Below are 55150 nucleotides of genomic sequence, written 5' to 3'. Positions count from 1 at the left end.
GTGTCGTTCGAGGACGAGTGGAGCGGGCTGAAGCGGGCCGCGGCGGACCGTGACGCGCGGACGCGGCTCAATCAGCTGCCGTCCGAGGGCGGCGGCGGTGGCCCCGCGGACCTGAGCGTCAGCCAGGACGCGCTGGGGGCGATCGGCGGCGCCGCGTACGCGCTGCACGGCCGGCTCGTGAAGGACGGCAACCACGCCCGGACGACCACCGAGGCCGCCGCGACCGGCATGTCGAGCGCGGGCTTCCGCACGGGCGCCGCGCTGACGACGGTCCAGGAGACCTGGCGCTCCCAGCTGGGCACGCTCCTGGACGCCTGCGCCCACATCTCCAACCACCTGGACTACAGCGCGGCCCAGCACGCCAAGGACGACGAGGACATCAGAGCTTCGCTGTCGGTGTCCGCGATCAGCACGTACCTGAAGTAGGGCGGCGCCGACGTGCTGACGTTCGACCATGTCCACCGGGCCCCGCTCGCGAAGATGAAGGCCGCCGCCGACGACTGGTCGGAGATGAAGGCCAAACTGGACAAGCTGGCCGAGGACGCCCGTACGACCATGGCCGCGAAGGCCAAGGACGACTACTGGCGCGGCCTGAACGCCGAGGTCACCAAGCCGTTCGTGGCGAAGACGGCCAAGGAGTTCGAGGACGCGGCGAAGGCGGCGGGCGGCATCCACAAGATCCTGGAGGACGCGTACGAGGCCTTCAAGAAGGCGCAGGACGAACTCAAGCGGATCGTGGAGACCGAGGCGCCCGCGCAGGGCCTCTTCGTGACGGCGGACGGGACGGTCGAGTCCCGGCAGTCGGTCCTGGGCACGAGGGAACGGGTCGACACACAGAACCCCGACTTCCACGTCCTGGTGGACCAGGAGCGCGCCGCGATCGACGCGATGCGGCGCCGGATCGCCGCCGTGGTCGAGACGTGCGACGACGCGGACGTGGCCTGCTCCAACGCCCTGAAGGCCAACATCACCACGGACAAGCACAACTTCAGCGCCCCTGCATACGGCAGCCTGGACGCCGAAGAGGCACACCGCGCGCTCGATCTCGCCAAAAAGGGCCGCGCTCTCACCCACGCGGAACTGGAGCGCCTGAACGAACTCCTCAAGGACAACGGCACGTCCAAGGACTTTTCCCGGACGTTCTACAACGGGCTGGGCCCGAAGGGGGCCTTGGAGTTCTTCGGGCAGCTGTCCTCCTCCACCTCTCAGTTCGGGAAGCTGGACGAGCAGCGGCTGAAGGATGTGCAGGCACTCCAGCAGAACCTCGGCATCAATCTCGCGGCTGCCACCCAGGGCGGTGACAAGTGGACCGAGAGCTGGTCCGCGGAGATGCGCAAACTGGGCACCGAGCGCATTCCGATGGCGAAGAACGACTACAACGCGCCATTCGGTTACCAGTTGCTCGGCGGCATCATGCGCTCCGGCAACTACGACCCGAAGTTCCTCAACCCGATCGCCGAGCACGTGGCTCAACTCCATCAGGCGGACCCGAGAAGGTTCGCCGACAATAAGACCTTCAGCGGGGTGCAGAGCCCGTTCAACCCCTCCGGCGTCAACGGATCCGGCTACGACCCAATGATCCCGATGCTGGAGGCCCTGGGGCACAGCCCCGAGGCCGCGAAGCTGTTCTTCTCGCAGGAGCCGACGGCGTACAAGGAGGACGGCACTTCTGGTGGCGACCTCGACCTCGGCAAGAATGCGGAGGGTGAGACGATCGGCAACTATCTCGACTTCTTCGCGAACGAGAAGTACGAGAGCTTCCCGGACGTCGACGGGCGTCACCCCGATGGGGTGAAGGCGGCGGCGGACTTCATGCCCGACGCCCTGGGACACGCGCTTGAGGCGGCGACGCTCGGCCATGCCTGGGACGATCCGAACCCGAAGCTGGGCCGGGACGCGACCACTGCGGGCATCATGAACGAGGTCGTTGCCACCTATCGCGACGCGGGGCTCCTGGAGAAGCAGTCCTCGATGGCGGACAGCCTCGGCAACATGGGAGCGGGCTACATCGACGACCTCAACTGGGCTCTGACCAAGCACGATCCCGAGAGTGTCTTCGCGCCGAAGGGCACCGAAGCGGATGTCACCGCGACCCACCCCGCTCTCGGCCGAGAGGCAACCGTCGAATTCCTGAGCGCCCTGGGGCAGTACCCGGACTCCTACGCGACGGTGTCCACCGCCGAACGGGTCTATGCCACGAGCGTCTTGGAAGCGCAGGTCGGTCCGGATGGCCGGATCGACGAGGGATCCGCCCGGGCGGCCGTCTACACCACCGGAACGCTCCAAGGCTTGCTGGATCAGTCGCGTGCGGACCAGGTCGAGGCGCATGGGATGAAGGTCCACGAGGACTACGAGAAGGCCCAGGCGGCCAAGTCGGCCTGGATCGGGTTCGGTACGACTGCCGCGGTCGCGGCGGGCGTGGCCTTTCTGCCGGCGACCGCGGCGGCTGCGGGAGCCGCGGCCGTGCTCGTGCCGCTCGCGATCGACACGGGGACGGGCGCCGTCGAGACGCTGGCCGGTCAGGTGATCGGCGACTGGTCCGACAAGTCCGTTGAGGAGCACAAGGACGAGACGGAAGGGAAGATCCGGGAGGAGAAGACCTCGATCTACACAGCGGGTAGGTACAGCGCCGAAGCGCCCATGGAGCGCTTCACCGAGTATCACCGCAGCGAGGTGAGCACGGAGTTCAAGCAGGAACTCATCGAGTCGCTGAATCATGGATACCTCCAGGGCAACGCCCGGGAGAACCAGCAGGGCAATGACCCGGAGACGGAGTGACGACGTGAGGAGCTCATGGCGGGCCGCTTCCGCCGTACTGATCGGCTGCGTTCTCCTCTCTGCCTGCGGTGGCGAGGAAGAGCCTCCGAGGGTCACGGCTCAGCAGCAGTGCGACGGTGCCATTGCGCCGGGAGCGCCGGCCGAGGCTCTCGAGAAGGTCTTGAACACCAAGAGGTTCAGCGAAGCGGGGCGTGGTTGGCTGACGCGGACCACGGAGCAGATCACGGCGGACTACGAGGCCCGGGCCAGGTGGGCGAAGAAGTCCCATCGGTGCAAGGTGGGCGCCGACCCTGGACCGGAGGACCTGGCCATCAACTTCGGCCTCTATCACCCGTCCGATCTGCTCGGCGAGGTGCGACCCAGGGGTATGCACCCGTACGAGATGGGCATCGAAGCGCATGCGGGCTTCGTACGCTCGATGATCTTCGTCGAGTGTGTGAGTCCACGTCTGAAGGGGTCGGGGGAGCGGCCCGCCCGTATCCGTGGATCTTTGGACGTGGGGCGCCCCGAGCCCGCCGACACAGTCGCCATCCGCGAGGCCAACCTCACCGTGCTCCACTCGGCTGCTCTCGCCGTGGTCAGGAAGCTGGGCTGTGAGAACGACGCGGGATTGCCCGAAAAGCCGGTGCTGAAACCCAAGTAGGCCATTGCCGAGCGGGCCCGTGCGAGGAGAAGAAGGATGGGGAGGCGTGACGTGATGGCGGCATGGAGAACGCGCGCCGCCGTGGTCGTGTTGGCGCTCCTGCCCCTGTCGGCGGTGGCTTGTTCGTCCGGCAGTGACGAGGGCCCTGTCGCGGAGGCTCCGGCGGCGGAGGTGTGCGGCGGGTTCGAGAAGGACGCGCCCTCCACGGCCGCGCTCAGGGCTGTGATGGGTACCGATCGCTTCACCAGCAGCCTGTCCGAACCTGAGAAGGCGATCGAAGCCCTCCGTGAGGCCGCCGCCGTCGGTCCGAACTCGGAGACCGGGAAGCCTCGGGCGCAGGCTGTCCCCTTCTGTTGGCTGCTGCCGGCCGAGGGTGGTGAGGCATCTCTGCGCGTGCTGCTCCGCCCGGAGTTGGAGGTTCCCGAACGTGATCCTCGGTTCGGTGACGGCGTGACCTACTTCTCCTCCGGAGGGAGGGCGTACGCGTCCGACAGCTCCGCCTCGGTGTTCTTCAGGTGCCGCATGGATGCCCCCGCTCACGAGATCGTGGTCCAGACGAGGGTGGAGGGGCCGACCGGTGGGAAGTCCTCAGGGGAGGACGCCCGGGTACGGGTGATCACGCTGGCCAACGCCGCCGCTCGTGGTGTCGCCGCCGACCTGGGGTGCAAGGACACCGGTTTGTCGTCCGGGGTTCCGGCGAAGTCCGTCGCCGTCAGTCCGTGATCGGGTCGTCCGTCGTGCGTGAGGTTCCTGTCAGGGACAGGGTCAGGATCGACGTGCGTGTGATCAGGGCGGCCAGGAGGATCGTGCCGAAGCCGGTCACGTTGATCATGTCGGTCTCGTTGCCCAGCCAGGACAGGAGCCACCAGATCAGGGCGTCCTGGATGAAGCCGGCTGCCGCGAAGGCCAGGAGGGGGAGGGCGGGGACGGGTTCGGACGGGCCTATGTAGATCAGTTGGGTCAGGACGGCGATCACCAGGCCGGCCAGGAGCACGGCGAGGCCCGCGTCCGACGTGTCCCCGTTCAGCGTGATCCCCGGAAGCAGGGCGCACGAGACGCCGACTCCGACGAAGGCGCCCAGGCGGCGTCTCATGCCCGTGTCAGTCATGTCCCGGACTCTGGCACACCCCGGGCGGACTTGTGAAGATCCAGTGGAGACCGTGATCGGAATCGAACCGACGTAACTCGCTTTGCAGGCGAGCCCCTCAACCACTCGGGCACACGGTCGTGTTGTGCACGAGTACGACCGTAGGCGGGGCGGGAGGAGGGGCTCAAGGGAATCCGGGGTCGTGCAACATGACTGTCATGGCGCGTTCATGGTCGTACGTCCAGGGGACCAGTGGGCGTGGGACTTCGGACAGGGGTCAGAGCGGGCTATGCCTCTTACTCTGGGGGTATGAGCGCCCTCGAACCCCGCGACGCAGACGTCGCGCCCGCCACCGCCGTCCCCAGTCCGGGCGGCGGGTCCGTGCTCGATCGGGAGCATCGGGCGCTCAGCGTCGGCATCGTCTCCGTCGTGCTGCTCATCGCCTTCGAGGCGACCGCCGTCGGGACCGCCATGCCCGTCGCGGCGCGCGAGCTGAACGGCATCCCGCTGTACGCCTTCGCCTTCTCCGCGTACTTCACCACCAGCCTCTTCGCCATGGTCCTGTCCGGGCAGTGGTCCGACCGCAGCGGGCCCCTCGCGCCGCTCACCGTCGGCATCAGCTCCTTCGCCGCCGGGCTCGTGCTCTCCGGGACCGCCGGCACGATGTGGCTGTTCATCCTCGGGCGGGCCGTGCAGGGGCTCGGCGGCGGGCTTGTGATCGTGGCGCTGTACGTGGTGGTGAGCCGGGCGTACCGCGAGGAGCTGCGGCCCGCCATCATGGCCGCCTTCGCCGCGAGCTGGGTCGTCCCCTCCGTCGTCGGGCCGCTCGCCTCCGGGACCATCACCGAGCACCTCGGGTGGCGGTGGGTGTTCGTGGGGATCCCGGTGCTTGTCGTCTTTCCGCTTGCGCTTGCTCTGCCTGCGATACGGCGGACCGCCTCCGGGCCCGCCGATCCCGCCGCGCCCCTCCCGCCGTACGACCCGCGGCGCATCCGGCTCGCGCTCGGCATCTCCGCCGGCGCCGGGCTCCTTCAGTTCGCCGGGCAGGAGCTGCGCTGGCTCTCGCTGCTCCCGGCCGCCGCGGGCGCGGCGCTGCTCGTGCCCGCCGTGCTCGGGCTGCTGCCGCGCGGCACCTACCGGGCGGCTCGGGGCCTGCCGTCCGTGGTGCTGCTGCGTGGGATCGCGGCGGGGTCGTTCATCGCCGCCGAGTCCTTCGTACCGCTCATGCTCGTCACCCAGCGCGGCCTCAGCCCCACGCTCGCCGGCCTCTCGCTCGCGGTCGGCGGCGGGACCTGGGCGCTCGGGTCGTGGGTCCAGTCCCGGCCGTGGACGGAGCCGTACCGGGAGCGGCTCGTCGTGATCGGGATGCTGCTCGTCGCCGCCGCGATCGCCGCCGCGCCGACCGTGCTGGTGCCTTGGGTGCCCGCCTGGATCGTCGCCCTCGCCTGGGCCTGGGGCTGCCTGGGCATGGGCCTGGTGATCTCCTCGACGAGCGTGCTGCTCCTGAAGCTCTCCGCCCCTGAGGAGGCGGGCGCGAACTCGGCGGCCCTCCAGATCTCGGACGGCCTGTCCAACGTGCTGTTGCTCGCGGTCGGGGGTGCCGCCTTCGCCGCGCTGGGGGGCGGGGCGGTGGGCCATGCCGTGTCCGCGACGACGGCTGCCCACCCGGCGGCCTTCGCCGCGGTCTTCCTTCCGATGGCGGGGGTGGCGCTGGTGGGGGCGTGGGTCGCTACGCGGTTGCGAAAGTAGTACCACCATGACCCCAAGGGTGGTACCGTCATGGTATGGCAATGAACCTGCGTCTCCGCGACGACCAGCAAGAAGCCCTCAAGCTCCGCGCTGAGGAGGAAGGGCGCAGCATGCACGCCATAGTGCTTCAGGCGATCGACCGCTATCTGGAGCATGAGGTCGACCGAGAGGCCGTCCGCAAGCTCGGCGCCAAGTATGCGCTGCGCCACGCGGAGCTGCTGAAGCGGTTGGGGGAGTAGGTGAAGTACCTGACCGCCGAGGAGGTCCTCGAACTGGCGGAGCTCGCCTGCGCCGGACAGGCCATCGCCGTGCGTGACCTCGGTCTGCTCAAGTCGGCTGTGCATCGCCCCCAGTCGCAGATGTACGGGATCGAGGCGTACACCGACCTCTTCGAGAAGGCCGCCTCGCTCCTGCAGTCGCTCGCCGTGAATCATCCGCTGGTGGACGGCAACAAGCGCATGGCCTGGATGTCCACCGTCGTCTTCCTCGACCTCAACGGCAGGGACATGGTCGACGTCGACCAGGACGAGGCGTACAAGCTGGTCATCGAGGTGGCCTCGGGTGCGCTGGAAGATGTGAGCCTCATCGCGCGGCGGCTACGGGGGCTGCACGAAGCGACGTGAGCTGAGTCGCACCCGCCCGCACCCCGGGGCGTTCGGACGAGGTTGCGGCCGGGGCGCCGGTAAGGTGGCCCGGTTGTCATATCTGGACGAGCGTCGAACCGGAGACCGTGACTACCACCGCCACCTCCTCCCATCACCTCTCTCCCGCCTTCCCCGGCCGGGCCCCCTGGGGTACCGCCAACAAGCTGCGCGCCTGGCAGCAGGGCGCGATGGAGAAGTACATCCAGGAGCAGCCCCGCGACTTCCTCGCGGTCGCGACGCCCGGCGCCGGAAAGACCACCTTCGCGCTGACCCTCGCGTCCTGGCTGCTGCACCACCACGTCGTGCAGCAGGTCACGGTCGTCGCCCCCACCGAGCATCTGAAGAAGCAGTGGGCCGCCGCCGCCGCGCGGATAGGGATCAAGCTCGACCCCGACTACAGCGCCGGGCCGCTCAGCAAGGAGTACCACGGCGTCGCCATCACCTACGCCGGTGTCGGCGTGCGCCCCATGCTCCACCGCAACCGCTGCGAGCAGCGCAAGACCCTGGTCATCCTCGACGAGATCCACCACGCCGGTGACTCCAAGTCCTGGGGCGAGGCCTGCCTCGAGGCCTTCGACCCGGCGACCCGCCGCCTCGCCCTGACCGGTACGCCCTTCCGGTCCGACACCAACCCCATCCCCTTCGTCACGTACGAGGAGGGGAACGACGGCATCCGGCGCTCCTCCGCCGACTACACCTACGGGTATGGAAACGCCCTCGGTGATGGTGTGGTGCGGCCCGTCATCTTCCTCTCCTACAGCGGCAACATGCGGTGGCGCACCAAGGCCGGTGACGAGATCGCCGCCCGCCTCGGCGAGCCCATGACCAAGGACGCCATCTCCCAGGCCTGGCGCACCGCCCTCGACCCGCGCGGCGACTGGATGCCGAACGTCCTGCGCGCCGCCGACCAGCGGCTGACGGAAGTCAGGAAGGGCATTCCCGACGCCGGCGGGCTCGTCATCGCCTCCGACCAGGACTCCGCCCGCTCCTACGCCAAGCTGATCCGCGAGATCACCGGCACCAAGGCCACGGTCGTCCTCTCCGACGAGGCCGCCGCCTCCAAGCGGATCGACGAGTTCAGTGAGAACAACGACCGCTGGATGGTCGCCGTCCGCATGGTGTCCGAAGGCGTCGACGTTCCCCGTCTCGCTGTCGGCGTCTACGCCACGACGATCTCGACCCCGCTCTTCTTCGCCCAGGCCGTCGGACGTTTCGTACGTTCCCGCAGGCGCGGCGAGACCGCCTCCGTGTTCCTTCCCACCATCCCCAACCTCCTCGGCTTCGCCAACGAGATGGAGGTCGAGCGCGACCACGTCCTCGACAAGCCGAAGAAGGACGGCGAGGAGGACCCGTACGCCGAGTCCGAGAAGGAGATGGCGGAGGCCGAGAAGCAGCAGGACGAGGACACCGGCGAGCAGGACCAGCTGCCCTTCGAGGCGCTCGAGTCCGACGCCGTCTTCGACCGTGTCCTCTATGACGGCGCCGAGTTCGGCATGCAGGCCCACCCGGGCAGCGAGGAGGAGCAGGACTACCTCGGCATCCCGGGCCTGCTGGAGCCGGACCAGGTGCAGCTGCTGCTGCAGAAGCGGCAGGCCCGCCAGATCGCGCACAGCCGCAAGAAGCCCGACACCGAGGCCGACCTCCTCGAGCTCCCCGCCGAACGGCGACCCGTCGTTTCCCACAAGGAACTCCTCGAGCTGCGCAAGCAGCTCAACACCATGGTCGGCGCGTACGTCCACCAGAGCGGCAAGCCCCACGGCGTCATCCACACCGAGCTGCGCCGCGTCTGCGGCGGGCCGCCGAGCGCCGAGGCCACGGCCGGGCAGATCCGCGAGCGGATCAAGAAGGTGCAGGAGTGGGCGACCCGGATGCGGTGATGCGCCGGGCCGCCACAGAAGGCCGTTTCCTGGGGCCGTACGTCCGCGGATCGGTGCGGTTCGTTCGTACGTACGAGCAGTGCCGAACCCTTCCCTTGGCCTGAATCGCTCGCACGACAAAGCCGATCTTGTCCGCCGAAGTCCCCCGACGGGACGACGTACACCGCGAACCCGGCCTATCGGGGCGCACGCGCCCGGATTCTGGACGAGGTCTTCCGCTGAGCGGAGTGGCTCGCTACTGTCCCCGCAATGCAAACGCCCCGTGGCAGCGCCGCCGCGGAGCGCAGCCGGTGCGCATGGCCTGCCGGCGGCCTCTGACGTGCGTCGCCGCGGGACCGGTGTCGCAGCTCTCGTTTGAAGGTCCGCCGTCACTCACTCCGAAGGAGAGGGCGTCGTGACCGCGGAAACCTCCCAGACGCTCGACCGGGGCCTCAGGGTCCTCAAGCTGCTCGCCGACACCGACCACGGCCTGACCGTCACCGAGTTGTCCAACCGACTCGGGGTCAACAGGACCGTCGTCTACCGTCTGCTCGCCACACTCGAACAGCACGCCCTCGTCCGACGCGACCTGGGCGGCCGTGCCCGGGTGGGCCTCGGCGTGCTGCGGCTCGGCCGCCAGGTCCATCCGCTCGTACGCGAGGCAGCGCTGCCCGCGCTGCGTTCGCTGGCCGAGGACATAGGCGCCACCGCCCACCTCACCCTCGTCGACGGGGCGGAGGCGCTGGCGGTCGCCGTCGTCGAACCCACCTGGACCGACTACCACGTGGCCTACCGCGCCGGTTTCCGCCACCCGCTCGACCGGGGCGCGGCAGGCCGCGCCATCCTCGCGGCCCGCCAGGGCAACCTCATCGAACCCGGCTTCACGCTCACCCACGGCGAGCTGGAGGCGGGCGCGAGCGGGGCGGCGGCGCCGCTGGTCGGCATCACCGGCATCGAGGGCAGCGTCGGCGTCGTCATGCTCGCGGACGCCGTCCCGGAGCGCGTCGGCCCGAGGGTCGTCGACGCGGCCAGGGAAGTCGCCGACGCGTTGCGGTAGGAGCTGACGCGGTGGGGTAGGAGCTGAGGCGTTGCGGTTGGAGTCGCGATGCGTTGCGGTACGGGCCCGGCGCGTTGCGGTAGGCGTGGGCACGGCTCCAAGGTCCAGGGCGCGCGCATGGGTTCTACGAGGCGCTGCTGTCAGCCCCCGTCGCCCACCAGCAGCGCGCCCAGGGGCGTCCTGCGGTGTTCCACCGCACGGCCCGCCCGTGCCGTCGTGATCAGGCCCGCCCCGCGCAGCGCGGACGCGTGCGCCGAGGCCGTCGCGTTGCTGACGCCCAGGCGGCGGGCCAGGGCCGTCGTCGTGTGGGCGTCGGCCAGTGCGCGGAGGAGTTCCAGGCGGGTACGGCCCAGGACCGCAGCCAGGGACCCGTCCGTACCGGGGGCCGTGTCCGGGGTGAGCGGCAGGCCGGGGCCCGCCGCGTACGTCACCACCACCGGCCGGCCCGGCAGGTCCTGGACCAGCGGACGGCCCGTCCAGTGGAAGGTCGGCAGGAGGACGAGGCCTCGGCCGGTGAGGGTGATCTCCCGCCCGCCCGGTCCGTCCGCCCCCGGCCACTCCCACGTTCCCTCCCGCAGCCGCGTGCCCGGGACCAGGAGCGGCAGGGCCGTGCCCACCCCGTGTGCGGCGACCAGCAGGGCGTACCGCGTGAACTCCGCCCGGTGCAGGTCCTGCACCAGCGGCCACACCGGTGCCACGACCGTCTCGAACGCCGCCCGCTGCGCGCGCCGCAGCACCGGCCACGCGCCCGCCCCGCCGGCGTGGAGCTCGCGGATCCACCCCGGGGACGGGCGGCCCGCGTAGATCCGTTCCAGCTCCGCACGCACCAGGCCGGGCGGAGCCCCCTCCACCAGGTCCAGGCCCTCGGCAAGGGTCTCGCCGAGGACGTCGAGGAACAGCGGGGGATCACCCGCCGGGACCAGGTCCCCGAGCGGCGCCACGGCGTCCGGCAGGGACCGCAGCGCCCGGCGCCGCCAGCGGCCGAAGAGCAGCGCGTCGCCGCCGCCGAACATCATCTGGAAGGCCGCGTTCAGCTCCGGCACCGGGGCAGGGCGCGCGGCGAACCGCACCCGGGCGAAGTCCTCCGCCGTGAAACCGATCCGGATCGTCACCGCGCAAGCCTTTCGATCACAGCCTCAACCTTCGCCCGGGACCGCCGTCCGGCGCCAGCCTGCCCGTATGGAAACCACAGAAGCCACATCGCCGCTCATCAGCCGACGGGCCGTCACCCGAGCCGGGCTGCTCGCCGCCTCCCTGGCCGTCCTCACCCCGGCCGCCGCCCGCGCCGCCGCCCTCGCCCCGCGCGACCTCGTCCTCCGGCTGCCCGCGCCCACCGGCCCGTACCCCGTCGGCGCCACCACCCTCCACCTCGTCGACCCGTCCCGCAACGACCCCTGGGCGCCCGAGATCGGTGTACGGGAGGTCATGGTGACCGTCCTCCACCCCGCCCGTACCGTCCGCGGATACCCGCGCGCGCCGCAGCTGACCCCGGGCGAGGCCGGGCTCTTCACCTTCCTCGCGCCCGCCGTCCACGGGCTGCCCGAAGCCGGTGTCGACTGGGCCGCCACCCTCACCCACACCCACCCGGGCGCCCCCGTCGCCCGCGGCCGGCGGCCCGTGCTGCTCTACAGCCCCGGTGGCGGCGAGGCACGCACCATGGGCACCTCGCTCGCCGAGGAGCTTGCCAGCCACGGCTGGGTCGTCGTCACCGTCGACCACCCCGGCGACGCGAGCCAGGTGGAGTTCCCCGCCGCGCGGCCGGGGCGCGACAAGGTGCGGCAGTCGGTCTTCACCGGCCCGCCCGACGCCGAGCAGTTCCGCACCATGATCGACACCCGGCTCGCCGACGTCCGCTTCGTCCTCGACCGGCTCGAAGCCCTGGAGGGCCCCCTGGGCCGCGCCCTCGACCTCGGGCGGGTCGGGATCCTCGGGCACTCCGCGGGCGGCACCACCGCCGCACAGGCCCTGTACGACGACCGGCGCTTCGCCGCCGCCGTGAACCTGGAGGGCTACCTGGACCAGGTCGACGGCACGCTCTTCCCGGTGGCCCGGGACGGCGTCGACCGGCCGCTGCTCCTGCTCGGCACCGACGGCTTCCGTGACGCGCGGCTCGACCGCTCCTGGGGCGCGCTGCTCGCCCACCCCGGGGCGCGGGCCCGGCGGCGGCAGCTCGCCGACGCGGACCACTGGGTCTTCACCGACTACGCCGCCCTCGTGCCCCAGCTCCAGGCCGCCGGGCTGACGACCGAGGCCGACCGGGTCCGGCTGGTCGGCGCGATCGAGGCGGGGGCTGCCGTGCGCGCGGTGCGCCGTCAGGTGCGGGGGTTCCTTGGGGCGCGGTTGCCCGTCGGGGGCGACCAGTAGATTGGGGGCGTGCTCTCCAGTCTCTCGCGTCACCGTGCGCTCGCGCTCTGTGCCCTGCCCGTCGCCGCGCTCTTCGCCGTCGTCGGGCTCGCGCCGTTGCCGTTCGCGATCGCCTCGCCCGGTACCACCGCCGACGTGCTCGGCGCGGTCGACGGGCGGCCGGTGATCACGATCAGCGGCGCACCCGTCCAGGAGACGGAGGGCAAGCTCCTGATGACGACCATCGTGGCCACCGGGCCGAGCGTGGACAACGACTTCGCCGACATCGCCGACGCCTGGTTCCGTACCGACCAGGCCGTCCTGCCGCGCGACTCCGTCTACCCGCCCGGCAAGTCGGACGCCGAGGTCGAGAAGCACAACCTCGGCACGATGAAGGAGTCGCAGGACGCCGCCACCGTGGCCGCCCTCGGCTATCTGAAGCTCGACCCGAAGGACGTGAAGGTCACGCTCCACCTCGCCGACATCGGCGGGCCGAGCGCCGGGTTCATGTTCTCCCTCGGGATCGTCGACAAGCTCGACGGCCAGACCGGCGGCGAGCTCACGGGCGGGCGGACCATCGCCGGTACGGGGACGATCGACCCGGACGGTGCCGTCGGCGCCGTCGGCGGGGTCTCCCTGAAGACCCAGGCCGCCGCGCGGGACGGCGCGAGTGTCTTCCTCGTACCGAAGGCGGAGTGCTCCGACGCGCAGGCCGAGCTGCCGAAGGGGATGCGGCTGATCCCCGTCACCACGCTCAGCGAGGCGGTGGACTCGCTCCGGGCGCTGGAGCAGGGGCAGGACGCGAAGGTCCCGAGCTGCTGAGCCCCCGCTCCGTCTCGGGCGGTCCGCCCGCGGGTGGCCCGTCCACGGGTGGTGCGTCCGTGCGCGGTGCGTCCATCGTGCGCCAGGACGGGAAGACCATCGGCGCGAGCGTGGCCAGGAAGTAGACCCCGCCGAAGGCGAACAGGGCCACCGTGAGCCCGGCCCCCTCGACCAGCTGCCCGGCGGCCAGACCGCCGAGCGGGGTGGCCAGAAGCACCCCGGCCGTGCTCACCCCGGAGACCCGGCTGCGCAGCTCGTCCGGGACGACCTCGTACTTCACCGTCGCCAGGATCGGGTTGAGCACACCCGCCCCGAACCCGCCCGCCGCCAGGACCACGAGCAGCGGCGCCGTGGTGTCGGTCAGGGCGGCCGTGACGTACGGCGGCGCGCCGCACAGCAGGAAGCCGACCGTGAAGAGCGCCCGGCGCGGGAAGCGGTGCCCGACCACCCCGTACGCGAGCGCGCCGAGCAGCGCGCAGCCGCCGAAGACGGCGACCATCAGGCCGAGCGCGGCAGGGCCCCCGAGGTTCTCCCGGGCGTGCACCGGCAGGAGCACCGAACTCCAGCCCTGGTTCAGGCCGTTGGTGACCATCACCATGACGACGATGCCGAGGATCAGCCGGGAGCGCAGCACGAAGGTGTACCCCTCCCGGAGGTCGGCGCGGTAGCCGGAGAGGGAGAAGGGAGGCGGGTCGGGCAGCGGCGCGGCCGCCCCCACGCCCCGCAGGCCGACGAGGATCAGCAGGGCGGAGAGCCCGAAGGTGACCGCGTCGAGGTACAGGACGGAGTCGGCGCCGAGGACCGCGACGAGCACGCCCGCCAGGGCGGCTCCCGTCATGCGTGCGCCCCGGGACACCGCGTCGTAGAGGCTCGCGGCGCGCGCGAGCGGGGTCCCGGCGTGCCGGGCGAGGTCGGGTACGAGGACGGAGCGGGCGGTCTCGCCGGGCGCGTGGAAGAGGCCGGTCACGGCCATCAGCGCGCACAGCATCCAGAACTCGAGCAGCCCCGCGCGGTGCAGGAGCGGGATCGCGGCGAGCGCGAGCGCGCAGACCAGGTCGGAGGCGACGCTGATCCGCCGGCGCCCGATCCGGTCGATGACCGGTCCGCCGACGATCGCGGAGACGACGACGGGGACCGCCGCGCAGAACGCGACCAGACCCGCCTTGCCCGGGCTGCCCGTGGTGTCGAGCGCGAACCACGGGACACCGATGAGGGTCAGCGAATTGCCGGTGACGGAAACGGCGTTGGCGGCCAGGACGGTGGCCAGGGGGGTGCGGTTCGGTGAGAGGGGGGAGGGCGGCGGTCGTAAGTGGGACGGGTGTACGTGTTTCCCGGGGCCGCTCATGCGGCGAGGGTGGCCGTGCGGGCGGCGGCCTGCTTGCCGCCGGGGACGGCGAGTCTGAGCCCCAACTCGACCAAGGTCCAGCCCAGTTGGGTGCGTACCGGGGTGCGGGGGAGGGGGTGCTCCGCCAGGGTGGCGGCGGCGGTGTGGAGTTCGGCGGCTCGGAGGTCGTGGAGCAGGAGGTGGACATCGGCGTGCATGACTTCGTGATCCCTTCCGGCTGTGGTGGGTGTGTGGCCGCTGGGCTCAGTTCTCGGCCTGCGGGAAGGCGTGCAGATGCACGCGTACGCGACGGGCTTCCGGGTCCTCGGCGGCGGGGGAGGTGCGGTAGCTCTCGATGAGCGCGTGGAGCTTGTCGTCGAGTTCGCGCAGTACGGCCGGCGGGAGCCGCAGCGTGAAGTCGCTCATGTCGGAGGCGCCGAGCCACTCCTCGTCCCACTCGTGGCGGGTGCCGAGGTAGGTGTTCAGCTCCTGGGTGTGGATGGTCGCGATCTCGTGCAGGTAGACCGCCACCGCGCCCTGCACCTCGGGGTCCCGGTTCCGGTACAGCGACTCGTCGAACGTCGTGCCCTGCTGGGCCGACTTCCACCAGCGCTCCCGGCCCTTGCCCCGCGTCGGGTCGTCCTCGACGAAGCCGTGGGCGGCGAGCTGGCGCAGGTGGTAGCTGGTCGCGCCGCTGGACTCGCCCAGCCGCTCGGCCAGTTGGGAGGCCGTGGCGGGGCCGTGCTGGCGCAGGCTGCGGAGCAGCTGGATGCGCAGGGGGTGGGCGAGGCCGCGCAGGGAGCGGGGGTCGAGTGAACGGACCGCGAGCTTTTCGGGCTGCGGCTCGGACTGGGGCTCGGACTGCTTCTCGGGCTCGGGCATGGCTTGAGCGTAGACATGCAAAGAAGTGGTTGCAAGGACTTTTTGCAACCACTTCTTTGGAACTCTGACCGTCCCGGCTACGGGCTACTCAGCCCCGTCCTCCGCCGCCTGCTCCACCAGCGGGATGATCCGCAGCGGCACCGGGTTCTCCATCACGATCGCCGTCGACGCCCGCACGATCCCCTCGAAGCCGACGACCCGGTCGATCACCCGCTGGAGGTCCGCGTTGGAGCGGGCGACAAGGCGGCAGAGCATGTCGCCGTGGCCGGTCGTCGTGTGCAGTTCGAGCACCTCGGGGACGGTCGCCAGATGCCCCCGTACATCCGCCCCCTGCCCCTGCTTGATCTCCAGGGTCGCGAACGCCGTCACCGGATACCCCAGCGCCGCCGGGTCCACCTGCGGGCCGAAACCGCGGATCACCCCGTTCGCCTGGAGGCGGTCCATCCGGGCCTGCACGGTGCCGCGTGCCACGCCGAGCCGGCGCGAGGCCTCCAGGACCCCGATCCTCGGTTCACGTGCCAGGAGCACGATCAGCCGGCCGTCCAGATGATCGATCGCCACGGGGACCTCCTCATGGTCATCCTGTACAAGTCATCCGCTGATCCTGGCCTACCACTGTGCATATTGCCCAGCCCTGAGGCGAACTATTGCGCAGCTTGCCGATCGGCGGGACTCTGCCGTCATGACTGAGACCATCGATCACACGCCCTCCACCGCGCGGCAGGCCGACCCCTTCCCCGTGAAGGGAATGGACGCGGTCGTCTTCGCCGTCGGCAACGCCAAGCAGGCCGCGCACTACTACTCCACCGCCTTCGGCATGAAGCTCGTCGCCTACTCCGGACCGGAGAACGGCAGCCGCGAGACCGCGAGTTACGTCCTGACGAACGGCGCCGCCCGCTTCGTGTTCACCTCCGTCATCAAGGTCTCCACCGACCGGGGCCGCTTCCTCGCCGAGCACGTCGCCGAGCACGGCGACGGCGTCGTCGACCTGGCGATCGAGGTGCCCGACGCCCGCGCCGCGTACGCCTACGCCGTCGAGCACGGCGCCACCGGCATCACCGAGCCGCACGAGGTCAAGGACGAGCACGGCACCGTCGTCCTCGCGGCCATCGCCACGTACGGCAAGACCCGCCACACCCTCGTCGAGCGCTCCGGCTACGACGGCCCCTACCTGCCGGGCTTCGTCGCCGCCAACCCGATCGTCGAGCCGCCGGCCAAGCGCACCTTCCAGGCGATCGACCACTGCGTCGGCAACGTCGAGCTCGGCAAGATGAACGACTGGGTCGGCTTCTACAACAAGGTCATGGGCTTCACGAACATGAAGGAGTTCGTGGGCGACGACATCGCGACCGAGTACTCGGCGCTGATGTCCAAGGTCGTCGCCGACGGCACCCTCAAGGTGAAGTTCCCGATCAACGAGCCGGCGATCGCGAAGAAGAAGTCGCAGATCGACGAGTACCTGGAGTTCTACGGCGGCGCGGGCGTCCAGCACATCGCGCTGGCCACGAACGACATCGTCGCCACCGTGCGCTCGATGCGGGCGGCGGGCGTGTCCTTCCTCGACACCCCGGACTCGTACTACGACACCCTCGGCGAGTGGGCGGGCGAGACCCGCGTGCCCGTGGAGACCCTGCGCGAGCTGAAGATCCTCGTCGACCGCGACGAGGACGGCTACCTGCTGCAGATCTTCACCAAGCCGGTCCAGGACCGCCCGACCGTCTTCTTCGAGATGATCGAGCGCCACGGCTCCATGGGCTTCGGCAAGGGCAACTTCAAGGCCCTCTTCGAGGCGATCGAGCGCGAGCAGGAGAAGCGCGGCAACCTGTAGTCCGCCGCCAGTCCCGCGACCCCCTTCGTGGGCAGTCGTTCTTCGGGGGAGGAACGACTGCCCACAACCGTGTGGCTACCTCGGCTGCCGGGGCGCCGGGGTCTCCCGGGACGCCGACGCCCGGGAGTCGGCCTTCGCCTCCGCCTTCGCGTCCGCCTGCGCGTCGGCCTTCGACGTCCTCGCCTCGGCCTTCACGGCCTTCGCCGTCCTGGACGGCTCGGCCGTCGGCTCCGGCTCCGGGCGGAGTTCCTTCGGGAGTTCGTCCGGCGGGTCGCCGAGAGTCTTCACCGCCTCGCGGGCCTTCGGGGCAAGCAGGGGCGAGAAGTCCGGGTTGATGCGGAGGGCCTCCGCCAGATGGCGGCGGGCCGGGCCGTACGCCTCCACCGCCCGCTCGATCTCGCCCCGGTGGTACGAGAAGAGCGCGCTGCGCAGCCCCTCGTCCGTGGCCTTCTTCGCGTACTCGAGGGCCTCCTTCGGCTCCCCCGACCGGAACAGTGCCCATCCCAGCGCGTCCGCCACCTGCACCGACCGGTGCCCGCGCGCCCACTCCGCCTTCAGCCGCCGTACCGCGGCCGCCGGGTCGCCGTGGTCCGCCTCGAAGAGGCCGAGGACCACCTCCGCGCCCACCCACGTCCGCGTCCGCAGCAGCTCGTACTGGCTCCGCGCGTCCCCGTCGAGGCCCAGCGACGCGTAGAACTCGCCCGCCTCCAGGACGTACTCGGCGCGCGGCAGCAGGGTCAGGGCGGTCCGGTAGTCGACCATCGCCTCTTCCGTGCGGCCGAGCGCCGCGAGTGCCCGGGCCCGCCCGGCCAGCGACGGGCCGTGGTCCGGTACGAGCCGCAGCGCCTTCCCGTACTGGTCCACCGCCTCCGCAGGCTCGCCCCGCTCCCACTCCAGATCCGCGAGCCGCGCGACCGCGGCCGCCTTGTCCGTGGCGGACTCGGCCTGCGCGACCGCCTTGTCCGCCGTCGCCGCGGCGTCCTCGCGCCAGCCCCGGTTGCGGTACGTCTGCGCCGTCCGCGCGCTCACCGCCGCGCCCGAGTGCAGCTCCTCCAGGGTCGCCAGGGCCTTCTGCGCGGCCTTGTAGTCGCCGAGCCCGTTGTACGCGTCGATCAGCACCGGGTACGCCGACCAGCGCTTCGGGGCCTTCTTGCGGACCGCCTCGCCCCAGGTGCGGGCCGTCCGCCAGTCGCCCCGCGCGTTCGCCAGGGCGCCGAGACCCAGCTGCGCGTCGAGGTTCCCGTGCGCGGCGGGCCGGACCTCCAACGAGCGCTTCAGGGCCTGTTCGGCGCGCGGGAAGTACGCCGGGTCGGCGAGCCGCGCGCCCCGCTCCGTGTACGCCGCCCCAAGGACGGCCCATGACTCCTCGTCCGCCGGATGGTCCTTCAGCCACTTCTCCCGGTCGCCGATCAGCGCGGCCAGATCGGGCAGGGAGGCCTGCGCCCCCGCGTTCGCCGCGAGGACCGCGCGGTCGGCGGGGCCAGGCGGGCGCTGCGGACCCCCGCCGAACAGACCGGGTGCCAGATCGGGGGCGTAGAGCAGTGCCGTCGCCGCGAGCACCGCGCCCACCCCGGCGGCCAGGACCGACCGCGACACGTTCTCCGTCTTCATGCCGCTCACTGTGCGCCCGTACGCCCCCTGTACGAAGAGCACACGAAGGTCCACGGCGGCGGGTTCACACCGATGGCCCCGAGTGCCACGCTGGACGCATGGACGATCTTCTGACGCGGCTCCACGCGGACCTGCGTGCGGGCCTTCCCGCCGAGGCGCTGATCACCGACCCGGACGTCACCGCCTCCTACGCGAACGACATGGCGAGCTTCTGCGCGGCCGGCGACCCCGCCGTCGTGGTGCTCCCGCGCACCGTCGAGCAGGTCCAGCACGTCATGCGCACGGCGACCGCGCTGCGCGTCCCGGTCGTCCCGCAGGGCGCGCGCACCGGCCTGTCCGGCGCCGCGAACGCCTCCGACGGCTGCATCGTGCTGTCCCTGGTCAAGATGGACCGGATCCTGGAGATCAGCCCGGTCGACCGGATCGCCGTCGTCGAACCGGGCGTCGTCAACGCCGTCCTGTCCCGGGCCGTCGACGAACACGGCCTCTATTACCCGCCGGACCCCTCCAGCTGGGAGATGTGCACGATCGGCGGCAACATCGGCACCGCCTCCGGCGGTCTGTGCTGTGTGAAGTACGGGGTGACGGCGGAGTACGTCCTCGGCCTGGACGTGGTCCTCGCCGACGGGCGGCTGCTCTCCACCGGCCGGCGCACCGCCAAGGGCGTCGCCGGCTATGACCTGACCCGGCTCTTCGTCGGCTCCGAGGGCAGTCTCGGCATCGTTGTCGGGGCGACCTTGGCGCTCCGCCCACGACCGCCGCGACAGCTCGCGCTGGCCGCCGAGTTCCCCTCTTCGGCGGCCGCCTGCGAGGCCGTCTGCGCGATCATGGAGCGCGGCCATACGCCGTCCCTGCTCGAACTGATGGACGGCACCACCATCCGCGCCGTCAACAAGCTGGCGAACATGGGGCTGCCCAACACCACCGAGGCGCTCCTCCTGTGCGCCTTCGACACCCCGGACCCGGCTGCCGATCTGGCCGCCGTCGGGGAGCTGTGCACGGCGGCCGGGGCCACCCAGGTCGTACCGGCGGAGGACGCCGCCGAGTCCGAACTGCTCCTCCAGGCCCGTCGTCTGTCGCTCACCGCGCTGGAGACGGTCAAGTCCGCGACGATGATCGACGACGTGTGCGTACCGCGTACGAAGCTGGCCGCGATGCTCGACGGCACGGCCGCCATCGCCGCCAAGTACGACCTGACGATCGGCGTCTGCGCCCACGCGGGCGACGGCAACACCCACCCCGTCGTCTGCTTCGACCACGCGGACGAGGACGAGTCGCGCCGGGCGCGGGAGTCCTTCGACGAGATCATGGCGCTCGGCCTGGAGCTGGGCGGCACGATCACCGGCGAGCACGGTGTGGGAGTACTGAAGAAGGAGTGGCTGGCGCGGGAGTTGGGGCCGGTGGGGGTGGAGATGCAGCGGGGTATCAAGAACACCTTCGACCCGCTCGGGATCCTGAACCCGGGAAAGCTCTTCTGACCGTCGTCGAGTCCTCGTCGCCCGTCGGTTCACGCCTCACCGTCCTGCGACTCGTCCGACGGCCACGGGTCCCGCAGCCACAGGTCGTCGGCGACCGAGGTGGTGGCGAGCAGTTCGGCCAGGCCGTCGTCGATGCCGAGCTGCTCGGACTCGGTGCCCGGCGGGACGGCGCGCAGGGTCCGCTCCAGCCAGGCGGACACCTGCGCGGAGGGTGCCTCAAGGAGCGCGTCGCCGTCGGGGGAGGAGAGCGCCATCAGGACGACGTTGCGGCCGTCGACCTTCGTGGGCCAGATCCGCACGTCCCCGTGGCCGCAGGGCCGGAAGATGCCCTCGACGAGCAGCTCGCGGGCGAAGGTCCAGTTGACCGGGTACTCCGAACCGACGTGGAAGGTGATGTGGACGGCGTACGGGTCGTCCGTACGGAAGGCGAGGCGGGCCGGGACGGGGATGGAGCGCTCGGGGGAGAGCACCAGCTTCAGCTCCAGCTCGCGCTCGACGACGGTGTTCTCGGTGTTCTGCATGGCGGTACGTCCTCTCCGGTGTGGGGCCCCGGGTGGGCCCGCACAGGGAGAGAGCGGGGTGGCCGCCGGTCATTACGCGACTTCGGGAGAGTTTTTCGAGGAGATTTTTCGGGGGCCTCGGGAGAGTGGTCGGCGAGGGGCCGGAGAAGGATCGGCTCGGGCTCGGCGGGTGCTCGGCGGGGCTCGGCGAGGCTTCTCGGCCGGGGATCGTCGGCCTGAACGTGACGGTGAGTCGCGGGTTCTGTGGGTATGTCGCTCGAAGGCGGGTTTCTCGTGGCCTCTTTCTTCTTGCGGCGCCGTTCTTCGTTACTGTCCTCCTTGGGCCGAGGGCCCTGAGTCGTAGAAGCGTCGTCACGGAACGGAGTCGGGGCAGTGGCTACTCCTCCTGGAGCCGGCGGGGAGGTCCCGCAGGCCGGGTACTACCCGGACCCCTCCATTCCCGGATACATCCGGTACTGGAACGGGGGCGCCTGGGTACCCGGGACGAGTCGACCCGCGCCCAAGGACGGCGAACTCCCGCCGGCCGCCCCGGTCGCGGCCGCGCCCGCGGGACCGGCGCTGGTGCCGAACCCGTCGCCCGCGCCCGTGGTGCCCGCCGTGCCCGCGGTGGAGGAGACGGGACCCGTCTTCTTCGACGAGGAGCCCGCCGCGCCCGAGCCCGAGCCGGCCTCCGCCTGGCAGGCGGACGTCTCCCGGCAGACGGGCTTCGGCGGCGACCGTGACCAGAAGGTCTCCTGGGGCGCGCCCGAGCCGTCGCCGACGACCGGTCCGGCCGCCGCCGCGTCCGCAGGTCCGGTCCCCGGTGCGCGGGACCCCCGCCTGGCGGCCGACCCCGGGCCGCAGGCCCGGCTCGGCGGGATGCCGGTGACCCCGGCGTCGCCGTCGCCCGACCCGACGGGCGGTGCGCTCCCCGGCGTACGCCGGCCGAACGCGGCCGTCCCCGAGGGCACGATGACGATCCGCGCGCAGGCCGCCCCGCCCGCGCAGGGCCCCCAGGCCGCCGCCCCCGGCCCCCACGCCGCACAGGCCCCGCAGGTCCCGCAGGCCACGACCCCGCCCGCGGCCCCGCTCCCGCACGTTCCCACCCCGGCACCGGCACCGGCACCCGCGCCGACCCCGGCCCCCGCACCGACGCCCGCACCGGCACCCGCCCCCGTCGCCACCGGCCCCGGTGGTGGCGCCGCCTCGTGGCCGCAGCAGGTGCAGCAGCTCGCGCAGCCCGCGCCCACCCCCGCCCCGGCAGCCGCCTCCGGCGTGGGCGAGCCGCCCGTCGTGCCCTGGAAGCCGCCCGTCGAGGACCCGTTCCTGCAGGCGGCCCGGGCCCAGGCGGCCGCGCGTCCGGCCGGACTCGGCAAGCGCCTGGTCGCCCGCTTCATCGACATGCTCGTGCTCGGCGCCCTCGCGGGCGCGGCGGCGTTCCCCTTCGTCACCGCCGCGCTCGACCACATCGACGCCAAGATCGAGGCGGCGAAGCAGTCCGGTGTCACCGTCCAGGTCTGGCTCCTGGACGGTACGACCTCCGTCAACTTCGGGATCGCGCTCGGCGCCCTCCTCGTCCTCGGCGTCCTGTACGAGGCGCTGCCCACCGCCAAGTGGGGCCGTACGCTCGGCAAGAAGCTCTGCGGTCTCCAGGTACGGGACATCGAGGCGCACGAGCCGCCGACCTTCGGCGCGGCCCTGCGCCGCTGGCTCGTCTACAGCGTCCTCGGGCTCCTGGTGCTCGGCGTCCTCAACGTCCTCTGGTGTCTCTTCGACCGCCCGTGGCGCCAGTGCTGGCACGACAAGGCGGCCCGCACCTTCGTGGCCGGCTAGGCGCTCGTACCCGCCCGGCGGTCCCTCGAACGGGCTGCGATTCCTTGCGGGCGCCCGCCGCCCGGGATGCACTGCCCACATGAGCAACGATCAGCCGACGCCCGGTGAGCGGCCCGAGGACGACCCGTTCCTCAAGAGGCCCAAGGAGCCGCAGGAGCCCACGCCGCCGTCGGCGGGGTCTCCGTACGGGAGCGAGCCGCCTCCCACCGAAGGGCCGCCACCGGGCGGCCCGCCCCCCGGTGGCCCGCCGCCCGGCGGACCCCCGCCCGGGTCGCCGTACGACAACGCTCCGCCGCCGCCCCCGCCGTACGGTCAGCCCTACGGCGGCGGTGGCGGCTACGGCGGTGCGGATCCGCTCGCCGGGATGCCGCCGCTCGCCGACTCCGGTAAGCGCATTCTCGCGAGGATCATGGACTGGCTGCTCATCGCCATCCCGCTCGCCATCATCGGCATCCCGTTCGACGTCTACGACCGGGCGACCGACAGCAGCGACGACTTCGGGGACGCGATCACCGCGACCAGCACGGGCAGCGGCCTGGTCTTCCAGCTGATCACCATCGTCGCGTACGTCGCCTACGACACCCTGATGACGGCGAAGAAGGGCCAGACGCTCGGCAAGAAGTGGATGAAGCTGCGGGTCGCGATGCTCAACGACGGCTCCACGCCGCCGACGAACGCCTCGCTGATCCGGGCCGTGGTGCTGTGGCTGCCGGCCCTGATCTGCTGCGCCTGCCTGTGGCCGCTGCTCCTGCTCATCCTGATCCTGGTCGACAAGCCCTACAAGCAGGGTCTGCACGACAAGGCGGCGAAGACCGTGGTGGTGTCCGTGCCGCAGTAGAGGACGAGCGCTACGAGCTCGAACCGATCCGGGTATCGGCCCCCGCACCCACGCGGACGGCCGGTACCCGGATCTCGTCCGTCCTGGGGGCCGCGGGCGCCACCGGCTCGGGGGCCCTGCGGCGGTGCGTGGCCGGCAGCATGGTCGCGACGAGCACGCCGAGCAGCAGCCCGGCCGCGCTGATCACGACGATGCCGAGCGCTTCGGTGGTGCGGGACAGCAACAGCAGGGCGACGGTCGAGAAGACGACGGTGGCCGAACCGTAGGCGAGCTGTGCGGCGTTCGGACGCGGCATGACGGGTACCGTCCCTCGAAAGCATCGGCTGGTCGCAGTCGCACTCCCGAGCGACTCTACGTCGATGGATGCCCGAGCGAAACGGGTAGTAAGCGTGACCTAACCCACGGTGCGGGTGCACGGGGGGCGCATGGAGTCATCGATTCCCCGAATGACCCCTTCTGGTGCGCCCGGTGACCGTCCGGATAACGGAAATCGACTTCTGCATAGTGCAGTTGGTCTGTTCAAGTCAAGGACTGTCTTTTCCGGAGTAACTCCGGTCGAATGTCGTCACTTGTGACGCGCGTACCCGCCTGCGGACACCCCACCTCAGGTCCGCGGCCGAGGGGCGCCGGGGAGGATACACATCAAGTGACCAACAGACGACGGGCGATCAGAGCGTCCGCAGTCGTCGTGGCGCTCGCGGCCACCGCCGCCACCGCCTCGACCTTCACCACCTCGTGGGCCGATGACAAGGGGCCGGGCGCACCCGCCTCCATCGAGCGCCACGACCCGGCGCAGGGCGCCGGCGTGGACAAGACCGCGGTCGACCACGACCTCGAGGGCCCGTACAGCAAGCAGCAGGAGCAGCAGCGCAAGGCCGCCCTGGAGCAGGTGCTGAGCGGCGAGTCCAAGGTCGAGCGCCGCGGGGGCTCCCAGGTCGTCAAGCTCGACAGCAAGAAGTACGTCGAACTGGGCCGCGAGAAGACCGACAAGATCTTCACGATCCTGGTCGAGTTCGGCGACAAGGTCGACAACACGACGCTGGTCGACCGCGCCGACGACGACACCGCCGAGCCGAAGCCGAAGTTCGGCGGCACGCCCGGCCCGCTGCACAACCAGATAGCCGAGCCGGACCGTGCGAAGGACAACTCCACGGCCTGGCAGAAGGACTACAACCAGAAGCACTTCCAGGACCTGTACTTCGGCACCGGCAAGGACAAGAAGACCGGCCAGCCGAAGGAGTCCCTGAAGACGTACTACGAGAAGACCTCCTCGGGCCGGTACTCGGTCGAGGGCGGTGTCTCGGACTGGGTCAAGGTCGAGTACAACGAGGCCCGTTACGGCTCGAACTACTGCGGCAACAGCAACTGCGCCAACGTCTGGGACGCCGTCCGCGACGGTGTCACCGCGTGGACCGCCGACCAGAAGGCCAAGGGCCGCACCGACGCCCAGATCAAGGCCGACATCGCCCAGTACGACCAGTGGGACCGGTACGACTTCGACGGCGACGGCAACTTCAACGAGGCCGACGGCTACATCGACCACTTCCAGATCGTCCACGCGGGCGAGGACGAGTCGGCGGGCGGCGGCGTCCAGGGCGGCGACGCCCTGTGGGCCCACCGCTGGTACGCGTACGGCACGGACGCGGGCAAGACCGGCCCGGCGAACAACAAGTCCGGCGGCACGCAGGTCGGCTCGACCGGCATCTGGGTCGGCGACTACACGATGCAGCCCGAGAACGGCGGCCTCGGCGTCTTCGCCCACGAGTACGGTCACGACCTCGGTCTGCCGGACCTGTACGACACCTCCGGCAAGCCCGGCGCCGAGAACTCGACCGGCTTCTGGTCCCTGATGTCCTCCGGCTCCTGGCTCGGCCGGGGCAAGGAGTCCATCGGCGACCTGCCCGGCGACATGACCGCCTGGGACAAGCTGCAGCTCGGCTGGCTCAACTACACCAAGGTGAGCAACGAGCAGCGCGGTACGAAGTCCACCCACAAGCTGGGCGTGGCCGAGTACAACACCAAGAACCCGCAGGCGCTCGTCGTCGAGCTGCCGAAGAAGCAGGTCACCACCGAGGTCGTCGCGCCCGCCGAGGGCGCCACGCAGTGGTGGAGCGGCATGGGTGACGACCTCAAGAACACCCTGACCCGCTCGGTCGACCTGACCGGCAAGTCGAAGGCCACCCTTGAGCTCAAGGGCTGGTACGACATCGAGCTGGACTACGACTACCTCTACACCGAGGTGTCCACGGACGGCGGCGCCAACTGGACCGCCCTGGACGGCACGGTGGACGGCAAGCCGCTGCCGCGCGACGCGAGCGGCGCCCCGGCGCTGACCGACGTCTCCGGCGCGTACAAGCCGCTGGTCTTCCCGCTGGACGCCTACGCGGGCAAGAAGTTCGACCTCCGCTTCCGCTACCAGACGGACGGCGGCGCGGGCGGCAAGGGCTTCGCGGCCGACGCCATCACGCTGACCGCCGACGGCGCCCCGGTCTTCTCGGACACCGTCGAGGCCGGCGACAACGGCTGGACGGCGAAGGGTTTCTCGCGCATCGGCAAGGGCTTCACGAAGGAGTACGAGCAGTACTACCTCGCGGAGAACCGCCAGTACGTGTCGTACGACGCGACCCTCAAGGTCGGCCCGTACAACTTCGGTTTCACGGGTGACAAGGCCAGCTGGGTCGAGCACTACCCGTACCAGAACGGCCTGCTGATCTGGCTGTGGGACACCTCGCAGAAGGACAACAACACGGCCGTCCACCCGGGTCAGGGCCTCGTCCTCCCGGTCGACGCGCACCCGACGCCGCTGAAGTGGTCGAACGGCACCCTGATGCGCAACCGCATCCAGTCGCACGACGCGCCCTTCGGCACCTACCGCACCGACGGCTTCACGCTGCACAGCGCGGACGCCCCGGCGTCGATCAAGCCGCAGGCGGGCAACCCGGTCTTCGACGACCGGAAGGGTACGTACTGGTACCAGGAGACCGAGCGGGCCGGTGTCAAGGTAACTGACACCAACACCAAGATCGCGGTCGTCAAGGAGCCGAAGAACGGCGAGACGATCACCGTCCAGGTGGGTCCGTCCACGAAGTAATCAGTAAAACCGCAGGTCAAAGCATGATCGGCCGTCGCCCTCTAGCGGGCGGCGGCCGATCGTGTTTAGGTGCGTCTGACCAAGTTCTTATTGACAGCAAACGCACAGGGGGAGTGGTTTCGGCATGCCCGGTGGAGGCTTCTGCAAGTTGCCAGGTGGCAGTGTGGTCGTCGCGATAGGGCTTCCGAGCCCGGCCGGCGACGGGGTCACCGTCCGCTTCCTGGTGCACGCCGCGAACCGTGCCCGCGCCCTGACCAGGCTGCGGAATCTGGGCCTGCGCGCGGTCTACCTCCGGGGCAACGCGGAGCCCCCGACCCCCGACGAGATCACCGCCGTCCTGCACCACCCGGACGGCCTGCTGTGGCGCTCCGCGGCGGGCACGACGACCCAGGAGCTCTGGCACTCCATACGGACCCTGCCCACGGCCTCCTAGGGGCACCCGGGGGGTATGTCAGACCACGGGCTTGCCCGTGAGCTCCACCCCGGCCCCGCGGAGCTCCTCCAGAGCCCGCTCGGTCGTCTCCTTGGCGACGCCCGCCGTGAGGTCGAGCAGGACCTGCGTACGGAACCCCTCCCGGGCCGCGTCGAGCGCGGTGGCCCGGACGCAGTGGTCCGTCGCGATGCCCACGACGTCGACCTCGGCTACGTCGTGCGCCCGCAGCCACTCCGCGAGGGTCGTGCCGTTCTCGTCGCGCCCCTCGAAGCCGCTGTACGCCGCCTCGTACGCCCCCTTGTCGAACACCGCGTCGATCGCGCCGGAGGCGACCGCCGGGGCGAAGTTCGGGTGGAAGCCGACGCCCTCGGTCCCGGCCACACAGTGCACCGGCCAGGACGTCACGTAGTTCGGCACGTCCGAGAAGTGGTCGCCCGGGTCGACGTGGTGGTCGCGGGTCGCCACGACGTGCCGGTACGCGGCGCCGGCCGCCTCGCCGACCAGGTCGGTGATGGCGGCGGCGACATCCGCACCCCCCGTCACCGCGAGGCTGCCGCCCTCGCAGAAGTCGTTCTGAACGTCCACGACGATCAATGCGCGGTGCATGGCGGGTGTCCTTCGGTGGGCCGGCGACGGGAGGTGGGTGACGAACGGGGTCGGGCGAGGTGTCGGGCGGGGGAATGGCTTCGAGCCTAGAGACTTCCCCCTCCCTACGGGAGGGGGCCTCGCAGGGTGTTACACGTACTCCCTACACGTACTCGCGTACGGGCTACACGTACTCCGTCGGCAGCACCGGCTCGCCCCGCGAGAGCTGGATCGCCGACATCGGCAGCCCGGCGCGCGCCGCGATGTGCCGCGCCCGCGCCGCCTCCAGGGGCTCCCGGGCCACCACGTCGCCGCCCTTGACCAGTTCCACGAGCAGCTGGTGGTCGGCGAGCTCCGGCGGCACCGGGCCCGTACCGAGGACCTCGGCCTCCGCGACGCCCTCCGCGTCCGTCCGGCGCGCCGCCCACTTGCGGCCGCCGACCGAGGCCTTGCCGCCGAGCGACTTCTTCGCCACCGCGGTCAGCGGCGCCTTCGGGTCGGCCGACTGGGCGCGGGCGACCAGCTTGTAGACCATCGAGCAGGTCGGGTGCCCGCTGCCGGTGACCAGCTGGGTGCCCACCCCGTACGCGTCGACCGGCGCGGCGGCCAGCGAGGCGATGGCGTACTCGTCCAGGTCGGAGGTGACCACGATCTTGGTGTTCGTCGCGCCCAGCTCGTCCAGCTGCGCCCGTACCCGGTGCGCCACGAGCAGCAGGTCCCCGGAGTCGATGCGCACGGCACCGAGCTCGGGGCCCGCCACCTCGACGGCGGTACGGACGGCCTCGGCCACGTCGTAGGTGTCGACGAGCAGCGTCGTACCGCGGCCGAGGGTCTCCACCTGGGCCTGGAACGCGTCCCGCTCGCTGTCGTGCAGCAGGGTGAAGGCGTGCGCGGAGGTGCCGACGGTCGGGATGCCGTAGCGGAAGCCGGCCGCCAGGTCGGAGGTCGAGTCGAAGCCGCCGACGTAGGCGGCGCGGGCGGAGGCCACGGCGGCCAGCTCGTGGGTGCGCCGGGCGCCCATCTCGATGAGCCGCCGCCCGCCGGCCGCCCCCGACATCCGGGAGGCCGCGGCCGCGATGGCCGAGTCGTGGTTGAGGATCGAGAGGATCACGGTCTCCAGGAGCACGCACTCCGCGAAGGAGCCCTCGACCCGCAGGATCGGGGAGCCGGGGAAGTACACCTCGCCCTCGGGGTAGCCCCAGATGTCACCCGAGAAGCGGTAGCCGGCCAGCCACTTGAGCGTCGGCTCGTCCACGATGGACTGCTCCCGCAGGAAGCCGAGGACGTCGGCGTCGAAGCGGAAGTTCTCGACGGCGTCGAGGACCCGTCCGATGCCCGCCACCACGCCGTAGCGCCGGCCCTCGGGCAGACGGCGGGTGAAGACCTCGAAGACGGAGCGTCGTTCGGCGGTGCCGGCCCGGAGGGCCGCCTGGAGCATGGTCAGCTCGTACTGGTCGGTGAAGAGCGCGGTCGACGGCACGTCCACCGGGAGCCCAAGGTCCGCAGCGTTCATGTCAGCGATGCTACCGCAGAAATCGTCAGTTTGACGATTTCTACCTCCGTTCGAGCGTCGCGCGGGCTGACCCGTTTGTGCGACCCCCCTCCCGAGGTGGCAGCATGGGGTAAGTGAGCGTCGCGCCTATTGAGATCGAACGCACGGAATCGGCCGAAGAGACCTTCGCCGTCGTGGAGCCGGACGTGCCGTGGGTGACTCTCGTCCACAACGATCCGGTCAATCTGATGAGCTATGTGACCTACGTCTTCCAGGCGTACTTCGGTTACTCCAAGGACAAGGCGCACAAGCTGATGCTCGACGTGCACAACAAGGGCCGGGCCGTGGTCTCCAGCGGGACGCGCGAGGAGATGGAGCGGGACGTGCAGGCGATGCACGGCTACGGACTGTGGGCGACCCTCACCCAGGACCGCGGCTGATGGCCGGACACTTCGAGGTCCTGCCCGGCGGCGGCGCCGCCGTCGCACTGGACGAGGTCGAGATCTCCATCCTGCGCTCCCTCGCCGTCCAGCTCATGGAGCTGATCGGGCCGGGCGACGAGCCCGTCGAGGGCGAGGACCCGCTGGCCGCGCTCTTCGCCGAGGGCCCGAGCGAGGCCCCGAGCGACCCCGCGCTTCTGCGGCTCTTCCCCGACGCGTACGCCGACGAGAGCGAGGAGCTGCGCTCGGCGGCGGCCGACTTCCGCCGCTTCACCGAGAACGACCTGCGCTCCCGCAAGCGGCAGGACGCCCTCACGGTGATCCGCAGCCTCGACGGGCTCACCCCCACCGGCGAGGACAGCGCGGTCCTCAAGCTCACCGCCGACGAGTCCCGGGCCTGGCTCGGCGCGCTCAACGATCTGCGGCTGACGATCGGCACGCGCCTCGAAGTGACGGACGAGGACGAGAGCGGCGAGCTGTACCGGCTGCCCGACTCCGACCCGCGCAAGCCGATGGTGATGGCGTACCTCTGGCTGGGCGCGCTCCAGGAGTCGCTCGTCGAGACGCTGATGTCCGGCGCCTGATACGCGACACCCTCCGATACCGATCGGTAGCGTGCCGTTCGCTCAGCGGACACTCAAATCCGGATAACGAATACGTCACCAAAGTGTTCTTACTGGTCCTGTTGAGTGGCTTTTGGCCCCTTTTTCCTGTGGCGTGCGCCACAAACGCCCCCCTCGATCACTGTTTCCCCCGTGATAAATCTTCACGACCACTCGGGGACGCCACCCATGTTCCCGAGGGCGCTTGGCCGGCTGACCGCCGGTAGCACTCCAGCCATATCCGGGGGGATCAGCGTGGAGAAAGGCGCATCAACATGACCTCAGTGCAGGTCGACAAGCAGCACGACGGCAATGAGGCCGCGGACCCCGCCGACGGCGAGGGTTACCACCGGGCACTCGGCGCCCGCCAGATCCAGATGATCGCGATCGGCGGCGCCATCGGCACCGGCCTCTTCCTCGGAGCGGGCAAGGGCATCTCCAAGGCGGGACCGAGCCTGATCCTCGCGTACGCCATCGCGGGCCTCGTCATCTTCTTCATCATGAGGGCGCTCGGCGAGCTCCTCATGTACCGGCCCGTGTCCGGCTCCTTCTCGGAGTACGCACGCGAGTTCATCGGCCCCTTCTGGGGCTTCGTGACCGGCTGGACGTACTGGCTCTTCTGGGTCGTCACCGGCATCACCGAAGTCACCGCGGCCTCCGCGTACATGCAGTACTGGACCAAGAACGCGAACGGCTGGCTCGATCAGCCGCAATGGGTCTTCGCCCTGATCTTCACAGTGGTCCTGTTCCTCGCGAACCTGATCTCCGTCAAGCTCTTCGGCGAGCTCGAGTTCTGGTTCTCGATGGTCAAGGTCACCGCGATCGTCGGCATGATCCTGATCTGCGCCGGTGTCCTCACCGTCGGCTTCTCCGACGCCGGTGACACCGCCTCGATCAGCCTGCTCTGGTCCGAGGGCGGCTTCTTCCCCAAGGGCATCGGCTCGACCCTGATGACCCTGCAGATGGTCATGTTCGCCTTCCTCGCCGTCGAGCTCGTCGGTGTCACGGCGGGCGAGTCCAAGGACCCGAAGACCGTCCTGCCCAAGGCCATCAACACCGTGCCGTGGCGCATCGCCGTCTTCTACGTCGGCGCGCTGATCATGATCCTGTCGGTCGTCCCGTGGACCCACTTCCAGCCGGGCATCTCCCCGTTCGTCGCGGCCTTCGAGAAGATGGGCCTCGGCATCGGCGCCGCGATCGTGAACTTCGTCGTGCTGACCGCCGCGCTGTCCTCCTGCAACTCGGGCATGTACTCCACCGGCCGCATGCTGCGCGACCTCGCGCTCAACGGCCAGGGCCCGAAGTTCTTCACCAAGCTCACCAAGAACGGCCTGCCGCTGGTCGGTACGTCCTTCTCGGCGGGGCTGATGATGGTCGGCGTCTGGATCAACTACCAGTGGCCGGGCGAGGCGTTCAACTACGTCGTCTCCTTCGCGACCATCTCCGGCATGTGGGCCTGGATCATGATCCTGGTCTGCCAGGTCCGCTTCCGCCTCAAGGCCGACCGGGGCGAGCTGCCCCAGTCCTCCTTCAAGGCCCCGGGCGGCATCTGGCTCAGCCTCTTCTCGCTCGCCTTCATCGGCATGGTCATCGTGATGATGGGCATCGACAAGGACGCGCGGATCTCGCTGTACTGCGCCCCGCTGTGGGGCCTGATCCTGGGTGTCTCGTACCTGATCCTGAAGGCGCGCAACCCGCAGGGCGCGGCCTTCGTGAAGCGTTCCTGACCCACCCCGTCTCGGCATTCGGGCGGCCCCGTACCACTCCTCGGTACGGGGCCGCCCACCCGTCGCCCACCACCACCCTGCCTGACGCGCTCCGCGCGGCCCCTCTTGATCCGATGCTTATCCTGTCGCCATGCTGACCATCACCCGGGCCCTGTACGACCAGATCGTGGAACACTCCCGCGCGGACCACCCCGACGAGGCCTGCGGCGTGGTCGCGGGTCCCGCCGGCAGCGGCCGCCCCGAGCGGTTCATCCCGATGCTGAACGCGGCGCGCTCGCCCACGTTCTACGAGTTCGACTCGGCCGACCTGCTGAAGCTCTACCGCGAGATGGACGACCGGGACGAGGAGCCCGTGATCATCTACCACTCGCACACCGCCACCGAGGCCTACCCCTCGCGCACCGACATCACGTACGCGAACGAGCCCGGCGCGCACTACGTCCTGGTCTCCACCGCCGACACCGACGGAGCGGGCCCCTTCCAGTTCCGCTCCTACACGATCGTCGAGGGCGTGGTGACCGAGGAGGAGGTCAAGGTCGTCGAGGCGTACGACGCCTGAGAGACTGACCCGACACCAGGGCGGCAGGACCCAGGAAGCCGGTGCGTAATCCGGCGCGGTCCCGCCACTGTGACCAGCGAGTTCACTCGCTGGGAGCCAGGAACTGACCTGCCGCCCCTCACCACCGACTGGGGACGTGGAAATCCCCGGAGGAGGCATTGCCATGACCTGGCCCCGCCGTACCCTGCTGCCCGCCGCAGCCCTCGTCCCGCTGCTCGCCGCCTGCGCGGCCCCCGCGGAGCAGGCCGCTCCCTCGGGGAAGTCCGCGCCGGGATTCCCGTACACCGTCTCCAACTGCGGTGTGAAGACGACGTTCCAGGCGCCGCCGAAGCGGGCCGTGACCATGAACCAGCACGTCACCGAGGTCATGCTCGCCCTCGGCCTGGAGAAGTCCCTGGCCGGCACCGCCTACCTGGACGACAAGATCCTGCCCGCGTACAAGAAGGCCTACGACGCGGTGCCGGTGCTCGCCAAGGAGTACCCCTCCAAGGAGGCCCTGCTCGCCGCCAACCCCGACTTCGTCTACGGGGGTTACGCCAGCGCCTTCGACGCGAAGGCGGGCCGCGGCCGGGACGACCTGAAGAAGTCGGGCATCGAGAGCCGCCTCAACATGGAGTACTGCCCCTCGGGCGCCTCCTCCCTCGCCGACCTGTACCAGGAGGTCGACGAGGTCGCCCGGACCTTCGGCGTCCCCGAGCGCGGCGCCGACTGGACCGCCGAGGCGAAGAAGACCGTCGCGGCGACCGAGAAGCGGCTCAAGGGGGTCGCCCCGGTGTCGGTCTTCGTCTACGACAGCGGCGACAAGACCGCGTTCACCGCCGGCGGCAAGGGCATCGGCAACGAGCTGATCACCCGGGCCGGCGGCCGCAACGTCTTCGCCGACCTGGACAAGACCTTCGGCGACGCGACCTGGGAGCAGGTCGTCGCCCGCAAGCCCGACGTGATCGTCATCTACGACTACGGCTCCACGACCGTCGAACAGAAGAAGAAGCGCCTCCTCGACGACCCCGCCCTCAAGGACGTCCCGGCGATCAAGAACAAGCGCTTCGCCGTCATGCCCCTCTCGGACGCGGTCCTCGGCGTCCGCGTCCCGGCCGCCGTCGACAAGCTCTCCGCCCAGCTCCACCCGAACCGGTGACGGCGGTGACGGGGCGGACGACGGCTCCGGCTCCTGAAACCTCGAAGGCGGCGCCCGACCGGGCCCGGCGCCCCCTCCCGTACGGGCTCGTCGTCGCCGGCCTCCTCGCGGCCCTCGCGGTCGCCGTCGTCGCCGGGGTCGCCCTCGGCTCCGTACGGATACCCGTGGGCCAGGTCGTCGAGATCCTCACCGGCCGCGCCGCCCCGTCCCCGCACCGCACGATCGTGCTCGACGTCCGGCTGCCGCGCGTGCTCCTCGGCGCGGTCGTCGGCGCCGGACTCGCCGTCGTCGGCGCCGTCCTGCAGGCCCTGGTCCGCAACCGGCTCGCCGACCCCTTCCTCCTCGGGATCTCCTCCGGCGCGTCCAGTGGGGCCGTCCTCGTCCTGGTCCTCGGCATCGGCGGCGGGGTGACCACCACCGTCGCCATGCCGGCCGGGGCCTTCGCGGGCGCCCTGCTCGCCCTCGTCCTGGTCTACGCCCTGGCCCGGCAAGGCTCCACGATGACCGGCGCCCGGCTCGTCCTCGCGGGCGTCGCCGTCTCCTACATCCTGTCGGCGCTGACCACCCTGCTCCTCGTCCTGTCTGCGCGGCCCGAGCACTTCCAGGAGGCGATGTTCTGGTCCCTCGGCGGCCTCGGCTCCGCCCGCTGGGACTCCCTCGCCCTGCCCGCGATCGTCGTCGCCCTCGGCACCGGACTCCTCGTCACCCTCGCCCGCCCGCTCGACCTGCTCCTCGTCGGCGAGGAGGGCGCGACCGCCCTCGGCCTGGACACCGCCCGCTTCCGCGCCGCCGTCTTCGTCCTCGCCTCGCTCGTCACCGCCGTCATGGTCTCCGTCAGCGGGGCCGTCGGCTTCGTCGGCCTGATGGTCCCGCACGCCGCCCGGATGGCCGTCGGCGCCCCGCACCGCCGCCTCCTGCCGGTCGCCGCGCTCGGCGGCGCGCTCGCCCTGATCCTGGCCGACCTCGCCGCCCGGACCGTCGCCTCACCCCAGGACATCCCCGTCGGCGTCCTCACCGCGCTCATCGGCGGCCCCTTCTTCCTCTGGCTCATGCGCCGCCGCGCGGAAGGGAGCCCGGTGTGACCATCGAGCTACGCGTCCAGGGAGTCTCGTACGAGACACGGCTGCACGACGCCGACCTCACCGCCCGCCCCGGCGAGACCATCGGACTCGTCGGCCCCAACGGCAGCGGCAAGTCCACCCTCCTGCGCTGCGTCTACGGCACCCTCACCCCCACCGCGGGCCGCGTCCTCCTCGACGGCGACGACCTGTCCACCCTCGGCCCCAAGGCACGCGCCCGCCGGATCGCCACCGTCCCGCAGGACGGCTCCACCGAATTCGAGCTGACCGTCCAGGAACTGGTCGCCCTCGGCCGCTCCCCGCACAAGCGCTTCTGGGAGGGCGACACGGCCGCCGACCGGACCCGCGCCGAGGCCGCCCTCGCCCGCGTCGGCATCGCCGAACTCGCCGACCGGCCCTACCCCACCCTTTCCGGCGGCGAACGCCAGCGCGCCCTCGTCGCCCGCGCCCTCGTCCAGGACCCGGCGCTCCTCGTCCTGGACGAGCCCACCAACCACCTCGACATCCGCTACCAGCTCGAAGTCCTCCGCCTCGTCCGCGACTTGGGCACCACCAACCTCCTCGCCCTGCACGACCTCAACCTCGCCGCCGCCTACTGCGACCGGCTGTACGTCCTGGAACGCGGCCGGGTCGTCGCCGAGGGCCCGCCCGCCGAGGTCCTCACCCCCGCCCTCCTTGCCACCGTCTACGGTGTGGAAGCCGAGGTCATCCCGCATCCGAGGACCGGCACACCGACCGTCGTCTACGTCCCCGGTCCGCCAGTCGAGCGCGAACCGTCCGCCATGTGAGATCACATTCCGGAACCCGGACCGGGAATCGATACGATGACCGCATGGTTTCCCACGACGTGAGCGAAGTGACGACGCCGGGCAGCGCGCTGCTCGTGGCGCGGCTGCACGTCGACCTGTGCCGTCTCGCCAGCGCGATGTGAGCGGGGGCGCTCGTACCGACCAGCGCCCCACGAAGCACCACCCCGCGCGGGGGCCCAGAGCCGCGCGCCTTTCACGCCACTCCCGACTCCCGAAAACAGGAGCCCACGCCATGGCCATCGAGGTCCGCATCCCGACCATCCTCCGCACCTACACCGACGGCGAGAAGGCCGTCGAAGGCAGCGGTGGGACGCTCGCCGAGCTCTTCGCCGACCTGGAGAAGCGCCACGCCGGAATCGAGGCCCGCATCGTGGACAAGGGCCAGCTGCGCCGCTTCGTCAACGTCTACCTCAACGACGAGGACGTCCGCTTCCTCGACGGCATCGACACCAAGCTGACCGACGGCGACAACGTCACGATCCTGCCGGCCGTGGCCGGCGGCATGGTCTGATCCACATGCGCTACGACTCCCCGCTCGCGGCGGTCGGCAACACGCCCCTGGTCCGCCTGCCCCGGCTCTCCCCGTCGGACGACGTCCGCATCTGGGCCAAGCTGGAGGACCGCAACCCCACCGGCTCGGTCAAGGACCGCCCCGCGCTCCACATGATCGAGCAGGCGGAGAAGGACGGCCGGCTCACCCCCGGCTGCACCATCCTCGAGCCGACCAGCGGCAACACCGGCATCTCGCTGGCGATGGCGGCCAAGCTCAAGGGCTACCGCATCGTCTGCGTCATGCCGGAGAACACCAGCGAGGAGCGGCGCCAGCTGCTCGCCATGTGGGGCGCCGAGATCATCTCGTCCCCGGCGGCGGGCGGGTCGAACACGGCGGTACGGGTCGCCAAGGAGATCGCGGCCGAGAACCCCACGTGGGTGATGCTCTACCAGTACGGCAACCCGGACAACGCGGGCGCGCACTACGCCACGACGGGCCCGGAGATCCTGACCGACCTCCCCTCCATCACCCACTTCGTGGCGGGCCTCGGCACCACCGGCACCCTCATGGGCGTCGGCCGCTACCTGCGCGAGCACAAGCCGGACGTCAAGATCGTCGCCGCCGAACCCCGGTACGACGACCTCGTCTACGGCCTGCGCAACCTCGACGAGGGCTTCGTCCCCGAGCTGTACGACGCCTCCGTCCTCACCACCCGCTTCTCGGTCGGCTCCGCCGACGCGGTCACCCGCACCCGGGAACTCCTCCAGCAGGAGGGCATCTTCGCCGGCGTCTCCACGGGCGCGGCGCTGCACGCGGCCATCGGCGTCGGCCAGAAGGCGCTGAAGGCCGGCGAGAGCGCCGACATCGCCTTCGTGGTCGCCGACGGCGGCTGGAAGTACCTGTCGACGGGCCTCTACACGGCGGCGACGACGGAAGAGGCGATCGAGACGGTCCAGGGCCAGCTCTGGGCGTGATGCCCCTGTCTCTCAGGACGCGGGCGTAATGCCCCTGTCTCTGAGGACGCGGGCGTGAAGCCCCTGTCCCTCAGGACGCCAGATGGCGGACCTGGTCCCACACGACCGGGTCCGCCGTCCCCACCTTGCGGCGGAACTCCCACACCGGGACCTCCCGCAGCTCATCGGTCTCCAGGAAGCTCGGCCGCCCCTGCGCGTCCCCCACGGACCCCGGCGGCAGCGCGATGACGCCCGGCCGCTCGTCGTGGTACTTGCTGGTGATCTTGGCGACGAGCGCGGAGTCCCCGCGCAGCGCGAGCACCAGACACGGCCGGTCCTTCGACCCGGGCCCGTCCTCGTAGGGCACGTCCGCCCACCAGATCTCGCCCGCCCGGGGGAGCCGCGCCGGCGCCTTCCCGGGAGCTCCGCCGGGGGCCTTACGGGGCGTTTTCGGCCGTACGGGTGGACGCCCGGAGGGCCGCGCCGGCGGGCGCGTCCGGCCACCGGGCCGCCGCGCCGACCGCTTCCGGCCGTCCGCCAGCGCCACGACCAGCGCGATCACCACGACCGCGACGAGCGCCGGCCACCAGGACGTGTCCATACCCCAAGACGTTACCGGCCGCCCGTACCCGTCGCTCTCCCGCCCCAGGTCCATCCGAACCGGTGACAGAGCCCGTGAGTTCGCCCACAACGGGCCGCCGCGGAGGAGCGACGAGCGGAGTCGCGCCTTACGCTCGACGCATCGCACGACCTCCCCCGCCGCTCTCCGCCCTCGGAGGTTCACGCTCCATGAAGCTCACCGTCGTCGGCTGCTCCGGGTCGTTCCCGTCCGCGGACTCGGCCTGTTCGAGCTACCTCGTAGAGGCCGACGGCTTCCGGCTGCTCCTCGACATGGGCAACGGCGCCCTGGGCGAGCTGCAGCGCCACATCGGTCTGTACGACCTCGACGCCATCTTCCTCAGCCACCTGCACGCCGACCACTGCATCGACATGTGCGGCTACTTCGTCGCGCGCTACTACCGCCACGAGGGCGGGCGCTGCGACGCGATCCCGGTCTACGCCCCGGAGGGCGCCGAGCAGCGCCTGACCACGGCGTACGCCGACACCCCCTCGGACAAGTCGATGAGCGAGGTCTTCGACTTCCGCACCCTGAAGTCCGGCTCCTTCGAGATCGGCCCGTTCTCCGTCCGTACGGAGAAGGTGTGCCACCCGGTGGAGGCGTACGGCATCAGGATCGAACACGGCGGCCGCTCACTGACGTACTCCGGCGACACGGGAGCCTGCGAGGCCCTGCACGAACTCGCGGAGGGCACGGACCTCTTCCTCTGCGAGGCGTCCTTCACGCACGGCAAGGAGGACATCCCGGCCCTCCACCTCAACGGCCGCGAGGCGGGCGCGGAGGCGACCCGCTCCTCGGCGGGCCGCCTGGTCCTCACCCACATCCCGCCGTGGACCGACGGCGAGCAGAACCTGGCGGACGCCCGCGCGGTCTACGACGGCCCGTCGGAGCTGGCGTACGCGGGCGCGGTGTACGAGGTCTGAGCCGCCGCGGTGGCGCGCGTACGGGAAGGGCCCCGGAACCTGGTCGGTTCCGGGGCCCTTCCGTCGTACGGGGCGAGGCTCACGCCTTGGTGAGGTCCTCGAGCTCCTCGTCGGACTCGCGGCCCGGGGTGGGGAGGTTGAACTTGGTGATCGCGAAGCGGAAGACCACGTAGTAGATCGCCGCGAAGACGAGGCCGATCGGGATGATCATCCAGGGCTTGGTCGCGAGGTTCCAGTTCAGCAGGTAGTCGATGCCGCCCGCGGAGAAGGTGAAGCCCGCGTGGACACCGAGGGCCCAGGTGACGGCCATCGAGATGGCGGTCAGGACCGCGTGGATCACGTACAGCACCGGGGCGATGAACATGAAGGTGAACTCGATCGGCTCCGTGATGCCGGTGACGAAGGAGGTCAGCGCGAGCGAGACCATCATGCCCATCACGGCCTTGCGGCGCTCGGGGCGAGCGGCGTGGGCGATGGCGATCGCGGCGGCCGGGAGGCCGAACATCATGATCGGGAAGAAGCCCGACATGAAGATTCCGGCGCTCGGGTCACCGGCGAAGAAGCGGTTCAGGTCGCCGTGGACGACCTCGCCGGCCGCGTTGGTGAAGTCGCCGATCTGGAACCAGGACACGGTGTTCACGAACTGGTGCATGCCGACCGGGATCAGCGCGCGGTTGATGAGGCCGAAGAGGCCGGCGCCACCGGCGCCGAGGCCGGTCATCCACTCGCCGAAGCTGGAGATGCCGTTGCCGATGGGCTCCCAGACCAGACCGAAGACGACACCGACGAGGGTGCCGACGAAGGCCATGATGATCGGGACGAGACGGCGGCCGTTGAAGAAGCCGAGCCAGTCGACCAGCTTGGTGCGGTGGAACTTCTGCCACAGGACCGCGGAGATCAGACCCATCAGGATGCCGCCGAGGACACCCGGGTTGTTGTACGTCGCGGCGACGTCGACACCCTTGTTGGCGGTGGTGTTGACCACGGCCTCGGTGACCGGGAACGCCTTGAGGACGTTCTGGTAGACCAGGAAGCCGACGAGGGCGGCCAGGGCGGTCGAGCCGTCGGCCTTCTTGGCGAAGCCGATGGCCACGCCTATGCAGAACAGCAGGGGCAGGTTGGCGAAGACTGCGTCACCGGCCGTGGCGAACACGGAGGCGACCTTGTCCCATCCGAGGCCGTCCTTGCCGAAGACGTCGGGCTGGCCGAGACGGAGCAAGATACCCGCGGCCGGCAGCACGGCGATCGGCAGCTGCAGGCTGCGACCGACCTTCTGCAGGCCCTGGAACAGGCCGGATCCGCGCTTCTTCGCGGGAGCGGCGGCCTGGGCGGTGGCCGTACTCATCAACTTCCTCCAGTAAGGCAAGGCGCCGCCAGAGGACAGTGAAAAGGGGGTGACGGCGGCGTCTCGTGGAACGCGGTGGTCTGGACCGCGTGGTCTACACCAATGAGTGGTGTAGACCAGTTGTAGCACGTGAGACTTAGATAAGGAACCTGCGAATTCTGTGTGGTTGCGGGGTAGCGGGGCGTGAACGGCGAAAGGCCCCCGGACCATGAGGTCCGAGGGCCTTTCGGGGTTCTCCGAAGGGGGCGAAAGCCCCGAATCGCGGCGGGCGGCTAGGCCTTGGTCACGTCCTGGTCCATCTGCTCCGCCACCTCTTCCGGCTCGCGGCCCGGCGTCGGCAGGTTGAACTTGGTGATCGCGAACCGGAAGATCACGTAGTACACGACGGCGAAGCCGAGGCCGATCGGAATGATCAGCCAGGGTTTGGTCGCCAGGTTCCAGTTGATGACGTAGTCGATCAGACCCGCCGAGAAGCTGAAGCCGTCCTTCACGCCGAGCGCCCACGTCACGGCCATCGACACACCCGTGAGGACGGCGTGGATCGCGTACAGGACCGGGGCGATGAAGAGGAACGAGTACTCGATCGGCTCGGTGATACCGGTGACGAACGAGGTCAGGGCGACCGACAGCATCAGACCGCCGACCTCCTTGCGGCGGTTCGGCCGCGCGCAGTGGGTGATCGCCAGGGCCGCCGCAGGCAGGGCGAACATCATGATCGGGAAGAAGCCCGTCAGGAACTGACCGGCCTCCGGGTCCCCCGCGAGGAACATCGGGATGTCGCCGTGGACCGTCGTACCGTCCGGCCTGGTGTACGTGCCGAACTGGAACCAGATGGGCACGTTCAGGAACTGGTGCAGGCCGATCACGAGCAGCGCGCGGTTGGCGACACCGAAGATGCCCGAACCCCAGGCGCCCAGGCCCACCAGCCAGTCGCTGAAGTTCTCCAGGCCGTCGCCGATCGGCGGCCAGACCCACAGACACAGGGACGCGAAGGCGATCGCGACGAAGGTCATGATGATCGGCACGAGGCGGCGGCCGTTGAAGAAGCCCAGCCAGTCCACCAGCCGCACCCGGTGGTAACGCTGCCAGAACCAGGCCGCGAGCAGACCGATGACGATGCCGCCGAAGACGCCCGGGTTCTGGTACGTGTACCCGCTGAACGCCTGCTCGGGCGCCAGGCAACCGCCGTTGATGTCCGCCGTGCCCGGCGGGCAGTCCTCGGGGAACTGGCGCAGCACGTTGTAGTAGACGAGGAAGCCGACGGTCGCCGCGAGCGCCGTCGAGCCGTCCGCCTTCTTCGCGAGCCCGATCGCCACGCCGATGCAGAACAGCAGGGGCAGGCCCAGGTTGCCGTCGAGCAGGGCGCCGCCGGCGCCCGCCATCACCTTGGCCACGTTGTCCCAGCCGAGGCCGTCGGCGCCGAAGACGTCGGGCTGGCCGAGACGGTTCAGGATGCCGGCCGCCGGCAGTACGGCGATGGGGAGCTGGAGGCTCCGTCCCATCTTCTGCAGCCCTTGGAAGAGGCCGCCCCACATCGACTTCTTCGGCGCGGCGGCCGCGCTGTCCGTACTCATCGGCGTCCTCCCTGGCCCGGAACGATCCGGGCCCGAATCGCGTTGCACACTGGTGTAGACCAGTTGCGATAGGCTCCCGGAGCCCCCTGGGGGCAGGCTGCCGGTGATCGTCATCATTCGGCAGAACGAGGGCACGCGCTCGCGAAGTTGGGCCAACCGTGCGTTACCGTGACAAAGCGGACCGACGGTGCGCCGAGACTCACGTTCTTCGAACAGGAACGGACAGGGAGAAAGACATGGCCAGCAAGGCTGAGAAGATCGTCGCCGGCCTCGGCGGCATCGACAACATCGAAGAGGTCGAGGGCTGCATCACCCGCCTCCGCACCGAGGTCGTCGACCCGAGCCTCGTCGACGAGGCCGCGCTCAAGGCCGCCGGCGCGCACGGCGTCGTCAAGATGGGCACCGCGATCCAGGTCGTCATCGGCACGGACGCCGACCCGATCGCCGCCGACATCGAAGACATGATGTGAGCGACGACTGACGCACGCTCGACTCACCGCTGAGTCACCCCGACGGGGGCCCGGTCCGACAGGGGACCGGGCCTTCGTCGTGCGGGGGGAGGGCGGGGCGCCGGGGCTGGGTCGTGCGGGGCGCCGGGGCTGGGTCGTGCGGGGCGCCGATGGCACCACGACGGGGGACCAGGCGGCTACTCCGAGGGGACCAGGCCCCCCTCCCCGGCGGCTAGGCTCGTGACATGTCTCGTATCGACGGCCGTACCCCCGAACAGCTCCGCCCCGTCACCATCGAACGCGGATGGAGCAAGCACGCCGAGGGCTCCGTCCTCATCTCCTTCGGCGACACCAAGGTCTTCTGCACCGCCTCCGTCACCGAAGGCGTCCCGCGCTGGCGCAAGGGCAGCGGCGAGGGCTGGGTCACCGGCGAGTACTCGATGCTCCCGCGCGCCACCAACACCCGCGGCGACCGCGAGTCCGTCCGCGGCAAGATCGGCGGCCGCACGCACGAGATCTCCCGCCTCATCGGCCGCTCTCTGCGCGCGGTCATCGACTACAAGGCCCTCGGCGAGAACACGATCGTCCTCGACTGCGACGTCCTCCAGGCCGACGGCGGCACCCGCACCGCAGCCATCACGGGCGCGTACGTCGCCCTCGCGGACGCGGTCGCCTGGGCCCAGACGAAGAAGCTGGTGAAGGCCGGCCGCAAGCCGCTCACCGGCACGGTCGCCGCCGTCTCCGTCGGCATCGTCGACGGCACCCCGCTCCTCGACCTCTGCTACGAGGAGGACGTCCGCGCCGACACCGACATGAACGTCGTCTGCACCGGCGACGGCCGCTTCGTCGAGGTCCAGGGCACCGCCGAGGCCGAGCCCTTCGACCGCAAGGAGCTCAACGCCCTCCTCGACCTCGCGTCCGGCGGCTGCGCCGACCTCGCCGAGATCCAGCGCAAGGCGCTCGAAGGAACTCTGTAGCCCGCTACGGCGTCCTCATGGACGGGCGCACGGCAAGGACCGTGCGCCCGTTGCCGTGCGGGTACCCGTATCCGCCTGTATCCGCCTGTATCCGTACGTGTTTCCATCTCTGGGGAGGACCCGTCTTGAAGCGCCGTCTTGCAATCGCCGTGGCCTCGGCAGCCGTACTCGCCAGCACCACCCTCGTCGGCTGCGGAGCACTCGACAAGGCGATGGACTGCGTCGCGACCGCCGACGCGATAGCCACCAGCGTCGACAAGCTCTCGCAGGCCGTCTCCAACGCCTCCAACGACCCGACGCAGCTCAACGAGGCCCTGAACGAGATCTCCACGGAGCTCGGCAACCTCAAGGACACGACGGACAACGCCGACCTGTCCAAGGCCGTCGACGACCTCACCAAGGGCGTCGAAGAGGTGAAGACCGCCGTCAACAACGGCGACACGACCCCGGACATCAAGCCGATCACGGACGCGGCCACGGAGATCGGCAAGGTCTGCACCCCGGGATAATCGGGAGCATGACCCGTCTGATCCTCGCCACCCGCAACGCCGGGAAGATCACCGAACTCCACGCGATCCTCGCCGACGCAGGCCTCCCTCACGAGCTCGTCGGCGCGGACGCGTACCCGGAGGTCCCCGACACCAAGGAGACCGGCGTCACCTTCGCCGAGAACGCCCTCCTCAAAGCCCACGCCCTCGCGCAGGCCACCGGCCTGCCGGCGGTCGCCGACGACTCCGGCCTCTGCGTCGACGTCCTCGGCGGCGCCCCCGGCATCTTCTCCGCCCGCTGGTCCGGCACCCACGGCGACGACCGCGCCAACCTGGAGCTGCTCCTGGCCCAGATCGCCGACATCGACGCCGCCCACCGAGGCGCCCACTTCGCCTGCGCGGCAGCCCTGGCCCTCCCGGACGGCACGGAACGCGTCGTCGAGGGCCGCATGCGCGGCGTACTCCGCCACACCCCGATGGGCACGAACGGCTTCGGCTACGACCCGATCCTCCAGCCGGAGGGCTACGACGTGACCTGCGCCGAACTGACCCCGGAACAGAAGAACGCGATCAGCCACCGAGGCAAGGCGTTCCGGGCGCTGGTACCGGTGGTACGGGAGCTGCTGGGCTGAGCATGGCCGTGGCCTGCGAATCGAACCTTCGATTCGCAGGCCACGATAGGTGCGGCCGGAGGGATTCGAACCCTCACGGGATTTCTCCCACTGGGACCTAAACCCAGCGTGACTGCCAGTTCCACCACGGCCGCTAGCCGCCTGCCCATGTTAGCGGGCAGGCGGCTTTGCGGAGTGGGGTGGCTAGCGAGAAGTGCGGTGTCTGCCTCCCCTGCACCAAGTGTCGGTGATTGCATGGCAATTGGGGCAGAGCAGCCGCAGGTTATCGGCGCGGTCGTCGCTCCAGTCGCCGTTGATGTGGTCGATTTCGAGCGTCATGGGCATTCCGAGCCACGCGGAACCGGTGCCGCACCTTGCGCACTGCTCCGGCACCCCGATCTCGGAGAGGGCGCGGCGCAGGTGAGCGGTCTTGGTCCGGTGCTTGCCGTCGTGCTTCACCAGCAGATCCGCTGCCTTCCGTGGTGGATTGGTGCCGGGCCGACCGCGCTGATGGCTCTGTCCGAGGAAATGTGCCGTTGAGAGTCGATCCTCGACGATCCACTGCTTGAGGAGCGCCGTCTGGCTTGAGTTCCCCGGCCTTCCCAGGTGCCGCAGCGTTCCGGCGAGGGAAACGGATGCGGCCACGGCTTTGGCCAGTTCTGCGGCTGACGGCCGCGCCCCGCCTCTGCGGTAGCCACGGCGGTCGAGGTGCGAGACGTCGATGCCGTAGTGCTCGAACCGGCGCCACAGGTACTGGCGCAGGCGCCCGTACGGTTCGGTTCCGAAGAAGGCGATGACCTCCTCGATGTTCCTGCACGTCGCGGCCGCCTCGACCAAGCGCTCCCGCGTGTAGCGGAGCCTCTCGTTCATGAGCGACGGCCCTTTCCTCGGCCACGGTAGGTATCCGTTGTCGAGTGACAGTTGGGGCAGAGGAACCGTAGGTTCTCGATCCGGTTGTCGCGCCAGTTGCCGTCGATGTGATCAACCTCGAGGGGGAGCGGACAGCCCAGCCAGGTCGGTTCGCTGCCGCAGAGTGCGCAGCGCTCATCCATCCCGGCCTCGCACATGGCTCGTTTCAGACGCTCCTTGGGCGTGCGCGTGACCTGTGTCGCTGTGCCATCCACGAGAACCTCGGCTGTGGTGCGCCGGCGATGGTTGTCCCGCATCGCCTTGGTGCGTACCAGTGGTGTGAAGTGGGACGTGTCGATCCCGTACGCCTTGATGCGGCGGCTGATGTTCGTGTGGTGACCGCCGACCACCTCAAGCCCCAGGCGCCGCAGCACCTCGCACACGCTCGTCGACACCGCCACAATCGGCTCAAGCACCTCCCGCGTCCACTTCGCTCCCTCCCGCTCGAAGTGCGACGTATCCACCCCCAGCTTCCTCATCCGGTCCCGCACATACCTCCGCGTCCCGCTCCTCGGATCCACCCCCAGCTTCCCCAGCGCCTCCGACAGCGTCCTCGACGTGCCCGCCGCCTCCGCGAGCCGTTCCTTCGTGTACGGACTTTCCGGCATCCCCAGCACCCCTCCGCCCCGGCCACCTGTTCGTGGTCTCGTACGGAGTAACGAGCCGAATATCGGACGGTCACCCAGTCATTCGTCCGAAATGCGGAACGGCCCGCGCCGCTTCGGCGAGAAGCGTGCGGGCCGTTCCGTGGGGCGCGGGTGTCAGATCCCCAGGTCCTTGATGATCTTGGCGACGTGGCCGGTCGCCTTCACGTTGTACAGCGCGCGTTCGACCTTGCCGTCCTCGTCGACGACGATCGTCGAGCGGATCACGCCCGTCACCGTCTTGCCGTACAGCTTCTTCTCGCCGAACGCGCCGTACGCCTCCAGCGTCTCCTTCGACGGGTCGCCGACCAGCGTCACCTTCAGGTGCTCCTGCTCGCGGAACTTCGCCAGCTTCTCCGGCTTGTCCGGCGACACGCCGATGACGTCGTAGCCCGCGCCCGCCAGCAGCTCCAGGTTGTCCGTGAAGTCGCAGGCCTGCTTCGTGCAGCCGGGGGTGAGCGCCGCCGGGTAGAAGTAGACGATGACCTTGCGGCCCTTGTGGTCCGCGAGCGAGATCTCGTTGCCGTCGGCGTCGGGCAGGGTGAAGGCGGGGGCGGTGTCGCCGGGCTGAAGTCGCTCGCTCATGGCTCTCCTCGGGGTGTCTGGGCGTACACACCCGAGCCTAATGGGGGCCAGAGACAGACCACGGACCGAGAAACTGAGAGACTGTCCGTCAAGGACCGATGACGACTACGGAGGCAGCGCGGTGTCGGACGCCAGGACCCCTGCGCAGATCGAGGCGGACATCGTCCGCCGGCGCGACCAGCTCGCCGAGACTCTCGACGAGATCGGCATTCGGATGCATCCGAAGACGATCGTCGGTGATGCCAAGGCCCGGGTCGCCTCGACTGTGGACCACACCGCCGGACGCGCGTTCGCCGCCGTCAACCGGACCGTGTCGGACGTGAAGGCCCGCTTCACGCACGAGGACGGCGCGCCGCGCCTGGAGCGGGTGGTTCCGGTGGCGCTCGTCGCCGTCGCCCTCGTCGGGCTGCTCGCGGTCTCGGCCCGTAAGCGCGGGGCGTGACCCCTCCCGGGCCACGGCGACACGCCCGGCCAGGTAGGTTCTGACCGTGAGCGAGAACACCGACGACAAGCTGCCCATCCGGATGCTCCACGACCGTGTCCTTGTCCGGACCGACTCTCCCGAGGGCGAGCGGCGCTCGGGCGGGGGCATCCTGATCCCCGCGACGGCCGCCGTCGGGCGCCGGCTGGCCTGGGCCGAGGTCGTCGCGGTCGGCCAGAACGTGCGTACGGTCGAGACGGGTGACCGGGTGCTGTACGACCCCGAGGACCGCGCCGAGGTCGAGGTGCGGGGCGTGGCGTACGTACTGATGCGGGAGCGGGACCTGCACGCGGTGGCCGCGGACCGGTTCGAGGGGTCCAAGGACACCACCGGGTTGTACCTGTAGGGCATCTGTAGGACCACATGCTTTTCGGCCTGGTGACCGGTGTCACCAGGCCTTTTATCTGTTCTTTGCTACTCTGGACACACCCGACGAGACGCGCCGTACCGGGCTTCACGCAAAGACGACGCACCCCTGTTGATCCGTCTCGCGGAGGTGTTCGTCGTCATGGCCTGGGTTCTTCTCATCGTCGCCGGTCTGCTCGAAGTCGGCTGGTCCATCGGCATGAAGTACACGGACGGTTTCACCCGTCTCTGGCCGAGCGTCTTCACCGGCGCCGGGATCGTCGCCTCGATGGTGCTGCTCTCGCACGCTGCCAAGACCCTGCCGATCGGTACCGCCTACGGCGTCTGGGTCGGCATCGGTGCGGCCGGTGCGGCGGTGCTCGGCATGGTGGTGCTCGGCGAGCCGGCGACCGCCGCCCGGATCTTCTTCGTCTGTCTGCTGCTTGTGGCCGTGGTCGGCCTGAAGGCGACCTCGGGTCACTGACGCGGCGGTACGACGCCCTCCGGCGCCCGCCCCGGCCCGCCGCGCGGGCGCTCCGGGCCGGCTTGGGCCGTGTCCTCCTGGACGTCACCGGTACCGGTCCTGGCCCCTTCGTCCCCTTCCCCTTCCCTTTCCCCCTCCCCCTCCGTCGGCAGCTCCGGCTGCGCGGGGTCGAGGGGGTCGAAGGGTGCCGTCCACTCCTCCATGCCCGCGCCCACCTGGAGGTCGAACTCCTGGGGCGCCGTGCCCGCGAGCGCGTCCCGGGTGAACTGGGCCCAGATCTCCGCGGGCGCCCCGCCCCCGTTGATGCGGGGCAGCCCGAGCGCGCCGTACAGCGGCTTCTGCTCTCCCGTCTGCGGGTCCTGGCCCATCATCGTGACGACCGTCGCGAGGTCCGGGGTGTAGCCGGCGAACCAGGCGGCCTTGTCGTCCTCGGCCGTGCCCGTCTTGCCCGCCGCCGGCCGCCCGGCGGCGAGCGCGGCCGTTCCCGTACCGCTCTCCACGACGCTCCGCAGTACCGCCGTCGTCCCGTCGGCGGCCTCCCTGCTCACGGCCTGCCGGCCCTCGGACGTCGGCAGGCCGAGTGCTTCGCCGTCCTTGGTGACCTGCTCGACGAGGGTGTACGTGCCGTGGCGGCCGTGGTTGGCGAGGGTGGCGTACGCCTCGGCCATGTCGAGGACGCTCGCGGTGGCCGGGCCGAGGGCGATGGAGGGGGAGGAGTTGAGGTCGGGGGTCCGGGCGGGCAGGCCGAGGGCGACGGCGGTCTCCTTGACCTTCGCGGGGCCGACGTCGACGGCCATCTGCGCGTACACCGCGTTGACCGAACTGTCGGTGGCGGCCCGGACGGTGATGTCGCCGTAGGAGTGGTCGTCCTCGTTGGCGGGGGCGTAGAAGGCGCCGGTCCAGCCCTGGACGGGGCGCTTGTCGGTGCCGTCGTAGTACGTGTTGGGGGTGATGGGCTCGCCGTTCTGGGTGAGCGAGGCGTGCTGGAGGGCGGCGGCGAGGACGAAGGGCTTGAAGGTGGAGCCGACCTGGTAGTCGCGGCGGGTGGCGTTGTTGACGTACTGCTTGGTGTAGTCGATGCCGCCGTAGAGGGCGACGACGCGGCCGCTCGCGGGGTCGATGGCCGCGCCGCCGACCCGTACGTACCGGTCGGTGGGGTTCTGGGCCGGGTCGAGCCGGGACATGACCTGGGCGTCGACGGCGGCGACGAAGGCGTCCTGCTTCTCCTTCTCCAGGGTGGTGGTGATGCGGAAGCCGCCGCCGGCGAGGGTCTTCTCGTCGATGACGCCGTGGCCGGTGAGGTAGTCCTCGACGGCCTGGACGAGGTAGCCGCGCTGGCCGGAGAGGCCGGTGGCGGGGCGGGCGGTCTGCGGTGTCGGGAAGGTGGCGGCGGCCCGGTCGCTGCGGGAGAGCCAGCGCTCCTTGACCATGCCGTCCAGGACGTAGTGCCAGCGGGCGAGGGCCTTGGTCCGGTTCTCGGGGTGGGTCGCGACGTCGTAGGCGCTGGGGGCCTTGAGGAGCGAGGCGAGGTACGCGCCTTCGGCGGTGTCGAGGTCGGTGGCGTCCTTGCCGTAGTAGGCGCGGGCGGCGGCCTGGATGCCGTAGGCGTTGCGGCCGAAGTAACTGGTGTTCAGATAGCCCTCGAAGATCTGGTCCTTGCTCTTCTCGCGGTTGAGTTTGATCGCGATGAAGAACTCCTTCACCTTGCGGGTGACGGTCTGTTCCTGGCCCAGGTAGTAGTTCTTGACGTACTGCTGGGTGAGGGTGGAGCCGGACTGGCGGCCCTTGCCGGTGAGGGTGTTCCAGGCGGCGCGGACCATGGCCTTGGGGTCGACGGCGCGGGCGGAGCGGAAGTCGCGGTCCTCGGCGGCGAGTACGGCGTGCCGGACGGTGAGGGGGACCTGGGCGAGGCGGACGTTCTCGCGGTTGACCTCGCCGTCGCGGGCGATGGGGCTGCCGTCCCGGTAGAGGTACACGTTGGACTGGGCGGTCGCGGCGGCGTTGGCGGGCGGGATCTCGACGAACAGGTAGCCGGCGACGAAGCTGCCGGCGCCCAGCAGGACGGCGAGGAGGAACGTGCCGGCGACGGCCCGCAGGAAGCGCACGGGTCGTGAGCGGCGCGGACGACGGGGAGGCGGGGGGACGGTGGGGTCCCTGGGCGCCCAGCCGGGTCGGTGGGGACGATCGGGCTGGTCGTCGCTCATGTCTGGAGCTCCCGTACCGGATGAAGGAGGCATGGCCTCCCCATAGTGCACGTATCGGTGCAAATCGTCGGTAATCCTACGTAATACGCAGCGAAAAAGTACTCGCGGTGGCGGAGTGCGGCCCGCTAGGGTCGTGCGCTTCCGTGGATCTACGTGGAGGGCGGCCCGGGCATGCTGCGGCTGTACGCGACGGTGGCCGCGGGTGGGTTCCGGCGCCATGCGACCTACCGGATGGCCACGGCGGCGGGGGTGTTCACCAACACCGTCTTCGGCCTGGTCCTGTCGTACACCTACATCGCCCTCTGGGACGAGCGTCCCCAGTTGGGTGGCTACGACATGGCGGACGCGCTCGCCTATGTGTGGATCGGCCAGGGGCTGATCGCGGTCTGCGGGCTGATGGGCGGCGGGTTCGAGGAGGAGCTGATCGAGCGCATCCGTACGGGTGACATCGCCGTCGATCTCTACCGCCCGGCGGACCTCCAGGCCTGGTGGTTCTCGGCCAACGCGGGCCGGTCCGCGTACCAGTTGCTCGCGCGCGGGGCGGTGCCGATGGTGGTCGGGGCGTTCGTCTTCGACTTCCGGCTGCCGGAGCGGCCGGCGACGTGGCTCGCGTTCGTGCTGGCCGTCGCGCTGGGCTCGGTCGTCAGCTTCGCGATCTGGTACCTGGTCGCGATGTCCGCGTTCTGGCTGATGGACGGTCAGGGGGTGGTGCAGGTGGCGTGGCTGGGCGGGCTCTTCTTCTCGGGGATGCTGCTGCCGCTGAACGTCTTCCCGGGCGTGCTGGGGGAGGTGGCGCGGGTGCTGCCGTGGGCGTCGATGCTGCAGATCCCGGCGGACGTGTACCTGGAGAAGTACGAGGGGTGGGGGCTGGTGGGCGCGTACGGCTTTCAGCTGGCGTGGGCGGCGGTGCTGCTGGCGGCGGGCCGCCTCGCGCAGTCGCTGGCGACGCGGAAGGTGGTGGTGCAGGGTGGCTGACTCGCGTGGTGGCCCCGCCGCCCCGCCGGCGGAGGCCTGGCGTACGTACCGGATGGTCGCGGGAACGGAGGCCTGGCGTACGTACCGGATGGTCGCCGGCATGTGGATCCGGTCGACGATGACGTACCGCGCCTCCTTCGCCCTGACCCTGTTCACCTCCTTCACGGTCACGTTCTTCGACTTCGTCGTGATCCTGCTGATGTTCGGTCAGGTGGAGGGGCTCGGCGGCTTCTCGTTCGCGGAGATCGCGTTCCTGTACGGGACGACCAGCACGTCCTTCGGCATCGCGGACCTGACGATGGGCTCGCTGCAGCGGATGGGCAGGCGGGTGCGGGACGGCTCGCTGGACATGTTCCTGCTGCGTCCGGCGCCGGTGCTGGCGCAGGTGGCGGCGGACAAGTTCGCGCTGCGACGCCTTGGCCGGGTGGCTCAGGGCGTCTTCGTACTGGTCTGGGCGCTGTGCATCGTCGACGTGGAGTGGACGGCGACGAAGGTGCTGCTCCTGCCGGTGACGGTGGTGAGCGGCGCGGTGATCTTCTCGGCGGTGATGGTGGTGGGCGCGTCCGCGCTGTTCTGGGCGCAGGACGCGGCGGAGGTGACGAACGCGTTCACGTACGGCGGGAACACGCTGCTCCAGTACCCGCCGTCGATCTTCGCGCAGGAGCTGGTGCGGGGTGTCGTGTACGTCGTACCGCTGGCGTTCGTGAACTGGCTGCCGGCGCTGTACGTCCTGGGGCGGGAGACGCCGGCGGGGGTGCCGGGGTGGCTGGCGTTCGCGTCGCCGCTGGTGGCGGTGGGCTGCTGCGGGCTGGCGGGCCTGGCGTGGCGGTCGGGCCTGCGCGCGTACCGAAGCACAGGAAGCTGACGGAGGGTGGACTCGGGGCGATGACGTTCATCGAACTGGAGCAGGTGGAGAAGGTCTTCTCGGTACGCCGGAAGACGGGGCTGCTGCGCCGGGAGAGGCGTGAGGTGCGGGCGGTCGACGGGATCAGCTTCGGCGTGGCGCGGGGCGAGATGGTCGGCTACATCGGCCCGAACGGCGCGGGGAAGTCGACGACGATCAAGATGCTGACGGGCATCCTCACGCCGAGCGGGGGCCGGCTGCGGGTCGCGGGGATCGACCCCTCGCGGGAGCGGACGCGGCTCGCGCAGCGGATCGGGGTGGTGTTCGGGCAGCGGACGACGCTCTGGTGGGACCTGCCGCTGAGGGACTCGTACCGGCTTGTGCACCGGATGTACCGCATCCCGGACGACCGCTTCGCGGCGAACCTGGCGCGCTGCGTGGACCTCCTGGACCTGGGCGACCTGCTCGACGTACCCGTCCGTCAGCTGTCCCTCGGCCAGCGGATGCGGGGCGACATCGCGGCGGCGCTGCTGCACGACCCGGAGGTGCTGTACCTGGACGAGCCGACGATCGGCCTCGATGTGGTGTCGAAGGCGCGGGTACGGGAGTTCCTGCGCGAGCTGAACGCGGAGCGGGGCACGACGGTCCTGCTGACGACCCACGACCTGACGGACATCGAGCAGCTGTGCCGCCGGGTGATGGTGATCGACCACGGCCGCCTGATGTACGACGGGGAGCTGGCGGGCCTGCACGAGGCGGGCGCGAGCGAGCGGATGCTGATCGTGGACCTGGAGCGGGAGCTGGCACCGATCGACCTGCCGGGGGCGCGTTTCGTCCGGGCGGAGGGCCCGAGGCAGTGGCTGGCGTTCCCGGCGTCCTCGTCGGCGGCGCCGCTGGTGGCGGCGGTGGCGGAGCGGTTCCCGCTGGTGGATCTGTCGGTGCGGGAGCCCGACATCGAGACGGTGATCGCGAAGATGTACGGGGAACGGGAACTTGAGGTGCGTCCGGAAAGTCGTTGATGTAGGGAGGTGGGGTGATGAGCGAGACGAGGAGCGGGTCGCCGGGCGAGCTGCCGGGGGGTGGACCTCCAGGTGAGCCACGCCGTCGGCCGCCGTTGGTGGCGTTCTCGTACACGGCGGCGGACGCGGAGCGTCACCGCGGGGTACGCCGCATGAAGACGCTGGCGACGGGCCTGCTGGTCCTCGTGGCGGTGATCTACGCCCTGGCGACCTGGGCCGAGCACGCGGGCTGGGGGGCCTGGACCGGCTATGTGGCGGCCGCGGCGGAGGCCGGCATGGTGGGCGCGCTGGCGGACTGGTTCGCGGTGACGGCCCTGTTCCGGCGGCCGCTGGGCCTGCCGATCCCGCACACGGCGATCATCCCGACGAAGAAGGACCAGCTGGGAGCGACGCTGGGCTCGTTCGTGGGCGAGAACTTCCTGTCTCCGGATGTCGTACGGGGCCGACTGGCGGCGCTGGGCATCGCGGGCCGGCTGGGGGCGTGGCTGTCGGAACCGGACCACGCGGACAGGGTGACGCGCGAACTGGCCACCGCCCTCCGCGGCGCCCTGACGGTCCTGCGGGACTCGGACATCCAGGCGGTGGTCGGCGAGGCGATCACGCGGCGGGCGGAGGCGGCGGAGATCGCGCCGGGGATCGGCAAGACGCTGGAGAAGGTCGTCGCGGACGGGGCGCACCACAGAGCGGTCGACCTGATCTGCGCGCGGGCGCACGACTGGCTGGTGTTCCACGCGGACTCGGTGATGGACGCGGTCCAGGGCGGGGCTCCGGGCTGGACGCCGCGGTTCGTGGACCGGAAGGTCGGGGAGCGGGTCTACAAGGAGCTGCTGCGTTTCGTCACGGAGATGCGGGACATGCCCTCGCACCCGGCGCGCGACGCGATCGACCGCTTCCTGACGGACTTCGCGGCGGACCTCCAGGGCGACACGGAGACGCGGGCGCGGGTGGAACGCCTCAAGGCGGACCTGCTGGCGCGCCCGGAGGTCCAGGACATCATCGCCTCGGCGTGGGCGTCGGTACGCGGCATGATCATCGCGGCGGCGGAGGACGACCGCAGCCAGCTCCGCCTGCGCGCGCGGGCGTCCCTGATCTCCCTGGGCGGCCGCCTGGTGACGGACGGCCGCCTGCAGGCGAAGGTCGAGGGCTGGGCGGAGGACGCGGCGGCGTACGTGGTCACGACGTACCGGGACGAGATCACGTCCCTCATCAGCGACACGGTGGCGGGCTGGGACGCGACGCAGACGTCGAAGAAGATCGAGGCCAACATCGGCCGAGACCTCCAGTTCATCCGCATCAACGGCACGGTGGTGGGCGCACTGGCGGGCCTGCTGATCTACACGGTGAGCCGGGGGGTGGGGGCGTAGGGGGCGACCGCGACGTGGGCGCTGGGCGGGTGTAGGGCCCCGCGCGACGTGGGCTCTGGGGCGGGGCGACGGTGACGTGGGCGCTGGGCGGGGGTAGGGGGCCCGCCCAGCGCCACCCATGGGGAGGGGCACCGACTAATACGAACGGAACCCCGCTCCCGTTCAGCCCTTGGCGACCCGGGTGACGGCCCACGAGGTTCCGGCCATGACCCCGGCCACCCCGAACACGGCGGGCCAGGCCCCCACCTTCTTGGCCAGCGGATGCGACCCGGCGAACGCCGCGACATACGCGGCACCCAGGCCGGCAGCCACCTTGGCCCCGCCCACCTGCTGCCACTCCCGCACGGCAAGGGCCCCGGCCCCGGCGAGCACCACGCCCCCAAGCGGCCGCTTCTTGGTCCACCGAGCGACGGCGTACCCACCGACGAGCCCGGCGGCGGCTATGGCGGGGGAGGGGATGCGGGGCATGAGGGGGCCTTTCGGGAGGAGTGGGTCCGAGGTCGAGCGTAATGCCACGAACTAGAAGGGGAGGTTGCTCGCGTCTCGCGTGCCGATCGGCCACACCTCGACGGCAAGCTTCGCGAGGTCGGCCTGGCGCTCCTCGATGCCTCGGGTGCGCCAGCCATCGCCATCGGCGTCCCAGAGGCGACTGATTCCGGTTTCCTGAGTGATGAGGAAGGAAGACGAGCTGTACGCCTCGACCTTCTCGGGATATGCCTTGTTGGAGGCTACGCGGTTCTTCCTTCCGTGGAGCAGGGTCTGGTTTCCGATCCTGTTCACCCATGCTGCATGGTCGTTGAGACGGTAGTCCGCCTCCGGCGACTGCGGATATACGTGCTCCACGTGGACCGTGTTCGTACCTGCCACCATGACGTCGTCCACGCCGTCGCGCTGACGGAGGAACTGCTCGATCGCGGTGAGCAGGTAACGTGCCTGCGTGCTCCGCGGGATCTGAGTCTTCTCAAAGTCAGCTTGGAACGATGCGTCGTCGGGAGTCCAATTGACGATCTGCTCGAAGGCACTCGACACGGTGGTGCCGGAGCTGACCTGCTTGGCCAGGTCGAACAGCTTTTCTTCAAGCAGAGTTGACTCACGCCGGCCGACGACCGTCCAGCGCACGTAGTAGCTGAGGAGCGCCTGGGTGATTTTCGCGACCTGACTGTACTCCGACCTCGCCGATACAGCGAGAAGGAGAGGGTATACGGCGTCGGCCCCAAGGGTCTTGACCTCGTCCAGAAGGCTGTCCAGAGTTTCCAGCCCTGTCCCGGACGTGATCAACTCGATGTACCTTCGGGATGCGTTCTGGAGTTCGGCGGCAAAGGTCCGCACCTCGTACCGCGGAAGCTCTGCATCGAAGCGGTGGGTGAGCTCTCGCCTGATCGTGGTGTACAGGCTGTGCGACCGCACGTCACCGTGCCCCGCGACCCAGAAATGGCGCAAGAACTTCTCTATGTCCTCCCGGCGCTCGAAGCCGTCGAGGAGTGACCGCCAAGCAGTGTTAACGCGTGCCTTCTCGTCGTCGCCGCGACTCTTCTCCATAAGGAAGTTCCGGACGAGATCGACGGTGGACAGGTCTTTTCCGCGAGAGTTGATCGTTTCAAAGACCTCGTTGGCGTCGCTCGAGGTCGGCGTCTGT

General features: G+C 70.4%; 59 protein-coding genes, 2 tRNA genes and 2 riboswitches (1 of these 63 only partly in view). Of the genes, 39 read left to right on the top strand and 22 right to left on the bottom strand.

What is annotated here, in order from left to right:
- The 4 genes from AB0F56_RS21245 to AB0F56_RS21230 are packed head-to-tail and all read left to right on the top strand — an operon-like array spanning position 1 to position 4144.
- Complete coding sequence (locus tag AB0F56_RS21245; RefSeq protein ID WP_362011850.1) at positions 1-426, top strand: hypothetical protein; 426 nt, start codon at positions 1-3, stop codon at positions 424-426.
- Positions 427-438: 12 nt separating this feature from the next.
- Positions 439-2778 carry a hypothetical protein gene (locus AB0F56_RS21240; protein WP_362011847.1) on the top strand — a complete coding sequence of 780 codons (2340 nt, stop codon included), beginning with the start codon at positions 439-441 and terminating at the stop codon, positions 2776-2778.
- 4 nt (positions 2779-2782) lie between these two features.
- The gene (locus AB0F56_RS21235) at positions 2783-3421 is read left to right on the top strand and encodes a hypothetical protein (protein ID WP_362011844.1); all 639 of its coding nucleotides are present in this window, start codon (positions 2783-2785) and stop codon (positions 3419-3421) included.
- Between the two features lie 54 nt (positions 3422-3475).
- A complete protein-coding gene (locus tag AB0F56_RS21230) occupies positions 3476-4144 on the top strand; it encodes a hypothetical protein (RefSeq protein WP_362011842.1) in 669 nt (222 codons plus the stop codon).
- Here the strand turns inward: AB0F56_RS21230 and AB0F56_RS21225 are convergent.
- Both AB0F56_RS21225 and AB0F56_RS21220 read right to left on the bottom strand, forming a co-directional pair.
- Positions 4134-4529: a hypothetical protein gene (locus tag AB0F56_RS21225; RefSeq protein WP_362011839.1), complete on the bottom strand. Its 396-nt coding sequence runs from the start codon at positions 4527-4529 to the stop codon at positions 4134-4136. The two genes, AB0F56_RS21230 and AB0F56_RS21225, sit on opposite strands and share 11 nt — an antisense overlap.
- Positions 4530-4573: 44 nt before the next feature.
- A tRNA-Cys gene (locus AB0F56_RS21220) sits at positions 4574-4648 on the bottom strand.
- A gap of 169 nt (positions 4649-4817) precedes the next feature.
- Between AB0F56_RS21220 and AB0F56_RS21215 the strand changes: the two genes are divergently transcribed.
- The 5 genes from AB0F56_RS21215 to AB0F56_RS21195 all read left to right on the top strand — a co-directional run bounded on the left by AB0F56_RS21215 (position 4818) and on the right by AB0F56_RS21195 (position 9814).
- Positions 4818-6257 (top strand): MFS transporter, encoded by a 1440-nt coding sequence (locus tag AB0F56_RS21215; protein WP_362011838.1) that lies wholly within the window; start codon positions 4818-4820, stop codon positions 6255-6257.
- Positions 6258-6292: 35 nt separating this feature from the next.
- Positions 6293-6496: a CopG family transcriptional regulator gene (locus AB0F56_RS21210; protein ID WP_362011835.1), complete on the top strand. Its 204-nt coding sequence runs from the start codon at positions 6293-6295 to the stop codon at positions 6494-6496.
- Positions 6497-6880, top strand: a complete 384-nt coding sequence (locus tag AB0F56_RS21205) for a type II toxin-antitoxin system death-on-curing family toxin (protein WP_362011832.1) — start codon at positions 6497-6499, stop codon at positions 6878-6880.
- 107 nt (positions 6881-6987) lie between these two features.
- The gene (locus AB0F56_RS21200; RefSeq protein ID WP_362011829.1) at positions 6988-8778 is read left to right on the top strand and encodes a DEAD/DEAH box helicase; all 1791 of its coding nucleotides are present in this window, start codon (positions 6988-6990) and stop codon (positions 8776-8778) included.
- 394 nt (positions 8779-9172) lie between these two features.
- Entirely contained in the window at positions 9173-9814 is a 642-nt protein-coding gene (locus AB0F56_RS21195) for a helix-turn-helix domain-containing protein (protein WP_362011826.1), read from the top strand.
- Positions 9815-9954: 140 nt separating this feature from the next.
- On the opposite strand, the gene AB0F56_RS21190 is transcribed toward AB0F56_RS21195, so the two are convergent.
- Positions 9955-10926 (bottom strand): winged helix-turn-helix domain-containing protein, encoded by a 972-nt coding sequence (locus AB0F56_RS21190; RefSeq protein WP_362011825.1) that lies wholly within the window; start codon positions 10924-10926, stop codon positions 9955-9957.
- A gap of 67 nt (positions 10927-10993) precedes the next feature.
- Here AB0F56_RS21190 and AB0F56_RS21185 point away from each other — a divergent pair, with 67 nt between their 5' ends.
- Both AB0F56_RS21185 and AB0F56_RS21180 read left to right on the top strand, forming a co-directional pair.
- Positions 10994-12178: a hypothetical protein gene (locus AB0F56_RS21185; protein ID WP_362011822.1), complete on the top strand. Its 1185-nt coding sequence runs from the start codon at positions 10994-10996 to the stop codon at positions 12176-12178.
- A 9-nt stretch (positions 12179-12187) separates the two neighbouring features.
- A complete protein-coding gene (locus AB0F56_RS21180; protein WP_362011820.1) occupies positions 12188-12979 on the top strand; it encodes a S16 family serine protease in 792 nt (263 codons plus the stop codon).
- Here the strand turns inward: AB0F56_RS21180 and AB0F56_RS21175 are convergent.
- From AB0F56_RS21175 to AB0F56_RS21160, 4 genes are all read right to left on the bottom strand, one after another.
- A complete protein-coding gene (locus AB0F56_RS21175) occupies positions 12912-14324 on the bottom strand; it encodes an MFS transporter (RefSeq protein ID WP_362011819.1) in 1413 nt (470 codons plus the stop codon). The genes AB0F56_RS21180 and AB0F56_RS21175 overlap by 68 nt on opposite strands.
- Positions 14321-14521: a hypothetical protein gene (locus AB0F56_RS21170; protein WP_362011816.1), complete on the bottom strand. Its 201-nt coding sequence runs from the start codon at positions 14519-14521 to the stop codon at positions 14321-14323. Before AB0F56_RS21170 ends, AB0F56_RS21175 begins: the two co-directional genes overlap by 4 nt.
- A 46-nt stretch (positions 14522-14567) precedes the next feature.
- On the bottom strand, positions 14568-15185 hold the full coding sequence (locus AB0F56_RS21165) for a winged helix-turn-helix domain-containing protein (protein WP_362011815.1): 618 nt from the start codon (positions 15183-15185) through the stop codon (positions 14568-14570).
- An 84-nt stretch (positions 15186-15269) separates the two neighbouring features.
- Positions 15270-15746: an Lrp/AsnC family transcriptional regulator gene (locus tag AB0F56_RS21160; RefSeq protein ID WP_362011812.1), complete on the bottom strand. Its 477-nt coding sequence runs from the start codon at positions 15744-15746 to the stop codon at positions 15270-15272.
- A 121-nt stretch (positions 15747-15867) separates the two neighbouring features.
- Here AB0F56_RS21160 and hppD point away from each other — a divergent pair, with 121 nt between their 5' ends.
- Positions 15868-17013, top strand: coding sequence for a 4-hydroxyphenylpyruvate dioxygenase (gene hppD / locus AB0F56_RS21155; RefSeq protein ID WP_362011809.1), 1146 nt, complete (start codon positions 15868-15870; stop codon positions 17011-17013).
- A gap of 75 nt (positions 17014-17088) precedes the next feature.
- Here the strand turns inward: hppD and AB0F56_RS21150 are convergent, their stop codons facing one another.
- Positions 17089-18624, bottom strand: a complete 1536-nt coding sequence (locus AB0F56_RS21150; protein ID WP_362011808.1) for a tetratricopeptide repeat protein — start codon at positions 18622-18624, stop codon at positions 17089-17091.
- Positions 18625-18722: 98 nt separating this feature from the next.
- Between AB0F56_RS21150 and AB0F56_RS21145 the strand changes: the two genes are divergently transcribed.
- The gene (locus AB0F56_RS21145; RefSeq protein ID WP_362011806.1) at positions 18723-20102 is read left to right on the top strand and encodes an FAD-linked oxidase C-terminal domain-containing protein; all 1380 of its coding nucleotides are present in this window, start codon (positions 18723-18725) and stop codon (positions 20100-20102) included.
- Positions 20103-20131: 29 nt separating this feature from the next.
- Here the strand turns inward: AB0F56_RS21145 and AB0F56_RS21140 are convergent, their stop codons facing one another.
- Entirely contained in the window at positions 20132-20623 is a 492-nt protein-coding gene (locus AB0F56_RS21140; protein WP_362011805.1) for an SsgA family sporulation/cell division regulator, read from the bottom strand.
- A 372-nt stretch (positions 20624-20995) separates the two neighbouring features.
- Here AB0F56_RS21140 and AB0F56_RS21135 point away from each other — a divergent pair, with 372 nt between their 5' ends.
- Together AB0F56_RS21135 and AB0F56_RS21130 are read left to right on the top strand one after the other, a co-directional pair.
- The gene (locus AB0F56_RS21135; protein WP_362011802.1) at positions 20996-22435 is read left to right on the top strand and encodes an RDD family protein; all 1440 of its coding nucleotides are present in this window, start codon (positions 20996-20998) and stop codon (positions 22433-22435) included.
- A 79-nt stretch (positions 22436-22514) separates the two neighbouring features.
- Entirely contained in the window at positions 22515-23273 is a 759-nt protein-coding gene (locus tag AB0F56_RS21130) for an RDD family protein (protein ID WP_362011800.1), read from the top strand.
- Positions 23274-23283: 10 nt separating this feature from the next.
- Here the strand turns inward: AB0F56_RS21130 and AB0F56_RS21125 are convergent, their stop codons facing one another.
- Complete coding sequence (locus tag AB0F56_RS21125; RefSeq protein WP_362011798.1) at positions 23284-23568, bottom strand: hypothetical protein; 285 nt, start codon at positions 23566-23568, stop codon at positions 23284-23286.
- 351 nt (positions 23569-23919) lie between these two features.
- On the opposite strand from AB0F56_RS21125, the gene AB0F56_RS21120 reads away from it, so the two are divergent.
- Together AB0F56_RS21120 and AB0F56_RS21115 are read left to right on the top strand one after the other, a co-directional pair.
- A complete protein-coding gene (locus AB0F56_RS21120) occupies positions 23920-26364 on the top strand; it encodes an immune inhibitor A domain-containing protein (RefSeq protein ID WP_362011796.1) in 2445 nt (814 codons plus the stop codon).
- Positions 26365-26488: 124 nt separating this feature from the next.
- Positions 26489-26797 carry a hypothetical protein gene (locus AB0F56_RS21115; protein WP_362011794.1) on the top strand — a complete coding sequence of 103 codons (309 nt, stop codon included), beginning with the start codon at positions 26489-26491 and terminating at the stop codon, positions 26795-26797.
- A gap of 18 nt (positions 26798-26815) precedes the next feature.
- Here AB0F56_RS21115 and AB0F56_RS21110 read toward each other — a convergent pair whose 3' ends face one another.
- Together AB0F56_RS21110 and AB0F56_RS21105 are read right to left on the bottom strand one after the other, a co-directional pair.
- Positions 26816-27403, bottom strand: coding sequence for an isochorismatase family protein (locus tag AB0F56_RS21110; RefSeq protein WP_362011792.1), 588 nt, complete (start codon positions 27401-27403; stop codon positions 26816-26818).
- Positions 27404-27566: 163 nt separating this feature from the next.
- A complete protein-coding gene (locus tag AB0F56_RS21105; RefSeq protein WP_362011789.1) occupies positions 27567-28895 on the bottom strand; it encodes a nicotinate phosphoribosyltransferase in 1329 nt (442 codons plus the stop codon).
- Between the two features lie 113 nt (positions 28896-29008).
- On the opposite strand from AB0F56_RS21105, the gene clpS reads away from it, so the two are divergent.
- The 10 genes from clpS to AB0F56_RS21055 all read left to right on the top strand — a co-directional run bounded on the left by clpS (position 29009) and on the right by AB0F56_RS21055 (position 36695).
- Positions 29009-29314, top strand: a complete 306-nt coding sequence (gene clpS, locus AB0F56_RS21100) for an ATP-dependent Clp protease adapter ClpS (RefSeq protein WP_352187447.1) — start codon at positions 29009-29011, stop codon at positions 29312-29314.
- Complete coding sequence (locus tag AB0F56_RS21095) at positions 29314-29898, top strand: DUF2017 domain-containing protein (protein ID WP_362011786.1); 585 nt, start codon at positions 29314-29316, stop codon at positions 29896-29898. Before clpS ends, AB0F56_RS21095 begins: the two co-directional genes overlap by 1 nt.
- A gap of 293 nt (positions 29899-30191) precedes the next feature.
- The gene (locus AB0F56_RS21090) at positions 30192-31643 is read left to right on the top strand and encodes an amino acid permease (protein WP_362011784.1); all 1452 of its coding nucleotides are present in this window, start codon (positions 30192-30194) and stop codon (positions 31641-31643) included.
- A gap of 130 nt (positions 31644-31773) precedes the next feature.
- Positions 31774-32202, top strand: coding sequence for a M67 family metallopeptidase (locus AB0F56_RS21085; protein ID WP_362011782.1), 429 nt, complete (start codon positions 31774-31776; stop codon positions 32200-32202).
- 31 nt (positions 32203-32233) lie between these two features.
- Positions 32234-32308, top strand: a riboswitch (cobalamin riboswitch).
- A 57-nt stretch (positions 32309-32365) separates the two neighbouring features.
- Entirely contained in the window at positions 32366-33340 is a 975-nt protein-coding gene (locus AB0F56_RS21080) for an ABC transporter substrate-binding protein (RefSeq protein WP_362011779.1), read from the top strand.
- A 5-nt stretch (positions 33341-33345) separates the two neighbouring features.
- Positions 33346-34422, top strand: coding sequence for an iron ABC transporter permease (locus tag AB0F56_RS21075; protein WP_362011997.1), 1077 nt, complete (start codon positions 33346-33348; stop codon positions 34420-34422).
- Positions 34419-35207, top strand: coding sequence for an ABC transporter ATP-binding protein (locus AB0F56_RS21070; protein WP_362011778.1), 789 nt, complete (start codon positions 34419-34421; stop codon positions 35205-35207). Before AB0F56_RS21075 ends, AB0F56_RS21070 begins: the two co-directional genes overlap by 4 nt.
- Before the next feature lie 44 nt (positions 35208-35251).
- Positions 35252-35350 carry a putative leader peptide gene (locus AB0F56_RS21065; protein ID WP_361962636.1) on the top strand — a complete coding sequence of 33 codons (99 nt, stop codon included), beginning with the start codon at positions 35252-35254 and terminating at the stop codon, positions 35348-35350.
- A gap of 110 nt (positions 35351-35460) precedes the next feature.
- Positions 35461-35739, top strand: a complete 279-nt coding sequence (locus tag AB0F56_RS21060) for a MoaD/ThiS family protein (RefSeq protein WP_362011776.1) — start codon at positions 35461-35463, stop codon at positions 35737-35739.
- A 5-nt stretch (positions 35740-35744) separates the two neighbouring features.
- Positions 35745-36695 (top strand): cysteine synthase, encoded by a 951-nt coding sequence (locus AB0F56_RS21055; protein WP_362011773.1) that lies wholly within the window; start codon positions 35745-35747, stop codon positions 36693-36695.
- Between the two features lie 70 nt (positions 36696-36765).
- On the opposite strand, the gene AB0F56_RS21050 is transcribed toward AB0F56_RS21055, so the two are convergent.
- Entirely contained in the window at positions 36766-37275 is a 510-nt protein-coding gene (locus AB0F56_RS21050) for a type II toxin-antitoxin system PemK/MazF family toxin (protein WP_362011772.1), read from the bottom strand.
- 188 nt (positions 37276-37463) lie between these two features.
- On the opposite strand from AB0F56_RS21050, the gene AB0F56_RS21045 reads away from it, so the two are divergent.
- Complete coding sequence (locus AB0F56_RS21045) at positions 37464-38216, top strand: MBL fold metallo-hydrolase (RefSeq protein WP_362011769.1); 753 nt, start codon at positions 37464-37466, stop codon at positions 38214-38216.
- Between the two features lie 79 nt (positions 38217-38295).
- Here AB0F56_RS21045 and AB0F56_RS21040 read toward each other — a convergent pair whose 3' ends face one another.
- Positions 38296-39561 carry a PTS transporter subunit EIIC gene (locus AB0F56_RS21040; RefSeq protein WP_362011767.1) on the bottom strand — a complete coding sequence of 422 codons (1266 nt, stop codon included), beginning with the start codon at positions 39559-39561 and terminating at the stop codon, positions 38296-38298.
- 272 nt (positions 39562-39833) lie between these two features.
- Positions 39834-41135, bottom strand: coding sequence for a PTS transporter subunit EIIC (locus AB0F56_RS21035; RefSeq protein ID WP_362011765.1), 1302 nt, complete (start codon positions 41133-41135; stop codon positions 39834-39836).
- Between the two features lie 236 nt (positions 41136-41371).
- On the opposite strand from AB0F56_RS21035, the gene AB0F56_RS21030 reads away from it, so the two are divergent.
- The 4 genes from AB0F56_RS21030 to rdgB all read left to right on the top strand — a co-directional run bounded on the left by AB0F56_RS21030 (position 41372) and on the right by rdgB (position 43681).
- Positions 41372-41605, top strand: a complete 234-nt coding sequence (locus tag AB0F56_RS21030; protein WP_351898403.1) for a PTS glucose/sucrose transporter subunit IIB — start codon at positions 41372-41374, stop codon at positions 41603-41605.
- 224 nt (positions 41606-41829) lie between these two features.
- Positions 41830-42561, top strand: coding sequence for a ribonuclease PH (rph, locus tag AB0F56_RS21025; RefSeq protein ID WP_362011763.1), 732 nt, complete (start codon positions 41830-41832; stop codon positions 42559-42561).
- Positions 42562-42686: 125 nt separating this feature from the next.
- On the top strand, positions 42687-43070 hold the full coding sequence (locus AB0F56_RS21020; protein WP_362011761.1) for a hypothetical protein: 384 nt from the start codon (positions 42687-42689) through the stop codon (positions 43068-43070).
- Between the two features lie 8 nt (positions 43071-43078).
- Positions 43079-43681 (top strand): RdgB/HAM1 family non-canonical purine NTP pyrophosphatase, encoded by a 603-nt coding sequence (rdgB, locus tag AB0F56_RS21015; RefSeq protein WP_362011758.1) that lies wholly within the window; start codon positions 43079-43081, stop codon positions 43679-43681.
- A 50-nt stretch (positions 43682-43731) separates the two neighbouring features.
- Here the strand turns inward: rdgB and AB0F56_RS21010 are convergent.
- From AB0F56_RS21010 to bcp, 4 genes are all read right to left on the bottom strand, one after another.
- Positions 43732-43815 (bottom strand) — tRNA-Leu (locus AB0F56_RS21010).
- A 49-nt stretch (positions 43816-43864) separates the two neighbouring features.
- Positions 43865-44530, bottom strand: a complete 666-nt coding sequence (locus AB0F56_RS21005; RefSeq protein WP_362011756.1) for an HNH endonuclease signature motif containing protein — start codon at positions 44528-44530, stop codon at positions 43865-43867.
- Positions 44527-45177 (bottom strand): HNH endonuclease, encoded by a 651-nt coding sequence (locus AB0F56_RS21000; RefSeq protein WP_362011755.1) that lies wholly within the window; start codon positions 45175-45177, stop codon positions 44527-44529. Before AB0F56_RS21000 ends, AB0F56_RS21005 begins: the two co-directional genes overlap by 4 nt.
- 153 nt (positions 45178-45330) lie before the next feature.
- Positions 45331-45798: a thioredoxin-dependent thiol peroxidase gene (bcp, locus tag AB0F56_RS20995; protein WP_362011752.1), complete on the bottom strand. Its 468-nt coding sequence runs from the start codon at positions 45796-45798 to the stop codon at positions 45331-45333.
- Between the two features lie 121 nt (positions 45799-45919).
- Between bcp and AB0F56_RS20990 the strand changes: the two genes are divergently transcribed.
- The 3 genes from AB0F56_RS20990 (at position 45920) to AB0F56_RS20980 (ending at position 47108) form a co-directional block, all read left to right on the top strand.
- The gene (locus tag AB0F56_RS20990) at positions 45920-46240 is read left to right on the top strand and encodes a DUF3618 domain-containing protein (RefSeq protein ID WP_362011749.1); all 321 of its coding nucleotides are present in this window, start codon (positions 45920-45922) and stop codon (positions 46238-46240) included.
- 46 nt (positions 46241-46286) lie between these two features.
- Entirely contained in the window at positions 46287-46625 is a 339-nt protein-coding gene (locus AB0F56_RS20985) for a co-chaperone GroES (protein WP_361962664.1), read from the top strand.
- 55 nt (positions 46626-46680) lie between these two features.
- Positions 46681-46753: riboswitch (guanidine-III (ykkC-III) riboswitch) on the top strand.
- A 34-nt stretch (positions 46754-46787) separates the two neighbouring features.
- Positions 46788-47108: a multidrug efflux SMR transporter gene (locus AB0F56_RS20980; protein ID WP_362011746.1), complete on the top strand. Its 321-nt coding sequence runs from the start codon at positions 46788-46790 to the stop codon at positions 47106-47108.
- Here AB0F56_RS20980 and AB0F56_RS20975 read toward each other — a convergent pair.
- A complete protein-coding gene (locus AB0F56_RS20975; RefSeq protein ID WP_362011744.1) occupies positions 47102-49312 on the bottom strand; it encodes a transglycosylase domain-containing protein in 2211 nt (736 codons plus the stop codon). The genes AB0F56_RS20980 and AB0F56_RS20975 overlap by 7 nt on opposite strands.
- A 174-nt stretch (positions 49313-49486) precedes the next feature.
- Between AB0F56_RS20975 and AB0F56_RS20970 the strand changes: the two genes are divergently transcribed.
- From AB0F56_RS20970 to AB0F56_RS20955, 4 genes are read left to right on the top strand one after another with little or no spacing between them, the layout of a single operon-like run.
- Positions 49487-50287: an ABC-2 family transporter protein gene (locus tag AB0F56_RS20970; protein ID WP_362011995.1), complete on the top strand. Its 801-nt coding sequence runs from the start codon at positions 49487-49489 to the stop codon at positions 50285-50287.
- Positions 50288-50339: 52 nt separating this feature from the next.
- The gene (locus tag AB0F56_RS20965) at positions 50340-51152 is read left to right on the top strand and encodes an ABC transporter permease (protein WP_362011994.1); all 813 of its coding nucleotides are present in this window, start codon (positions 50340-50342) and stop codon (positions 51150-51152) included.
- 20 nt (positions 51153-51172) lie between these two features.
- Complete coding sequence (locus AB0F56_RS20960; RefSeq protein WP_362011742.1) at positions 51173-52150, top strand: ATP-binding cassette domain-containing protein; 978 nt, start codon at positions 51173-51175, stop codon at positions 52148-52150.
- 17 nt (positions 52151-52167) lie between these two features.
- Entirely contained in the window at positions 52168-53514 is a 1347-nt protein-coding gene (locus AB0F56_RS20955) for a DUF445 domain-containing protein (RefSeq protein WP_362011740.1), read from the top strand.
- A 162-nt stretch (positions 53515-53676) separates the two neighbouring features.
- Here the strand turns inward: AB0F56_RS20955 and AB0F56_RS20950 are convergent, their stop codons facing one another.
- The gene (locus tag AB0F56_RS20950) at positions 53677-53982 is read right to left on the bottom strand and encodes a hypothetical protein (RefSeq protein WP_362011739.1); all 306 of its coding nucleotides are present in this window, start codon (positions 53980-53982) and stop codon (positions 53677-53679) included.
- Positions 53983-54033: 51 nt separating this feature from the next.
- On the bottom strand, positions 54034-55150 hold the 3' portion of the coding sequence (locus tag AB0F56_RS20945) for a DUF262 domain-containing protein (RefSeq protein ID WP_362011736.1). Its footprint extends 656 nt past the window's final position; the window shows 1117 of its 1773 coding nt (coding positions 657-1773); the start codon falls outside the window, past its right edge — the gene reads right to left on this strand; its stop codon occupies positions 54034-54036.

Origin of the sequence: Streptomyces sp. NPDC026092, from assembly GCF_040638605.1 — a bacterium.
Classification (GTDB): Bacteria; Actinomycetota; Actinomycetes; order Streptomycetales; family Streptomycetaceae; genus Streptomyces.
Note: the sequence above shows the minus strand (reverse complement) of the source record. Positions and strands in the feature narration are given on the sequence as shown.

Coding starts and splice junctions, on each gene's coding strand:
- AB0F56_RS20950 (WP_362011739.1), bottom strand. CDS start 53,982: ATGCCCCGCATCCCCTCCCCCGCCATAGCCGCCGCCGGGCTCGTCGGT.
- AB0F56_RS21225 (WP_362011839.1), bottom strand. CDS start 4,529: ATGACTGACACGGGCATGAGACGCCGCCTGGGCGCCTTCGTCGGAGTC.
- AB0F56_RS21050 (WP_362011772.1), bottom strand. CDS start 37,275: ATGGACACGTCCTGGTGGCCGGCGCTCGTCGCGGTCGTGGTGATCGCG.
- AB0F56_RS21000 (WP_362011755.1), bottom strand. CDS start 45,177: ATGCCGGAAAGTCCGTACACGAAGGAACGGCTCGCGGAGGCGGCGGGC.
- hppD (WP_362011809.1), top strand. CDS start 15,868: ATGACTGAGACCATCGATCACACGCCCTCCACCGCGCGGCAGGCCGAC.
- AB0F56_RS21110 (WP_362011792.1), bottom strand. CDS start 27,403: ATGCACCGCGCATTGATCGTCGTGGACGTTCAGAACGACTTCTGCGAG.
- AB0F56_RS21045 (WP_362011769.1), top strand. CDS start 37,464: ATGAAGCTCACCGTCGTCGGCTGCTCCGGGTCGTTCCCGTCCGCGGAC.
- AB0F56_RS21060 (WP_362011776.1), top strand. CDS start 35,461: ATGGCCATCGAGGTCCGCATCCCGACCATCCTCCGCACCTACACCGAC.
- AB0F56_RS21130 (WP_362011800.1), top strand. CDS start 22,515: ATGAGCAACGATCAGCCGACGCCCGGTGAGCGGCCCGAGGACGACCCG.
- AB0F56_RS21105 (WP_362011789.1), bottom strand. CDS start 28,895: ATGAACGCTGCGGACCTTGGGCTCCCGGTGGACGTGCCGTCGACCGCG.
- AB0F56_RS20965 (WP_362011994.1), top strand. CDS start 50,340: ATGGTCGCGGGAACGGAGGCCTGGCGTACGTACCGGATGGTCGCCGGC.
- rph (WP_362011763.1), top strand. CDS start 41,830: ATGTCTCGTATCGACGGCCGTACCCCCGAACAGCTCCGCCCCGTCACC.
- AB0F56_RS21140 (WP_362011805.1), bottom strand. CDS start 20,623: ATGCAGAACACCGAGAACACCGTCGTCGAGCGCGAGCTGGAGCTGAAG.
- AB0F56_RS21090 (WP_362011784.1), top strand. CDS start 30,192: ATGACCTCAGTGCAGGTCGACAAGCAGCACGACGGCAATGAGGCCGCG.
- AB0F56_RS21030 (WP_351898403.1), top strand. CDS start 41,372: ATGGCCAGCAAGGCTGAGAAGATCGTCGCCGGCCTCGGCGGCATCGAC.
- AB0F56_RS21085 (WP_362011782.1), top strand. CDS start 31,774: ATGCTGACCATCACCCGGGCCCTGTACGACCAGATCGTGGAACACTCC.
- AB0F56_RS21145 (WP_362011806.1), top strand. CDS start 18,723: ATGGACGATCTTCTGACGCGGCTCCACGCGGACCTGCGTGCGGGCCTT.
- AB0F56_RS20980 (WP_362011746.1), top strand. CDS start 46,788: ATGGCCTGGGTTCTTCTCATCGTCGCCGGTCTGCTCGAAGTCGGCTGG.
- AB0F56_RS21035 (WP_362011765.1), bottom strand. CDS start 41,135: ATGAGTACGGACAGCGCGGCCGCCGCGCCGAAGAAGTCGATGTGGGGC.
- AB0F56_RS21185 (WP_362011822.1), top strand. CDS start 10,994: ATGGAAACCACAGAAGCCACATCGCCGCTCATCAGCCGACGGGCCGTC.
- AB0F56_RS21150 (WP_362011808.1), bottom strand. CDS start 18,624: ATGAAGACGGAGAACGTGTCGCGGTCGGTCCTGGCCGCCGGGGTGGGC.
- AB0F56_RS21040 (WP_362011767.1), bottom strand. CDS start 39,561: ATGAGTACGGCCACCGCCCAGGCCGCCGCTCCCGCGAAGAAGCGCGGA.
- AB0F56_RS21210 (WP_362011835.1), top strand. CDS start 6,293: ATGGCAATGAACCTGCGTCTCCGCGACGACCAGCAAGAAGCCCTCAAG.
- AB0F56_RS21115 (WP_362011794.1), top strand. CDS start 26,489: ATGCCCGGTGGAGGCTTCTGCAAGTTGCCAGGTGGCAGTGTGGTCGTC.
- AB0F56_RS21080 (WP_362011779.1), top strand. CDS start 32,366: ATGACCTGGCCCCGCCGTACCCTGCTGCCCGCCGCAGCCCTCGTCCCG.
- AB0F56_RS21055 (WP_362011773.1), top strand. CDS start 35,745: ATGCGCTACGACTCCCCGCTCGCGGCGGTCGGCAACACGCCCCTGGTC.
- AB0F56_RS20975 (WP_362011744.1), bottom strand. CDS start 49,312: ATGAGCGACGACCAGCCCGATCGTCCCCACCGACCCGGCTGGGCGCCC.
- AB0F56_RS21170 (WP_362011816.1), bottom strand. CDS start 14,521: ATGCACGCCGATGTCCACCTCCTGCTCCACGACCTCCGAGCCGCCGAA.
- AB0F56_RS20960 (WP_362011742.1), top strand. CDS start 51,173: ATGACGTTCATCGAACTGGAGCAGGTGGAGAAGGTCTTCTCGGTACGC.
- AB0F56_RS21065 (WP_361962636.1), top strand. CDS start 35,252: ATGGTTTCCCACGACGTGAGCGAAGTGACGACGCCGGGCAGCGCGCTG.
- AB0F56_RS21230 (WP_362011842.1), top strand. CDS start 3,476: ATGGCGGCATGGAGAACGCGCGCCGCCGTGGTCGTGTTGGCGCTCCTG.
- AB0F56_RS20955 (WP_362011740.1), top strand. CDS start 52,168: ATGAGCGAGACGAGGAGCGGGTCGCCGGGCGAGCTGCCGGGGGGTGGA.
- AB0F56_RS21165 (WP_362011815.1), bottom strand. CDS start 15,185: ATGCCCGAGCCCGAGAAGCAGTCCGAGCCCCAGTCCGAGCCGCAGCCC.
- AB0F56_RS21005 (WP_362011756.1), bottom strand. CDS start 44,530: ATGAACGAGAGGCTCCGCTACACGCGGGAGCGCTTGGTCGAGGCGGCC.
- bcp (WP_362011752.1), bottom strand. CDS start 45,798: ATGAGCGAGCGACTTCAGCCCGGCGACACCGCCCCCGCCTTCACCCTG.
- rdgB (WP_362011758.1), top strand. CDS start 43,079: ATGACCCGTCTGATCCTCGCCACCCGCAACGCCGGGAAGATCACCGAA.
- AB0F56_RS21095 (WP_362011786.1), top strand. CDS start 29,314: ATGGCCGGACACTTCGAGGTCCTGCCCGGCGGCGGCGCCGCCGTCGCA.
- AB0F56_RS21125 (WP_362011798.1), bottom strand. CDS start 23,568: ATGCCGCGTCCGAACGCCGCACAGCTCGCCTACGGTTCGGCCACCGTC.
- AB0F56_RS21175 (WP_362011819.1), bottom strand. CDS start 14,324: ATGAGCGGCCCCGGGAAACACGTACACCCGTCCCACTTACGACCGCCG.
- AB0F56_RS21215 (WP_362011838.1), top strand. CDS start 4,818: ATGAGCGCCCTCGAACCCCGCGACGCAGACGTCGCGCCCGCCACCGCC.